Annotated in this window: 52 protein-coding genes and 1 pseudogene (1 of these 53 running past the window's edge); 23 read left to right on the top strand and 30 right to left on the bottom strand. The window is 60.9% G+C overall.

All coding sequences use genetic code 11. The features are described from left to right. Positions 1-15, bottom strand: partial view of a hypothetical protein gene (locus tag AC04SF_RS34555; RefSeq protein WP_488481423.1) — the start only. The gene continues 693 nt to the left of window position 1, outside the view; 15 of the gene's 708 nt are visible here — the first part of the coding sequence; its start codon is at positions 13-15; its stop codon lies off the left edge, out of view. Between the two features lie 842 nt (positions 16-857). On the opposite strand from AC04SF_RS34555, the gene AC04SF_RS34550 reads away from it, so the two are divergent. The 4 genes from AC04SF_RS34550 to AC04SF_RS34535 all read left to right on the top strand — a co-directional run bounded on the left by AC04SF_RS34550 (position 858) and on the right by AC04SF_RS34535 (position 7466). Next, positions 858-4010, top strand: a complete 3153-nt coding sequence (locus AC04SF_RS34550; RefSeq protein WP_488481422.1) for a glycosyltransferase — start codon at positions 858-860, stop codon at positions 4008-4010. Between the two features lie 8 nt (positions 4011-4018). Beyond that, positions 4019-4909 (top strand): glycosyltransferase family 2 protein, encoded by an 891-nt coding sequence (locus AC04SF_RS34545; protein WP_488481421.1) that lies wholly within the window; start codon positions 4019-4021, stop codon positions 4907-4909. Beyond that, complete coding sequence (locus AC04SF_RS34540) at positions 4896-6464, top strand: class I SAM-dependent methyltransferase (RefSeq protein WP_488481420.1); 1569 nt, start codon at positions 4896-4898, stop codon at positions 6462-6464. Before AC04SF_RS34545 ends, AC04SF_RS34540 begins: the two co-directional genes overlap by 14 nt. Before the next feature lie 195 nt (positions 6465-6659). Continuing rightward, a complete protein-coding gene (locus AC04SF_RS34535) occupies positions 6660-7466 on the top strand; it encodes a hypothetical protein (protein ID WP_488481419.1) in 807 nt (268 codons plus the stop codon). Between the two features lie 586 nt (positions 7467-8052). On the opposite strand, the gene AC04SF_RS34530 is transcribed toward AC04SF_RS34535, so the two are convergent. Beyond that, positions 8053-8559 (bottom strand): winged helix-turn-helix domain-containing protein, encoded by a 507-nt coding sequence (locus AC04SF_RS34530; protein ID WP_488481418.1) that lies wholly within the window; start codon positions 8557-8559, stop codon positions 8053-8055. Positions 8560-8771: 212 nt separating this feature from the next. Beyond that, entirely contained in the window at positions 8772-9191 is a 420-nt protein-coding gene (locus tag AC04SF_RS34525) for an organic hydroperoxide resistance protein (RefSeq protein WP_488481417.1), read from the bottom strand. 464 nt (positions 9192-9655) lie between these two features. Here AC04SF_RS34525 and AC04SF_RS34520 point away from each other — a divergent pair, with 464 nt between their 5' ends. The 4 genes from AC04SF_RS34520 (at position 9656) to AC04SF_RS34505 (ending at position 16281) form a co-directional block, all read left to right on the top strand. Next, complete coding sequence (locus AC04SF_RS34520) at positions 9656-12514, top strand: ATP-binding protein (RefSeq protein WP_488481416.1); 2859 nt, start codon at positions 9656-9658, stop codon at positions 12512-12514. A 491-nt stretch (positions 12515-13005) separates the two neighbouring features. Next, on the top strand, positions 13006-14298 hold the full coding sequence (locus tag AC04SF_RS34515) for an epoxide hydrolase family protein (protein ID WP_488481415.1): 1293 nt from the start codon (positions 13006-13008) through the stop codon (positions 14296-14298). A 134-nt stretch (positions 14299-14432) separates the two neighbouring features. Next, entirely contained in the window at positions 14433-15482 is a 1050-nt protein-coding gene (locus AC04SF_RS34510) for an alpha/beta fold hydrolase (protein ID WP_488481414.1), read from the top strand. A 19-nt stretch (positions 15483-15501) separates the two neighbouring features. Then, on the top strand, positions 15502-16281 hold the full coding sequence (locus tag AC04SF_RS34505) for an alpha/beta fold hydrolase (RefSeq protein ID WP_488481413.1): 780 nt from the start codon (positions 15502-15504) through the stop codon (positions 16279-16281). 206 nt (positions 16282-16487) lie between these two features. On the opposite strand, the gene AC04SF_RS34500 is transcribed toward AC04SF_RS34505, so the two are convergent. Next, positions 16488-16706: a BBE domain-containing protein gene (locus tag AC04SF_RS34500; RefSeq protein WP_488481412.1), complete on the bottom strand. Its 219-nt coding sequence runs from the start codon at positions 16704-16706 to the stop codon at positions 16488-16490. Further along, positions 16703-17347: a hypothetical protein gene (locus AC04SF_RS34495; RefSeq protein ID WP_488481411.1), complete on the bottom strand. Its 645-nt coding sequence runs from the start codon at positions 17345-17347 to the stop codon at positions 16703-16705. The genes AC04SF_RS34500 and AC04SF_RS34495 overlap by 4 nt, the downstream gene beginning before the upstream one ends. Before the next feature lie 425 nt (positions 17348-17772). On the opposite strand from AC04SF_RS34495, the gene gloA2 reads away from it, so the two are divergent. Beyond that, positions 17773-18156, top strand: a complete 384-nt coding sequence (gene gloA2, locus AC04SF_RS34490) for an SMU1112c/YaeR family gloxylase I-like metalloprotein (protein ID WP_202351197.1) — start codon at positions 17773-17775, stop codon at positions 18154-18156. Between the two features lie 193 nt (positions 18157-18349). On the opposite strand, the gene AC04SF_RS34485 is transcribed toward gloA2, so the two are convergent. Further along, entirely contained in the window at positions 18350-19111 is a 762-nt protein-coding gene (locus tag AC04SF_RS34485) for an SDR family NAD(P)-dependent oxidoreductase (RefSeq protein ID WP_488481410.1), read from the bottom strand. A 100-nt stretch (positions 19112-19211) separates the two neighbouring features. Here AC04SF_RS34485 and AC04SF_RS34480 point away from each other — a divergent pair, with 100 nt between their 5' ends. Both AC04SF_RS34480 and AC04SF_RS34475 read left to right on the top strand, forming a co-directional pair. Next, positions 19212-20495 carry a class-III pyridoxal-phosphate-dependent aminotransferase gene (locus tag AC04SF_RS34480; protein ID WP_488481409.1) on the top strand — a complete coding sequence of 428 codons (1284 nt, stop codon included), beginning with the start codon at positions 19212-19214 and terminating at the stop codon, positions 20493-20495. A gap of 116 nt (positions 20496-20611) precedes the next feature. Continuing rightward, complete coding sequence (locus AC04SF_RS34475; protein ID WP_488481408.1) at positions 20612-21622, top strand: phosphotransferase enzyme family protein; 1011 nt, start codon at positions 20612-20614, stop codon at positions 21620-21622. A 13-nt stretch (positions 21623-21635) separates the two neighbouring features. On the opposite strand, the gene fabG is transcribed toward AC04SF_RS34475, so the two are convergent. The 5 genes from fabG to AC04SF_RS34450 all read right to left on the bottom strand — a co-directional run bounded on the left by fabG (position 21636) and on the right by AC04SF_RS34450 (position 27500). Beyond that, positions 21636-22400 carry a 3-oxoacyl-ACP reductase FabG gene (gene fabG, locus AC04SF_RS34470; protein WP_488481407.1) on the bottom strand — a complete coding sequence of 255 codons (765 nt, stop codon included), beginning with the start codon at positions 22398-22400 and terminating at the stop codon, positions 21636-21638. Positions 22401-22480: 80 nt separating this feature from the next. Next, the gene (locus AC04SF_RS34465) at positions 22481-24007 is read right to left on the bottom strand and encodes an APC family permease (RefSeq protein WP_488481406.1); all 1527 of its coding nucleotides are present in this window, start codon (positions 24005-24007) and stop codon (positions 22481-22483) included. 98 nt (positions 24008-24105) lie between these two features. Beyond that, positions 24106-24804 carry a cysteine hydrolase family protein gene (locus tag AC04SF_RS34460; protein ID WP_488481405.1) on the bottom strand — a complete coding sequence of 233 codons (699 nt, stop codon included), beginning with the start codon at positions 24802-24804 and terminating at the stop codon, positions 24106-24108. A 9-nt stretch (positions 24805-24813) separates the two neighbouring features. Next, positions 24814-25233, bottom strand: a complete 420-nt coding sequence (locus tag AC04SF_RS34455) for a diol dehydratase small subunit (protein ID WP_488481404.1) — start codon at positions 25231-25233, stop codon at positions 24814-24816. After that, entirely contained in the window at positions 25230-27500 is a 2271-nt protein-coding gene (locus AC04SF_RS34450) for a propanediol/glycerol family dehydratase large subunit (protein ID WP_488481403.1), read from the bottom strand. Before AC04SF_RS34450 ends, AC04SF_RS34455 begins: the two co-directional genes overlap by 4 nt. Positions 27501-28489: 989 nt before the next feature. Between AC04SF_RS34450 and AC04SF_RS34445 the strand changes: the two genes are divergently transcribed. Together AC04SF_RS34445 and AC04SF_RS34440 are read left to right on the top strand one after the other, a co-directional pair. Beyond that, on the top strand, positions 28490-30883 hold the full coding sequence (locus AC04SF_RS34445) for a phosphoketolase family protein (RefSeq protein ID WP_488481402.1): 2394 nt from the start codon (positions 28490-28492) through the stop codon (positions 30881-30883). A gap of 18 nt (positions 30884-30901) precedes the next feature. Further along, on the top strand, positions 30902-32068 hold the full coding sequence (locus AC04SF_RS34440) for an acetate/propionate family kinase (RefSeq protein ID WP_488481401.1): 1167 nt from the start codon (positions 30902-30904) through the stop codon (positions 32066-32068). 35 nt (positions 32069-32103) lie between these two features. Here the strand turns inward: AC04SF_RS34440 and AC04SF_RS34435 are convergent, their stop codons facing one another. Next, positions 32104-32619 (bottom strand): GNAT family N-acetyltransferase, encoded by a 516-nt coding sequence (locus AC04SF_RS34435; protein WP_488481400.1) that lies wholly within the window; start codon positions 32617-32619, stop codon positions 32104-32106. A 63-nt stretch (positions 32620-32682) separates the two neighbouring features. Next, positions 32683-33315, bottom strand: a complete 633-nt coding sequence (locus tag AC04SF_RS34430; protein WP_096454898.1) for a helix-turn-helix domain-containing protein — start codon at positions 33313-33315, stop codon at positions 32683-32685. Between the two features lie 483 nt (positions 33316-33798). On the opposite strand from AC04SF_RS34430, the gene AC04SF_RS34425 reads away from it, so the two are divergent. Both AC04SF_RS34425 and AC04SF_RS34420 read left to right on the top strand, forming a co-directional pair. Continuing rightward, entirely contained in the window at positions 33799-34161 is a 363-nt protein-coding gene (locus AC04SF_RS34425; protein ID WP_202351186.1) for a phasin family protein, read from the top strand. Positions 34162-34256: 95 nt separating this feature from the next. Further along, positions 34257-34643 (top strand): c-type cytochrome, encoded by a 387-nt coding sequence (locus AC04SF_RS34420; protein WP_488481399.1) that lies wholly within the window; start codon positions 34257-34259, stop codon positions 34641-34643. A gap of 74 nt (positions 34644-34717) precedes the next feature. On the opposite strand, the gene arcC is transcribed toward AC04SF_RS34420, so the two are convergent. The 4 genes from arcC to arcD are packed head-to-tail and all read right to left on the bottom strand — an operon-like array spanning position 34718 to position 39338. Further along, the gene (gene arcC, locus AC04SF_RS34415) at positions 34718-35623 is read right to left on the bottom strand and encodes a carbamate kinase (protein WP_488481398.1); all 906 of its coding nucleotides are present in this window, start codon (positions 35621-35623) and stop codon (positions 34718-34720) included. Between the two features lies 1 nt (position 35624). After that, positions 35625-36626 (bottom strand): ornithine carbamoyltransferase, encoded by a 1002-nt coding sequence (gene argF, locus AC04SF_RS34410; RefSeq protein ID WP_488481397.1) that lies wholly within the window; start codon positions 36624-36626, stop codon positions 35625-35627. A 17-nt stretch (positions 36627-36643) separates the two neighbouring features. After that, a complete protein-coding gene (locus AC04SF_RS34405) occupies positions 36644-37858 on the bottom strand; it encodes an arginine deiminase (protein ID WP_488481396.1) in 1215 nt (404 codons plus the stop codon). A 13-nt stretch (positions 37859-37871) separates the two neighbouring features. Then, on the bottom strand, positions 37872-39338 hold the full coding sequence (gene arcD, locus AC04SF_RS34400; protein ID WP_488481395.1) for an arginine-ornithine antiporter: 1467 nt from the start codon (positions 39336-39338) through the stop codon (positions 37872-37874). A gap of 225 nt (positions 39339-39563) precedes the next feature. Between arcD and AC04SF_RS34395 the strand changes: the two genes are divergently transcribed. Beyond that, entirely contained in the window at positions 39564-40211 is a 648-nt protein-coding gene (locus AC04SF_RS34395) for a BON domain-containing protein (protein ID WP_488481394.1), read from the top strand. Positions 40212-40272: 61 nt separating this feature from the next. Continuing rightward, a pseudogene (locus tag AC04SF_RS34390) lies at positions 40273-40371 on the top strand (MDR/zinc-dependent alcohol dehydrogenase-like family protein); the annotation flags it as partial. 144 nt (positions 40372-40515) lie between these two features. On the opposite strand, the gene AC04SF_RS34385 reads toward AC04SF_RS34390, so the two are convergent. Both AC04SF_RS34385 and AC04SF_RS34380 read right to left on the bottom strand, forming a co-directional pair. Continuing rightward, the gene (locus AC04SF_RS34385) at positions 40516-41046 is read right to left on the bottom strand and encodes a cytochrome b/b6 domain-containing protein (RefSeq protein WP_488481428.1); all 531 of its coding nucleotides are present in this window, start codon (positions 41044-41046) and stop codon (positions 40516-40518) included. Between the two features lie 43 nt (positions 41047-41089). After that, entirely contained in the window at positions 41090-41368 is a 279-nt protein-coding gene (locus AC04SF_RS34380; RefSeq protein ID WP_096454916.1) for a PepSY domain-containing protein, read from the bottom strand. A gap of 259 nt (positions 41369-41627) precedes the next feature. Between AC04SF_RS34380 and AC04SF_RS34375 the strand changes: the two genes are divergently transcribed. After that, positions 41628-42125, top strand: a complete 498-nt coding sequence (locus AC04SF_RS34375) for a plastocyanin/azurin family copper-binding protein (RefSeq protein WP_488481393.1) — start codon at positions 41628-41630, stop codon at positions 42123-42125. A gap of 163 nt (positions 42126-42288) precedes the next feature. Next, entirely contained in the window at positions 42289-43272 is a 984-nt protein-coding gene (locus tag AC04SF_RS34370; protein ID WP_488481392.1) for a zinc-dependent alcohol dehydrogenase family protein, read from the top strand. Between the two features lie 14 nt (positions 43273-43286). On the opposite strand, the gene AC04SF_RS34365 is transcribed toward AC04SF_RS34370, so the two are convergent. The 5 genes from AC04SF_RS34365 to AC04SF_RS34345 all read right to left on the bottom strand — a co-directional run bounded on the left by AC04SF_RS34365 (position 43287) and on the right by AC04SF_RS34345 (position 47980). Continuing rightward, a complete protein-coding gene (locus tag AC04SF_RS34365) occupies positions 43287-43856 on the bottom strand; it encodes an NAD(P)H-dependent oxidoreductase (RefSeq protein WP_488481391.1) in 570 nt (189 codons plus the stop codon). A gap of 53 nt (positions 43857-43909) precedes the next feature. After that, a complete protein-coding gene (locus AC04SF_RS34360) occupies positions 43910-44296 on the bottom strand; it encodes a hypothetical protein (RefSeq protein WP_095775423.1) in 387 nt (128 codons plus the stop codon). An 85-nt stretch (positions 44297-44381) separates the two neighbouring features. Continuing rightward, positions 44382-45635: an MgtC/SapB family protein gene (locus AC04SF_RS34355; RefSeq protein ID WP_488481390.1), complete on the bottom strand. Its 1254-nt coding sequence runs from the start codon at positions 45633-45635 to the stop codon at positions 44382-44384. A 13-nt stretch (positions 45636-45648) separates the two neighbouring features. Further along, a complete protein-coding gene (gene trxC, locus AC04SF_RS34350) occupies positions 45649-46098 on the bottom strand; it encodes a thioredoxin TrxC (protein ID WP_488481427.1) in 450 nt (149 codons plus the stop codon). Between the two features lie 28 nt (positions 46099-46126). Then, a complete protein-coding gene (locus AC04SF_RS34345; protein WP_488481426.1) occupies positions 46127-47980 on the bottom strand; it encodes a heavy metal translocating P-type ATPase in 1854 nt (617 codons plus the stop codon). Between the two features lie 167 nt (positions 47981-48147). Here AC04SF_RS34345 and AC04SF_RS34340 point away from each other — a divergent pair, with 167 nt between their 5' ends. Then, positions 48148-50829, top strand: a complete 2682-nt coding sequence (locus tag AC04SF_RS34340; RefSeq protein ID WP_488481389.1) for a bifunctional acetate--CoA ligase family protein/GNAT family N-acetyltransferase — start codon at positions 48148-48150, stop codon at positions 50827-50829. A 230-nt stretch (positions 50830-51059) separates the two neighbouring features. Next, positions 51060-51497, top strand: coding sequence for a cytochrome b (locus AC04SF_RS34335; protein WP_488481388.1), 438 nt, complete (start codon positions 51060-51062; stop codon positions 51495-51497). Here AC04SF_RS34335 and AC04SF_RS34330 read toward each other — a convergent pair. Further along, positions 51453-53066, bottom strand: a complete 1614-nt coding sequence (locus AC04SF_RS34330) for a bifunctional aminoglycoside phosphotransferase/ATP-binding protein (RefSeq protein ID WP_488481425.1) — start codon at positions 53064-53066, stop codon at positions 51453-51455. The genes AC04SF_RS34335 and AC04SF_RS34330 overlap by 45 nt on opposite strands. A gap of 40 nt (positions 53067-53106) precedes the next feature. After that, a complete protein-coding gene (locus AC04SF_RS34325; RefSeq protein WP_488481387.1) occupies positions 53107-53505 on the bottom strand; it encodes a c-type cytochrome in 399 nt (132 codons plus the stop codon). Positions 53506-53680: 175 nt separating this feature from the next. On the opposite strand from AC04SF_RS34325, the gene AC04SF_RS34320 reads away from it, so the two are divergent. Continuing rightward, a complete protein-coding gene (locus tag AC04SF_RS34320) occupies positions 53681-54517 on the top strand; it encodes a universal stress protein (protein ID WP_488481386.1) in 837 nt (278 codons plus the stop codon). A gap of 77 nt (positions 54518-54594) precedes the next feature. Here AC04SF_RS34320 and AC04SF_RS34315 read toward each other — a convergent pair whose 3' ends face one another. Genes AC04SF_RS34315 through AC04SF_RS34305 form a run of 3 tightly spaced genes read right to left on the bottom strand, consistent with a single transcriptional unit; the run spans position 54595 to position 56338 of the window. Further along, on the bottom strand, positions 54595-55041 hold the full coding sequence (locus tag AC04SF_RS34315; RefSeq protein WP_488481385.1) for a pyridoxamine 5'-phosphate oxidase family protein: 447 nt from the start codon (positions 55039-55041) through the stop codon (positions 54595-54597). 19 nt (positions 55042-55060) lie between these two features. Beyond that, complete coding sequence (locus AC04SF_RS34310) at positions 55061-55747, bottom strand: phosphoribosyltransferase (protein WP_488481384.1); 687 nt, start codon at positions 55745-55747, stop codon at positions 55061-55063. 3 nt (positions 55748-55750) lie between these two features. Beyond that, a complete protein-coding gene (locus AC04SF_RS34305; RefSeq protein WP_488481383.1) occupies positions 55751-56338 on the bottom strand; it encodes a DUF2267 domain-containing protein in 588 nt (195 codons plus the stop codon). A 46-nt stretch (positions 56339-56384) separates the two neighbouring features. On the opposite strand from AC04SF_RS34305, the gene AC04SF_RS34300 reads away from it, so the two are divergent. Continuing rightward, positions 56385-57233 (top strand): universal stress protein, encoded by an 849-nt coding sequence (locus AC04SF_RS34300; RefSeq protein ID WP_488481382.1) that lies wholly within the window; start codon positions 56385-56387, stop codon positions 57231-57233. A 111-nt stretch (positions 57234-57344) separates the two neighbouring features. Here AC04SF_RS34300 and AC04SF_RS34295 read toward each other — a convergent pair. Further along, positions 57345-57671, bottom strand: a 327-nt coding sequence (locus tag AC04SF_RS34295) for an aminotransferase class I/II-fold pyridoxal phosphate-dependent enzyme (protein WP_488481381.1), incomplete at its 5' end; no start/stop codon positions are given.

Raw genomic sequence — 57671 nt, 5'->3', positions numbered from 1 at the left:
CAACACTCGACTCAACACCCACTCCCGTCAACGATGGCGCCGATGCCTTGGCGACAACTCTCAAGGGAATGGGAAGCCGTCCGCCTCCAAACCAAGGGAAGACATAGTCACGACATATGATCGGCACGCCCGGTGGACGCGCCTTCCTATCCGCGAAACGACCTTGATAACCCAGACCCTTCTAACTCAACTCCCTGAGAAAGAATTTCGCAGGCCGTCCAATCCGCGAGCGCCACTTAAGCAACTACTAAATTAACTGAAAGCAGGTAGTGTCGCTGTAGCTATAGCAGCGGGCTGGGTGAGAGAATCGTTATGAAAATCATATGCTTAATAGGCCTTCCTGCAATCGCGCCTGCTTCAGGCCGCAGTTGAAGGCCGCCATCTTCCATGCAAACCCATCGGCGATGGCGCTCCCAGACGACGCCATGCGGGTTGGCAATGTGCTAGCTGATGTGGGTGCCTCAATCTTGACGGCAGCCTGCAAATGGCGCCGAAATACACAAGCTAAACCGGTCAACGGGACGGAAGTGGTGGATGCCGGCGGTTGCAGTTCGGGCACGATCCTTTCACGGTAGCGGTTACCGCCCGCTGGCGCGGCGACTGGCTGCTAACCATGATGGATAAGGTTAAACGCGGTTTCCAAAGGACGACCTGCATGATCCGTGAGAAAGAATGGTCGGATCTTTGGGAAGTGCAGGCTGTTCCGGCGACCGGACCGGAAGAGGGTAGGGGCAGCGGGGGAAATGCATGAACGATCGAAGCCCGGCAAATCTGCATCGAAGCGGATCCGGCAAGGCGCGGCGGCACGCAAGCCGTCCCCGTCATCAACAGTCATATCGAGAGCCTAGAGATCACGAATGACGAACGGCAAACGGCTCTGCCTCAACATGATCGTCAAAAACGAGATGGCGAATCTTCAACGCTGTCTCGGAGCGGTTGTCGACCACATCGACTGCTGGGTCATCGGTGATACCGGCTCGACCGACGGGACCCAGGATTTCATCAAATCGTTCTTCGCTGCACGCAACTTGCCGGGCGAGCTGCACGAATTCCCATTCCACAATTTCGAGCAGGCGCGCAACGCAGCGCTCGATCACGCCTACGCCTCGCCACTCGCTTACGACTATCTGCTGTTTGACGACGCCGACATGGAACTTGTGGTCGAGGACGCGGGCTTCCGATCGCGGCTCGACGGCTCCGGCTACCGGCTGCTGCAGCGGGCGGATTCCGGCTTGGCCTATTGGAACACGCGTCTGGTCAGGCGCGACGCCGGCGCGCGCTACCACGGCGTGACCCACGAATATCTCGACGTGCCCGAGGGCGTGCAGGAGCTGCGCGGCGCCTGGTACAAGGACCACGCCAGCGGATCGAACCGGATCGACAAATTCGAACGTGATGCGAAACTTTTGCTCGAGGCGCTCGAGAAGGATCCGGAAAATCAACGCTACTGGTTTTACCTGGCGCAATCCTATCGCGACGCCGGGCGGACGGCGGAGGCCGCGGTGGCCTACGCCAAACGCGCCGCCATGGGCGGCTGGGACGAGGAGGCGTGGAATGCCCGGCTGCAAGGGGCTCGCTGCCTGCGCAAACTCGGCGACGAGCCTGGCTTCATTGAGCAGGCGCTTGCCGCTTTCAATCAACGACCGCAACGTGCCGAGCCGCTCTATGACCTGGCCCGGTTCTACCGCGACAAGGGGATGAACGACGCCAGCGTACTGTTTTCGGAAGCGGGACTGGCGATCAAGCGACCAGAGCAGGACATCCTGTTTATCGAGGATTACATCTATACAACGGGCCTGATGGAGGAGTTTGCGATCGCGGCAAACTACGCGCGCGATCCCGTGCGCAAGGACCGTGGTTTCGCGGCATGCAACTGGCTGGCGCTGAACCGGACAATCGACGACGGACCGAGGGAGCTGGCGCGGTCGAATTTGTATTTCTACATGCAGTCGGCAAAAGCGATGATGCCGTCCTTCTCGGCGCTGCGGGTCGATTTCACGGCGCCTGACGGCTATCTGCCGATCAATCCGTCGGTGACGCGATTGGGCGAACGGATTGTGCTGTTGCAGCGAAGCGTGAACTACAGGCTGAACGAGGCCGGCCAGTACTCCACGCCCGACGACGAGCCGATCCGCACACGGAATTTCTTGCTTCGACTAAGCGACGATCTCGGCGTTCAATCGGCTAGTGAAGTACTCGCGCCGGCCGATATGCCCGAGCCCGCTTACGACTTGGTGCGCGGCTTAGAGGACATGCGCCTCTTTGCCTGGGGCGGTCAGTTGTGGGCGATCGCCTGTGTGCGCGAAATGACGCCGGAGGGCTGGTGCGAACAGGTGCTCGGGCGCATCGATGACGACGGGCCTGGGCCACGGCGCTTGACCGATTGGCGCGTCCTGCACCCCCCGGGACCTAGGCTGCACGAGAAGAACTGGATGCCGCAGGTCAAGCCGGCCGCCGACGGCGGCGGCGAGCAATTACGGTTCATCTATCAGTGCGATCCGACCAGAATCATCGATGAGCGCGCGCAGATCATCTTCGAGCAGGCGCCGGCGATCTCCGCACCGCAGTTCAGCGGAGGCTCGCAGGCGATTGCCTTTGACGGCGGGTGGCTGGCAATCGTCCATGAGGCACGCACCAGACCCGGCGAAACGCGGCGATATTATCAGCACTGCTTTGTCTGGTTCGACGAACTGAACAGCCTGGCGAAGGTCAGTCGACCGTTTTTCTTCAACCGGAAGGGTGTCGAATTCGCCGCTGGCCTGGCCTGGCATCCCGACGCAAAGCGACTGCTGATCTCTTATGGCGTAAACGACAGCGAGTCGTGGATCGCAGCCGTGGAGGCAGCGGAGGTACGATGGCTGCTCGAGGAAGTGGAGCGCTTTGCATCCATTGCGTCGGGAAAACTGCCAAGTAGCATTCCCGCAGCGATGCGCGAGCGCGCCCGGAAGAATGCTGAATTCACAAACCTCGCTAGTGTCTCGAAGGGGACCACGCTTATGCAGTCAGACTCTTCGTGGACACCTCCCGCGCCAGCCGCAGGCACAGAGTTGATGGTAGCGGGCCTCAAGGATCGCATTCCAGATATGCTCGCGCGCATCCAGCTTCATATCAACTTGTTCCCCGATAACCCGTCGGACGAAAAGCCACTCGTGATGTGGATGCATCACGATGTGAATCAGAACGCCGTTCAATGGTGCCGGAACCGCGCACTTGTCGACCGGGTGGCATGCTTTGCCTTCGTATCGCACTGGCAGCGTGAACGTTACCAATCCGAGTTTGGAATTTCACCAAGCAGATGTGTAGTTCTGCACAACGCAACGACAGTCGCACAAAAACGGCGGGTTTGGACGAAAGCCGATCCACTACGGTTCGCATATACCAGCACGCCATTCCGAGGACTTTCCGTACTCCTGGATGCATGGGAACAACTGAGACTAAAACGGGCGGAGCTTCACATATGGTCGTCGATGAGACTATATCATCACGACGATTCAAAGTATCAACCATTATTTGCCCGTGCCCGAGCACTTGAGGGCGTGAGCTATCATGGAATTGTCCCCAATCCAGAGCTCAAATCTGCGCTTCGTGACATTCACTACCTGGCCTACCCCAGCACGTTCGAAGAAACGTCTTGTCTTGCTGTCATCGAAGCAATGGCTGCAGGGTGCCGCGTGATAGTACCCGCCCTTGGTGCATTACCGGAGACGACAAGCGGCTTCGCTCACGTATACCCATGGAGCGCCGACGTGGTCGAGCACGCTACCTTGTTCGCCTCAGCCATGGCTAAGGAGGCAGAAAGCCCGTGGTTTGATGCTCCAGAAATGTCTCTGACACAGCAAAATTACTGCGAGCTATTTTTTGATTGGAAGGAGCGCGTCAAAGAGTGGACACGGCTCATCGAAAACTTGACCGATCGCGAGCGCAACCGTCGCTCGCCGCACAACGAACAGGAACACGGCCTGCTAGCGCTTCTTGATGCTGATCGCGATGTGCCGAGACCTGATCAATGATATTCGTCATGATTTCCACCCACAAGTCGCAGGCCTTCACAAGGCCCTCTCTCGATTCTTTGCTCAAAAAGACTAATTTTCGATCTGACGACAAGATTATTATCATAGACAATGACGGGTCATTGCAGGATCTCCCACCGTCAACTATTATTCGGAATGAGAGACCAAGAAGTTTCGCCGAAAACGCCAATTTCGCAATTGGAATTTCTAACATACTTAAGGACGACTTAATTCTTTTAAATAATGATATAATATATACCAGAAATTGGCTTGATTTTCTTTTGTCTGGTGAAAATAGTAGAGAGAGTATCGTAATTCCTTATTGCAATCAAAATGTGCAATATCGGGTAGGCTCTCTAGATATTAGAATCGCGATGGACTATGAGGACTACGCTGATCAAGAAGAAGAACTCGAAGAAATAGCTCGCATTCACCGGCGAGAACTGACTGGACCCGATTACGACGCCGGCATATTGATGAGTTTTTTTTGTGTCTACATTCCGTGGAAAGTCTCGACGGCGGTCGGATATTTTGACGAACGGTTCGGGCGGGGAGGTGGCGAGGACGTAGACTACCGACTTCGCGCACTCAGAGCCGGAGTTGAGGTGTTGCACTCGCGTCAGTCCTACCTTTTGCATTTCATGGGAAAGTCAACGTGGCGAAGCGGCGAGCCCATTGAGGAAACGCGGTCTGCCGACAGCGCCTATCAACGCCACTTCGTCGAAAAATGGGGCAGACCGGTCGCCGAATTTTTTCTATCTGGTTCGAACAAACAAGAGATTGCAAATCGATACGGCCTCATACCACATCTTCAGCGCCATGATTTCCGCGCTATTCTAGAGCGGCTTGAGGACTGCGCTTTGGAGGAACGCGAGAGGGCGACTGATGAAAGTTCCTGATCCGGAAAAAACGATTGTATTTTGCACGGCTTTTGTGCCGATCGAGGGCGACCAATACTATACGTGGAATATTCGTTATCGTATCTGGGTGGAAGCGGTACGCCGCCTGGGGATCCGGATCGATCAAATCCTCCTTGTCGATGACGGATCGGAAATACTCCCAGACTGGCCCGACCTTACGATAATAAACGAAGGAGATGATCTGCGTTGCGACGCCCCTTTGGTGCTATACCATTTCAGGCATCGCCTTGGTCGACGGGATATTTCAGATTTTCCAGGTTGGGTCAGATCCTTCTTCTCCGTTTCACGCTACGCTGACGCCAATGATTTTCAAAAGATCGTTCATCTGGAAGCCGACGCCTTTTTGATCTCAAGCCGAGCCTGTGACTATGTCAACGGGTTTCGGGACGGGTGGATAGCGCCGTGGTGCAAGCGACATGAGAGGCCGGAGAGCGGTATACAGATTATCGCAGGCTCTGGTCTTGAGACTTATAAGAACTGGTCAGAAAGGCCGGTCGAGAGTTTCGCCAACAAGGTAATCGAGACGACCTTGCCCTTCTCCCAGATTGCCTACGAACTGCTAGGGGATCGTTACGGGGAATATGAGTCTAGGGTGCCCAGGAGCGCTGATTGGTGCATGCAGGCCTTTCCTTCAAGTCTAGTAAGTCTTGAAGAGTATTTTTGGTGGATGCCTTGGTTCACCGCAATTTTTCCGGAATTGGCTCTAGCGTCGAACTTGATCGCAGCGGAAGTGATATCGAGACCGCGGAATGAGTTCACACACACCGGCATTCACTATACGAGATGGCTCAAAGAGGCGGCACAAGCTCTTGAGGCCCAGCTTTATTTCGAGATCGGAAATAATGGGGGTGAGTCAATCAGGATGATACAGTGTGATGCAGTTTGCGTTCACCCATTCTTGGAATCCGCTAGCGTACTGACGCGGCGGAAAAATACGCATTTTTATCAGGGCACGCCAGATGAGTTTTTTTCCGATCCAGCGGCGGTTGACCGTCTGTTTCCAGAAGGAATCGATCTGGCATTCTTAGATGGACTTCACCTAGTCGAAGTTTTGTTGCGCGATTTTATCAATACCGAGCAGCTAGCGAATGCGCGTTCCATGTTCGTTTTGCATGATTGCTTGCCGTTGAATGAGCGTATGGCGCAAAGGAAACGCTACTTAGGAGATGACTCGGAGCCCAAGGAAATTCGCGGTTTTTGGACTGGTGATGTCTGGAAGATTGTACCCTTGCTCGCGAAGTATCGGCCTGAATTGCATATCTCTTATGTCGACTGCCCGCCGACTGGATTGGTCGTTTGCACCGGTCTCGATCGCGCTAATAGAGTTCTGATAGAGAGTTACGATCAGATCGTTCGAGAAGCAGAAGCTCTAAGCCTGACTTCTTTCGGCTTGGACAATTTGTGGGGCCTATTTCCATTTTATAAAAGCGATCAGGTCTTCAAGACACGACATTTATTTGACAAGGCATATTTCGCCGAAAGGCGCGGTCCTATGTTCCGTTCTGATTGGCGCGACCTTAGCCGTCGCTCATGAAGGAACCATCATGAATGGCCGATTTTTGCCCTGACTTTAACACGACAAGGATCTGATTTTTGATGTTGCGGCGTTCACATGCCGAATGAGATGCAGCGACGAGACTTTATGACGATAGCACTCGGCCTGGCGGCCTCGGGTGCAACTGTTGTGTCGCCAGCGCGTTGGTTTGGGTTAGACAGGAACGACGCCCCGATGCTGCAGCGAATTTCATCGACCACCATCACCCTCCTCTCCGCCCCGATCGAACTCGCGGGCAACTGGGGCCACATGCTGCCGCGCTCAGCCGAGCAAGTCGTTGAGCGCATGCGGCACGCCTGCCTGGATGGCGTCCGCCTGGTCTCCGATCGCCAGCCGACGCGGCTTCGCGTCGACGAGCATTCGTCAGGCCCACCGTCCATCTGGCTGCATCCGGACGGCAGCACCATGGCGTGGATCATTGTGGATGTTGGCGAACGCGACTGGTCGAAGCTTGCCTACCAGGTCGGACATGAGCTCGGCCATGTCGCGGCCAACAGCTGGCAGGCCGACGCCAAGCCGGCAGCGCCCTGCCAATGGCTCGAGGAAGCGATGGTGGAAGCCTTCTCGCTGCGCGGCCTGGGGCGCCTGGCGAAAAGCTGGAAGGAGTCCCCGCCCTTCGCAGGCGACAACGCTTTCGGCGATGCCATCGCTGAATATCGCGAGAACATCATCCGTAACTATACCGACCTAGCTGACAGCCAAGGGTTCACCCCTGGAGCCGCGGCGTGGTTCGAGGTGCATCGCGGCGAGATCGAAGCCACCGCGCTTGTTCCTTACGGGCAGGCGATGTCCTTGGCCATTCTCGCCGAGTACGAGGCGGCGCCCGACTGCGTCGAGGCATTGGGCGCACTCAATCGCTGGCCCGGCCGCACCGGCCTCCCGATCGCCGAGTATCTGAAGCGATGGGAGGGGAGCTGTGCCGAACTGCAAGCCTCGCCCCGATTGCCGATCCGCCTGCGCGAGCTATTGCGCATCGCGTAGTCAGCCCAAGCCCGCGACCTGTGATCTTTGGAAACCCGCACCGAGCCAGTGGGAGGCAAAACCGCCTTGGCGACCGCGAAATGAGACCCGGTTTCGCCCCGGCAAAGGGGTCTAGTCCAGGCTGAACGCAAGGTCGGCTTTCTGACCCAATTTTCGCCAAAGCGGATGCGCACGCGGCCTTCGATCTGGGCGATGGTGACAAGGCGGCTTGCGCTGAGGTAGCGAAACAGCAGTGCGATCGCTGCTTCGTGCCGATATTCTTTGATCTTGGTGACGTCGACGTGTGAGATGAAGAAGTCGGGAACGGAGCTTCTGAACACGAGTACCTTGAGGGCACTATTGGCCTCGGACTGCTGAATGAGGGAAACCAGGTCGCGCACCAGTGCAGGCCCTAGCAGATTCATGGACGGGGCAGCTATGTCGGCGAAAAGGACGGCGCCTTCCTGGCTTACGTTCAACGTCTCGAAAACTGTCGGGCTCTCGGGCGAGGCCACTTCTGAGTTGACGGACTGCCGACAGGCCGATCGCCTTCGTGATCGAAGGTGTCGTCCACGGTACGCGTTCGCATCCGCCTGTCTGCAGAGTCTCAAGGGTGCGCAGTGGGAAAGCCGTACGCCCCGCGCTCTGAAAGCGCCTGAATCTGAAGGCGCTCTTCAAGCGGCGGAACAATCGGGCGCATCGTTTCAAGCGACGCTTTCCGTTGAGGCGGCGTGTGGACTGAAGCAACGAATTGGTAGCCACGCCCTGGGATGTTGATGATGAACCGATTTCCATCTCGTCCGTCGCGCAAAACACGGCGCAATGCGGAGATGTGGACGGTGAGATTGGTGGGCACGACAAAGACATCGGGCCAAACGCGGGCCATCAGTTCCTGCTTGCTGACCAGCTCGCCTGGGCGTTCAAGCAAGGCGATCAGGATGCCCAGCGCGCGACTTCCTAGCGGTACCGGTTTGTCTCCCTCCAACAGAAGAAACTGCCTCGGGAACAGACGAAACGGTCCGAATGCAATTTCGCCTGTCACGCTTGGTTGGGGCCCGGGATCAAGTTGCGTGAGCGCTGTCGGCCTGGACGAGGGCAAGCGGTCAAAGATCATAGTCAATCCTGATGTTCTCATGGTGACCTCGCTTGCGTTAGGGACCCATTTTCTGCCTCAGCATCTACTCCGACGCCGCGAGAAGCGCCCGTTATAGGATGTGATGCTTTGTTAGATCCTGCGAGGCTCACGGTGTGCTGATCAAAAGCTGGAGGAAAAGAGCCAGCTGGGCAAACGGGCAATGACTGCGGCGAGTCGGCCCAATTGCACGGTCAGATCAAGCTGATCGTCACGCCGATGTTGCCGCGCGTTGCTTTCGAGTACGCGCAGATCTGATGCGCTTCGTTCACCAGAGCCTGGGCGACCGTTCGATCAACACCGGGCAAGCTAATATTGAGCCGAGCACTGATGAAGTAACTGTCGTTTTTCATTTTTAGGTCTACTTCAGCGTCGATAGCGGGAGAGGCCGGCAAGGCAATTTTCTGTTTGCGGGCCACTTGCACGATTGCTGTTTGAAAGCAGGCCGACCAAGCCACAGCAAATAATTGCTCCGGGTTGGTGCCGATGCGAGCCGATCCAGGGGCCGCAAGCCTTATGTCGAGTTGCCCATCGGAGCTGCGTGCGATGCCATTCTCTCGTCCCTGAGAGGTCCGTGTCTTGGCCGTATAGAGCAGCTTTCCCGTGGTGCGCATCTTGCAGTCCTTGGAATCCTCGTCTCGCGAGCGCGGTGGCGCTGAGGCCATGCTGCGCATGCAAGCAAGTCGCAGCGAAATCGATCACCTGCAGAAGCCGCAGGCACACGCGGGGAGGCTACGGCTTATGCCCGCCCGCCGATACGTCCCGTGCGCCCATAGTCGTCGTAGCCTCACCATCCTGCGCTCTCCTTTGGCTCCGTCTTCCGGACGCCTTGTCAGCGGCTCGCTGCGTTCATGGCGGTATTTTGGTCGCTCTCCGCCTAGAGCTACGCCTGCCTTGCGGGGGCCGCCCGTTATGGCTTGTGAGGAGGTGTTAGAAGCTGTCAGCAGCTCTATATTCCCGGACAGTGGGAGCTGGGTAGCCGAGAGCGAAACCCTCGACTTGCGTGCACTCTTCTGGCAGGGACGCAGGGCAAGATTTCGGTTAAAATTGTTGTCAGCGAGACAGTTCAGAGGAAGGCATGGCGGCTGTGGAGGACCACACCAAAGACGGTATTTCGTTTGGTGCCTTTACCCTATTTGCAGGTGAGAGGCTGCTCACCAGAGAAGGCGTTCCCGTCAAGCTGGGCGCGCGCGCTCTCGATATCTTGGTCACCCTGACTTCGGCGCCGAACGAAGTCTGCAGCAAAGAAGAGCTGATGTCGCGGGTCTGGCCCGGAGTTACCGTTGAAGAAGGTAGCGTGCGCTTTCATATAGCCAGTCTCCGAAAAGCGCTGGGAGACGGAAAGGATGGCGCGCGATTCATTGCGACTCTGCCGGGGAGGGGCTACTGCTTTGTCGCCGCGGTTTCGCAAGCCGGTAGTCGACGCAATGACGAGAAGATCGCCGCCTCAAACTTTCCGCACGCTAATATCCCTACCCGCTTGAGCCGAATGCTCGGACGCGATGAGGATGTGCTCAAGTTATCGGTTAGCCTGACCGCATCGCGCTTCGTCACCGTCGTAGGACCTGGTGGCGTCGGCAAGACGACTGTCGCGGTAGCCGTCGCACACCATTTGATGTCCGCTTTCGCTGGTTCCGTTCTCTTCGTCGATCTTGGAGTCGTTACGGATCCTGAACTTGTGCCAACGGCTGTGGCCTCAATATTAGGGTTGTCGGTTCATTCCGACGACGCGATACCGAGTTTGGTGGCCTACCTGCGTGACAAGCGCATCCTTCTGGTCCTCGATACATGCGAGCACCTCATAGAAGCGGTTGCCACGCTGGCGGTAAGCATCGTGGAAGCCGGACTCCAAGTGCATATCATCGCGACCAGCCGAGAGGCGCTTCGAGTTGAAGGCGAGCACGTCTATCGGCTGGATGCCCTTGCATGCCCCCCGGACAGGTGGGGGCTAACTGCCGCAACCGTGCAGAAATTTCCGGCAACGCAACTGTTCATGGAACGGGCTGTCGCAAGCGGCGCCCCTCTGATTGTGAGTGATCTCGAAGCGCCGATAGTCGCAGATATCTGCCGAAAGTTGGACGGCGTGGCACTTGCGATCGAGCTTGCGGCCAGACGTGTTGAATCTTACGGCCTGAAGCAGACCGCTGCGTTGCTCGACGAACGCCTGACGTTGCTATGGCAGGGGTCGCGTAACGCTCCACCGCGTCACAAGACCCTGCACGCGGCTCTCGACTGGAGCTACGGGCTTCTCTCCGAGCCGGAACGCTTAGTCCTTCGCCGCCTCGCGATATTCATCGGATATTTCACCCTCGATGCGGCGCTGGAGGTTGTGACAAGCACAACCCTGGACCGCCCGGCTGTCTTCGAAGCGATTGATAGCCTCGTCGCAAAGTCGATGGTGGCGACCCACCCTCTCGGCGCGATGGTGCGCTACCGGCTGTTGGATACCACCCGCGCATACGCGCTCGACATCGACATTGACGACACCGAGGCAACCGCCTTGTCGGTACGACACGCGACTTACTACCGCCGATGGCTCGAACAGACCGGGATCGAATGGCCGACCCTGTCGGCTGGAGCCGAACGCACGCCCCACTTTGCCGCGCTGAACAACGCCCGTGCGGCATTGGAATGGTGCTTCGGAAAAGGCGGCGACTTGGCCATTGGTGTCGGATTGGCCGCCGCCGCCGCGCCCGTTTTCTTGTCAATGTCACTGCTTCCCGAATGCCATCGCTGGTCGGAACGCGCTATCGCTTGTGTCGCTCCTTCGGCCCGTGGCGGACAACAGGAGATGAGACTTCAGGCGGCCCTTGGGGTCTCACTGATGTTTATGCGCGGCGGGCGCGATGCTGCGCGCGAAGCCTTGGAGAGAGGCTTGGCGATCGCTGAAAACAATGGCGATACGCTTGATCAAATACGCCTGTTGGCCCCACTTCATCTGTTTCACCGACGCAGAGGGAACTTCACGCGTGCTCTCGAATACGCGACGCGTTGTTCTGCTGCCGCGGCGACTGTCAGCGACCCCGTCGCGATGGCACTAGCCCATTCGAATTTAGGGCTCGCGCTTCATCTCGACGGCAGACTTGTCGACGCCCACAGCGAACTCGAGGCGACCCTGGCGGGCGACTATCTTCCCGAGCAGACCACGACGGTCTACCTTGGCGTTGAAGGCAGAATCCTGGCCACGGCCGTTCTCGCCAGAAATCTTTGGCTGCAGGGTTATGCCGCTCTGGCGACTGAATGCGCGCGCGAGGCTGTGGAAGAGGCCCGCAATATCGACCACTCATTATCGCTGGCAATCACCTTGGTGTGGGCGGCGACGGTGTTCCTTTGGACAGGCGATCTGCAGAGCGCTGAAGCAGATCTAGATGAGCTTATTGCTCTGTCCGAAGCTCATTCCATGGCACCTTATGTCTTGGTTGGAAAAGGCTTCCGAGGCGAATTGGCTATTCGTCGGGGGGACGCGAATGCGGGCATAGAAGCCTTGCAGAGCTCTCGTCAAAAGCTGCACGCGCTCCCTTACGAGCTGGTCACCACCGAACTTAGCCTTGCGCTTGCGAAGGGATTTTCCGTGTCGCACCGCCTCGATGAAGGCCTCAGAACGATTAACGAGACAATCGAACTGATCGAAGCGAGTGGCGACTTTTTGTACATGCCAGAGGCGTTGCGAACGAAAGGTGTGATCCTTTTGTCGATGTCCCGGGACTCGAACGAGGGGGCCGAATCCTGCTTCGCACAGTCGCTGGAATGGAGTCGTCGTCAGGGTGCATTGTCCTGGGAATTGCGGACAACGACGGAACTGGCGAAGCTCGCCCTCTCTCGCGGACAATCGAAAAAGGCGCGCGCTCTGTTGCTGCCAGTCTTTGAGCAGTTTGCCGAAGGTTTTGATACAGCCGATCTGAAAGCTGCTGAACAGCTGTTAAGCGCGATCGCCTAGCTGCACCTTCCGTCAGCTGTTCGACGTTGTCACGCTCATACCTGGCCGTCGCAACGCGCGCGTGTGCTGAGCGGCTCGCCGCCTGCGTCCCCCAGCACCAGCAAGATCCCACCGGTGTCGTGTGTGCCAGGTGACAAGTGGGTTTGGCTGTGCTGCAGCGGAGCTCACGGCGAAGGATGTGATAGAGCTACAGGGGCGCGACCGCCCAGTAAGCGCCCCAGCCGGTCCGCCACCCCACATGCCCTCCCGCCGATCTCTCACGCGCTCTACGTCCGGCCGAGTGCCCGTCAATCATCCGACCGGGCGAAATCTCGGATCTGTATCGAACGATCGGCTGTAAGAATCCCAAATGCGGCAGCTCGCAAAGATTCGCATCTCTTAGCGCCTCTTAACTCGCTTCGACGACAGCAGCAGCGCACTTTGGCCGTGTCACAACGAAGCAGCCGTCGATGTCGGCGGCAATCCTGGATGGGTTGGCACAGGAGGGTCCCATGTCTGCGCGCTTGCCATCACCAACACGGCGGGAAGTCTTGATCACCGCGGCTGCCATAGGAGCCATCAGCATGCTTTCGTCAAAATCCAAAGCGGCTGCGGAGGCCGCGTCAATCCATCCCTTCCAGTTCAGGGCTTCCGATGAGGATCTCGCCGATCTGAAGCGGCGTGTCGCGGCGACGCGCTGGCCGGACAGGGAGACGGTGCCGGACCAGTCGCAGGGCGTGCAGCTCGACATCGCGCGCCAGATCCAGGCGCACTGGGCCAATCATGATTGGCGCAAGGTCGAGGCCAGGATGATGGCGTATCCGCACTTCATCACCGAGATCGATGGGCTCGACATCCACTTCATTCACGTGAAGTCGAAGCACAAAAACGCGCTGCCGATGATCGTGACCCATGGCTGGCCGGGCTCGGTTATCGAGCAGTTGAAGATCATCGAACCGCTCACCGACCCGACCGCGCATGGCGGCACCGAAGCAGATGCATTCGATCTCGTGGTTCCGTCATTGCCCGGCTACGGATTCTCCGGCAAGCCGACGGCACCAGGATGGGAGCCTGTCCGTATCGCCAAGGCGTGGGCAACCCTTATGGAACGCCTCGGCTACAACAAATATGTGGCCCAGGGCGGCGACTGGGGCAATGCGGTTACCGAGAACATGGCGCTACAGGAGCCGCCGGGACTGCTTGGCATCCACACCAACATGGCGGCGACGCTTCCACCTGAAATCTCCAAGGCGCTTGGGACCGGCACGCCGCCGCCAGGGCTCGGTCCCGACGAGAAGCGCGCTTTCGACCAGCTCATCTATTTCAATCAGCATGGGCTCGGCTATGCCATCGAGATGAACCAACGTCCTCAGACGCTCTACGGCATCGTCGACTCGCCCGTCGGCCTCGCCGCCTGGATGCTGGACCACGACGCCGACAGTCACGCCCTGATCGCCCGCTCCTTTAGCGGGAAGCCCGAGGGCATCACGCCGGACGACTTTCTCGACAACGTCACCTTCTACTGGCTGACGAACACCGCGATCTCGTCGGGACGGCTTTACTGGGACAATGCGCGGGTCGCGAAAGGCGGTTTCTTCGACGCGCGTGGCATCAGGATACCGGTCGCGGTGAGCGCTTTCGCCAACGAGATCTACCAGGCGCCGGAGAGCTGGGCGAAGACAGCCTATCCAAAGCTTCTCCATTACGGCCGCTTCCCCATTGGCTGCCATTTCGCCGCCTGGGAGCAGCCCGAAATCTTTGTCGAGGAGATGCGTGCGTCGTTCAAGCCGCTACGCGCGTCCTGAGGACTGCGACGGAAAAATAGTCTCCATTCTTAGCGCCGCCTCGGTGGTACTCAGATGGTCAGCGTAACAGGACAAGACGCTCCCGCACCCCGGCGTGCGGGCCGTTCCATCAGATTCTAACGAGTGACCGAACCATGCTGGAAGTGATCAGTCATCAACGTCGCCACCTTTTGCGTGTTGCAGCTCTGGCTGTCGCTGCCGCCGAGCTTTTTGCGACCAGCGGGGCGCGATCAGGATCAAGCGACACCTCTGCAACGAATGCTGCAAGCGGTTCGCAGGCGAGCAATTCGCTTAAGGTCAAACAGGTCGACGCCGGCGACCTGAATATCGGCTACGCGGAGTTTGGCCCTGCCGAGGGTCCGCCGGTCCTCCTCCTTCATGGATGGCCCTATGACATCCACGCGTTTGCCGAGGTCGCGCCGCAGCTTGAGTCCGCAGGCTATCGCGTCATTGTACCGCATTTGCGCGGCTATGGCACAACGCGGTTTCTGTCCGCCAATGCGCCTCGCAACGGGCAGCAAGCGGCCCTTGCCGTCGACGCCGTCAATCTGATGGACGCACTGAAGATTCGGACGCCGATCATCGCCGGTTTCGATTGGGGCGCGCGCACCGCCAACATCGTCGCGGCGCTTTGGCCAGAGCGTTGCAAGGCGCTTGTATCGGTGAGCGGCTATCTGATCGGCAGCCAGGCGGCCAATCAGATGCCGCTGCCGCCGGCCGCCGAGTTGCAGTGGTGGTACCAGTACTATTTTGCGACCGAGCGCGGCCGCGCCGGCTATGACAAATACCGGCGCGACTTTTCCAAGCTGATCTGGCAGATCGCCTCGCCGAAGTGGCGCTTCGACGATGCCACCTTCGAGCGGAGCGCTGCCGCCCTTGAGAATCCCGACCACGTCGACATCGTGATCCACAATTACCGCTGGCGACTCGGTTTGGCTGAGGGGGAGGCGAAGTACGACGATCTGGAGAAGCGGCTCGCTCAGGCGCCTACGATCGACGTGCCTGCCATTACGCTCGAGGGTGATGCGAACGGTGCTCCGCATCCGGAGCCTTCGGCCTACGCGAAGAAATTCACCGGCCGATACGAGCATCGCACCATCTCCGGCGGCATCGGACATAATCTTCCGCAGGAAGCACCGCTGGTGTTCGCCCAGGCCGTCATCGACGTTGACCATTTGTCATGAAGCAACAAAGGAGCCCGACATGAAACCGCTCATTGCTGGATTGGCCCTGGCTGGTATGGCGTTCGCAACAATGGCGTCCGCGCAATCGGACAAGGCGACCATCGTCCTTGTGCATGGCGCCTTCGCCGACGCATCGAGCTGGAACGGCGTCGTCCCAATTCTTGAAAAGGATGGCTACCCGGTGGTCGCTGTCGCCAATCCTCTGCGCAGCGTAAAGGCAGATGGCGATTATGTCCGCTCCTTTCTCAATACGATCAAGACGCCAATCGTGCTGGTCGGTCATTCTTATGGCGGCATGGTGATCAGCCAGGCCGCCGACGGGGAGGCGAATGTCAAGGCGCTGGTCTATGTTGCCGGTTTTGCACCGGATAAAGGCGAAAGCGCCGGCGCGCTCGACACCAAGTTTCCAGGAGCCTTGGTTGGACCCGATACCCTGGCGCAGCCAGTGCCTCTCCTGGCTGGCGGCAACGACCTCTATGTCCGGCAGGACAAGTTCCACGAAGCGTTCGCGCCGGATCTGCCCGAGGATGCGGCGAGACTGGCAGCGGCAACGCAGCGACCGATCACCGACATCGCTTTCGGCGAACCGGCGACCGCCTCCGCCTGGAAGACCATTCCGTCGTGGTTCATTTACGGTGACGGTGATACTGCCATCCCGCCGAAGGCTCAGGCCTTCATGGCCGAGCGGGCGCACGCCAAGGGCGTCGTGGTCGTGAAGGGCGCGTCGCACGTCGTCATGATCTCGCATCCCGATGCGGTGGCCAAAATCATCGAGGACGCGGCGACCGCGGTTCCTTGATCCTTGCGGCAATGTGCCCCGTCATCGGCAATGCCGCGTCGCCTCAAATTTCACATCGGCGATCCGCATCCCGGATGCTGCCCATGTCACTTTCCTTGCGGTCAGGATCTGGAGAACATGGCCACGCTGGTTGATTGAACTGATAGCGGTCACGATGGCGTCGGCTGCTTCGCAGGCGATCAGGTGGCAGAGATCGACGGGCGTGTTCAGCGTCCAGACAACCTCGTAAAACCGTCGGCACTCCAGCGCTCGCTGCCGACACCGTGATGATTGATGAAAAGGCCGTCCGGATCGTAGCGCTCTTTCGCCGCAAGCAATCGCGGATAGTTCGTTCCCCAGAACGCATCCTGCCAGCGTTCTTCGAAAAAGTCACTTTCGGCTACATAAGAGCCGGGATTCGGAACTAGGCGCCGAACCTCGCTCATCGCCCTGCCGATGGCTTCGACATCCTGTCCGCCTTGACGGCGCCAGGCTCGTGGCCGGGGATGCCAGGATAGGCTGGCGGCCCTTTGGCAGCACTGATCAAAAGCGCGAAGGCTTCCAGTGCCGCCGGATTGATGGCGGTATCGCGCGCCTGTTCCACGACTTCAGCCGGTGCACCGGCGAGCCCCTTGTTCGTGTGTAGCGAGATGCTCCAGTGGCGGCTTGCCGCAAACAGCATCTCGGCCAGTGCCTCGCGGCGGTCCCGCTCCAGAAGCGAGGCGGGCAACCAGGCTGACTGATAGCCATGCAGCACCTGGCCTGCCTCTTCCAGATTGCCGGCCCAGAACATGTTGTCGGCCCAGGCGCCGGGGCGGGTGTCGAACAAGACGATGCCCGGAACCTTCTCCAGGAAACGCGGATCCCAGAAATGTCGCGCCGGGGCCGAGATGAAGAAAGGATCAGCCGATAGCTGGAAATCTTGATTGCCTTCGGCTAGCCAGTCAAGAAAGGGCCGCCATGCGACTTCGGCCTGTTCCTGATCGATGCCCTGAAACAACATGTTGATGGCAAGCAAATTGCCGGGGCGGAAGACGATCTGCTCGCCCCAATGCGGGTTGAACAGCGCGGTGGTGTAGAATTCCATGATACGCGCGATCAGTGCCTTGTAGGCATCATCCGAACATCGCGGCGGTACCGGCACTTGCTCGACGGCGCGGAGAGACGCATCGAAAGGCCGGGTGCCCACACTGCCTAATCTGTAGGGCGTCTGCTGGTTCGTGGTTCCTTAGCTAAAGCGGTGGCGAAGATCGACCGCGTCTTTTCTCAATGCGGCGGCATGGATCGTCACCGTGCAGCGTCTGTAAGCGTTGAGAGGCGTCGAGGCGTCACCGTGAGCACGTGCCACGGGCGGTCCAGTTGCCCTTGTGCTCCATCGGCAATCTATTCCCTGCATGAGCTTCTCACGCGAGAATATGAACGAGGCGACCCTCGCGAACGGCGACATCAACAAAGTGCCGTGTACTCGATGGTGACTTGGCCTCAAATCCCAGCTTGGCTAGAGTTCTTAGCATGCTGAATGCCATTCACCACGTCGCGCTCATCTGCACCGACTACGACCGGTCGCGACGGTTCTACGTCGAACTCCTCGGCCTCGATTTGATCCGGGAGGTCTTTCGGGAGGAGCGGCAGTCATGGAAGGCCGATCTGCGGATCGGGTCCGTCCAGCTGGAATTGTTCTCCTTCCCTGCACCAGCGATGCGGCCGTCTCATCCAGAGGCAACAGGCCTGAGACATCTGGCGTTTGCCGTGACGAAACTCGACCCCGTAATTGTACGCCTAGAAGCCGCCGGCGTTGCGGTTGAACCAATCCGGATCGACCCATACACAGGCCAACGGTTTACCTTTTTCAACGACCCAGATGGATTGCCGCTGGAACTCTACGAGGCCTCATAAGGTGGCGAACCTCCGGGCATCGAGAATGATCGCCAGCACTACGGCTACTACAATATGGGGTCACTGAGTTTGCTTCTTCGGCCTCGGCGGAATGATACGGGACGGGAAGGCTTCGGATTTGGTTTACGAAAAAGTCAATGAAATCAAAGATTCCAACTCCGGTCCGGATTGACGACCTCCTGAAGGCTCTCGGTTAGATCACCGTCTCTCCTCCATCGACAACCAGAATCTGGCCCGTCATGTACGAGGACTGGTCGGACACCAGAAACAGCACTGCCTCCGCGATTTCCTCGACGCTTGCCCAACGGCCAAGTGGCACTTTTTCGCGGATGTAGGTTTCGATGGCTTCTCGGCCTCCCATCTGGGCGATGAAAGGAGCATTGAAGGGCGTGTCGACCCAACCCGGGCAAAGCGCGTTGACGCGAATGCCGAAACGGCCATAGTCGCCCGCCATTTGCCTCGTCATCGCGATCACCGCGTGCTTGGTCGTCGTATAGGCGATCATCTCGCGGTCGTAGAGCACGCCGGAGCTCGACGACGTGTTGAGGATGACCCCGCGACCCGCCTTTTTCATGAACGGCATGACGATGCGGGCACCGAGGAAGTGAGCCCGCACGTTGAGCGTCCAGGACGTGTCGAAGCCTTTGACGCTCACGCCGAGCACGTCACCCTCTACCTGTACGCCGGCATGATTGTGCAGGATGTCGATCCTGCCTTGTGTGTCGATGAAATCGCGGAAACCGGCTTCAAGCGCCTGATCGTCGGTCAGGTCGAACACAAGCGCTTTCGCCCGGCCACCAGCAGCAACAATCTGGTCGACGGTCGCGTTCGCGCCGTCAGCGCTGCGATCCGCGACGCCGACAATCGCCCCCTCACGCGCCATGATGAGCGCTGCGGCCCTGCCGATGCCTGATCCCGCCCCGGTGACGATCGCGGTCCTGTCCTTCAGGATCATCTTTCAGCCCCCTTTCTCCCCGGCCCGTAATCCTGCATCATCCATTGGACGAGCCTCGCCCGCTTGGATGCGCCGACCAACCTCTGGGGAAAAGACAGGCATGTACGACTTCGGCCCCTTCAAGTTCGAGTCGAAGCAGGATTTTTTCGACAAGGCAATCCGTTTCTGGAATCCCGACAAGACTAGGTTCTGGCAGAAGGCCGGGATCGATCTGGTGATCGGCAGGCGGGAGGGTTATTTCCTCTACGACATGTCGGGGCGCCGCCTGATAGACCTGCACCTGAATGGCGGCACCTACAATCTCGGTCACCGTAATCCGGAGCTGGTCGAGACGCTGAAGAGCGCGCTCGACTATTTCGACATCGGCAACCACTGGTTCCCTTCAGTGGCGCGAACGGCGCTGGCCGAATCCCTCGTCAATGTCTCACCGGGAATGAAATATGCGATCTTCGCGCCGGGCGGCGCGGAGGCGGTGGACATCGCCATCAAGAGCGCCCGCTATGCCACCAGGCGGCGCAAGATCGTGTCGATCATCAAGGGTTATCACGGACACTCGGGGCTCGCGGTGGCAACCGGCGACGATCGCTTCACCAAGATCTTCCTTTCCGACCAGCCGGAGACGTTCATCCAGGTTCCGTTCAACGATATCGACGCCATGGAGCAGGCGCTGAAGGGCGAAGACGTCGCGGCGCTGATCATGGAGACGATCCCCGCCACGTACGGCTTCCCGATGCCGAAGGACGGTTATCTCAGCGCCTGCAAGGCGCTGTGCGAAAAGCATGGCGCGATGTACATCGCCGACGAGGTCCAGACCGGCCTGATGCGGACCGGCAGCATGTGGGGCTGGCAGGCTTACGGCGTCCAGCCGGACATCATGGTGACGGCAAAGGGCCTGTCCGGCGGCCTCTATCCGATCAGCGCGACGCTGGTGAACGACCGGGCCGGCGGCTGGCTAAACGAGGACGGGGCGGCCCACATCTCGACCACCGGCGGGGCCGAACTCGGCTGTGTCGTTGCCCACAAGGTCATCGAGATGCTGCAGCGGCCTGAACTGGTGGCCAATGTCGCCACCGTAACCGAGTTCATGGCGCAGGCCATGCGTGAGATGCAGGTTCGTCACGGCGATATCTTCACCGGGGTGCGCCAGAAAGGCGTGATCCTCGGCCTGGAGTTCAGCAATCACAGGGAAGGCGCCGTCTTCGTCTCGCGCGCACTCTACGAGCACGGCGTCTGGGCGATCTTCTCGTCGCTCGACAAGCAGGTGCTGCAGTGGAAACCTGGCGTGCTTCTCGATCACGAAACCTGCCGGGACATCATGGATCGCTTCGATGCGGCAATGCCGCGCGCGCGAGAACTGCTGCATCAGGCAGACAAGGCGAGTTGACATGGTCCAAGGCTGGTTGAAACTGCAGGGGTCCAACTCGAACCGGCGGTTGGGCTTGCCGGGACCGCACGGGTTCTGGCAGGGGACAAGGGCACAATGATCGGGCAGGACGGACAGTGACGGATTTCGACGCGCTCAGCCATGACCAGCAACTCGGCATCCTTCAGGAGACGGCCGAGGCGGCCACCGCCAACTACGACCTTCCGGCGGATGTTTCAGTCGAGATGATCAACCTCTCGGAGAACGCGACCTATAAGGTCGCGGCTGGCGACGGCCGGCGCTGGGCGCTTCGCATCCATCGCGACGGCTACCATTCAAGGACGGCCATCCAGTCTGAGCTGGCCTGGCTTACGGATCTGCGCCAGACCGGGATCGTCCCCACACCAGTGCCGGTCGCGGGCAAGGACGGCGAGCAAATCCAGCTTGTTGGCCATGCCAGATTGGCGCGACCCCGCAATGTTGTGTTGTCGCAATGGGAGACGGGTTCGGAGCCGGGCATAGGCGAGGCGCTTGGCGAGCCTTTCGAGGTGCTGGGCGAGGTGACGGCCCGCATGCACATCCACGCCCGACAGTGGAAGCGCCCATCCTGGTTCAGCCGCCATGTATGGGATTTCGAGACAAGTCTTGGCGAGGAAAACCCCCATTGGGGGCGCTGGCGTGACGGCATGGGCGTCGACGCCGCGAAAGCCAAACTCTTTGGCCGCGCTGCGGAACTGATCGGCCACAGGCTCGCCGCCTTCGGCAAGGGCCATGACCGCTTTGGCCTCATTCATTGCGACTTGCGGCTCGCCAACCTTTTGATCGACGGCAAGACAGTGAAGGTCATCGACTTCGACGACTGCGGCTTCGGCTGGTATATGTACGACGCGGCGACGCCGATCTCTTTCTACGAGCACGAGCCGCAGGCCGCCGATCTGATCCAATCGTGGACGACCGGCTATCGCCGCGTGCTTGACCTGCCCAGGGCGGACGAGGACGAGATCCCGACCTTCGTGATGCTGCGCCGCCTGCTCCTGGTTGCGTGGATCGGCTCACACGCCGAGACAGACCTCGCCCAATCGATGGGCCTGCCCTACACCGAGGGAACGGTCGAGCTGTGCGAGGCCTATCTACGCAAGTTTTCCTAGACGGTCGCCATCATCACGCCAGGGCCTCCAGGCTCTCCGGCAGGATCTGGCCGCCGTCGACGATGATCGTCTGTCCGGTCACATAGGCTGCTTCCTTCGAGGCAAAGTAGAGTGCAGCATAGCCGATGTCCTCCACGGTTCCGAGCCGCTTGAGCGGGACAGAGGCGGCCATGGTCTTCTGGTAGTCCTCGCCCAGGGCGACAAGGCCCTCGGTGATGATGTTGCCCGGCATGACGGCGTTGACGGTGATGCCGTATTTCGCCAGCTCGATGCAGGCGGTGCGCATGAAGCCGAGTTGCCCGGCCTTGGTGGCGCCGTAGTGCGACCAGCCGGGAAAACCGGTGACCGGGCCGGTGATCGACGACGTCAGCACGACCCGGCCCTGGTCGGACTTCTTGAGATGGGCAACCGCCGCCTTGACCGCGTGGAAGGTACCCTTGAGGTTGGTGTCGACAACCTCGTCCCATTGTTCCGAAGTCATGTCCTCGAGCCGCGCCTGCGGGAAAATTCCGGCATTGGCGCACAACACGTCGATGCCCCCGTTTCTCGCGGCCACGGTCGCAAAAGCGCTCTCGACGCTGGCAAGCGAGGTGACATCGCCAACCACGCCAAAGGCGCCGTGACCGATCTCTGCGGCAGCGGCTTCGGCCTGGTCGAGATGGCGCGCGATGATGGCGACCTTGGCGCCCGAGAGAGCGAACACCCGCGCTATGCCCTTGCCGATGCCTTTCGATCCGCCGGTAACGACGACAGACCGACCCTTCAAAGACTGGGTCATGATTTGAAGCTCCAAAATGAGACGGGGACAGAGTGATACCCTGTCCCCGTTGCCACAAGAAATCCAGGGCGGTCGATGCCCTAGCCTTCGTTCACCATGTGACCGATGTTCTGGTACGCTTGGGGGTTGGCGGACTTCAGCACGAAGCCCCAGATCAGGCCGACGATAAGGATCGCAAGCCCGACATAGGGGATGCTCCTGGCGAAGCCATTGGTGCCGCCGAGCGTCGCGAGATTGGCCACCAGCGTGTAGACGAGGACCAGCTGGACAACGAGCGAGATCAGCGGCGCGATGACCGTCGTCAGCATGCTGCCGCCGCCGTTCTTCTTGAACCACATGTAGATCGCCAACGAGACAACGGCCTGCAGCACCAGCAGCAGTCCGGTGCCAAGCACCGCAAACAGCGTATAGACGCCGAGCCAGGCCTGTCCCGACGGATCGTCGAAGCCGTAGGCCAGACCGTAGAGCAGTACCCATAGCGCCGCCAGCACCGACTGCAGCGCCGAGGCCTTGTGCGGGCTCTTGTGGTGGTCATGCGTCTCCGCGATCGCCTGCGGCAGGACGCCTTCGCGCGCCAGCGAGTACAGATAGCGGGAAGCGGTGTTGTGGAAGGCCATGCCGCAGGCGAAGGAACTGGTCAGGATGAGAAGCGACATCAGCTGGTAGCCCCAGCCGCCGACAAAACTCTGAACGGGTGTCAGGAAGAAATTCACCCCGTCGGAGAATGCCTTGGCCACCATGTCGGCCTCGGTGGGATAGGCCGCCACCGCGCACCAGCTGACGAAGGTGTAGAACAGGCCAAGGCCGATGACCGAAATCAGCAGCGATTGCGGAATGATGCGCTTCGGATCGCGGGATTCCTCGGCATAATTCGGCGCCATCTCGAAACCGACCCAGGACCAGAACGCCATGAATATGCCGACGGCGGCCTCGCCCGCCGGTACGGCCACATCGCCGACCTTCTGCTCGGCTACAGGCGTGAACACCTTGAATACATTGAGCGAATCGCCGGAAAAATTCGTCCCGCCATGCGCGAAAAGCACGCCCAGCGAGAAGATCACCAGCATGATCACTTCAAGAATGAGGGCGATCCCGAGCAGCCGTGCCGACACTTTCACGTCGCGGTAGGCGAGCGCTGCTATGACCACGATCATGGCGAGCGCAAGGACGATCCACGGCACGTTGATGCCGAAGTGCTGGGAGATCCAAAGGTTGCCGAAAAATGCGAACAACCCGGTGAGAGAGGCCTCGAACAGCGAGTAGCAGGCGAGGGAGCCGATGCCCGCCGACATGCCGACCTCGCGGCCGAGCCCCTGGCTGATGAAGGAGTAGAAGCCGCCGACGGACGAGACACGCGATGCCATCGCCGCATAGCCGACCGAGAAGATGGTCAGCACGATCGTCGCCATCAGGAAGGCGGCCGGCGTGTATTTGCCGATGCCGTAGCCCGCCGCGAACGGGACGTTGCCCAGCATCGCCGACATTGGCGCCGCGCCGGTAACGGCCAGAAAGAGCACTCCCGCGAGCCCCACGGCCTTGGAGTGCAAAAGATTGATGCTGTTACTCTTCGAGACGTCGATCGTCCCGCGTGCAGTTTCTATGGCCATGAAGCCCTCTCCATTCGTGACAGCAGTATTTGGTCCCCGCACGTGGCGGCCGATGTATCCCGGCCTGCGAGTGCAGCCATGACACTACGGACGCCGCGTCACTTTGCCAAGGCCATGATTTTGCATAGCTCGCCGCTCGACATCACGTGGCAGTAGATCATGTTGATGATTTCGAGCTCCTTGCGATGAAGCTCCTCGGTCGCCGCCGCGCAGCAATCCTCAAGCACGATGACGGCGTAGCTCTCATCCGCCAGGCTGCGCACCGTCGAGGACACGCACTGGTCCGTGAAGATGCCGCAGCAGATGACGTTCCTGATGCCGAGATTGTGAAGGATCAGGCGCAGGTTCGTCCCAGTCAGCGCGGAATCCGTGGTTTTGGTCACGACGATTTCGTCGCCGGCCGGTTGAAGCTCGGCAACGAGCTGCGATGGCGCGTCGTTCTTTGGTAGCAGCAAATTGTTCCAGCCCGGCATTTTCTGGGAGAGCGAGCGGTCGCGCCCGTCCCTGGTGTGGCAGGCGATGCGGGCAAAAAGGCATTCGATGCTATTTTGCCGTGCCAACTCCAGCAGTCTTGCCGTGTTCGGTATGACCGTGCCGTGCATGCGCTCGTGGAACGGCGTCCACAGATCGTAACGGTGCTGTTCCTGCGGTGAGAGCGACCCGCGATCCGGCCGTTCCAGGTAGGTGTTTTGAACATCGATGACCAGGATGGCGGTTTGCGCCGGCACCAGCACCGGATCATCCGGCTCGGGCGCGCCGAGGTAATAGAGCGAACGGAATCCGGTTTTCCAGCTCATGCGGTCCTTTCAGAAGCGGAACGTGAAAAGGCCGCGCGCTGCATAGGTCTCGGCGGCTTCTTCGATGAACCGGGCGATGCGTTCGGCCTGGTAGGTGTCACGCATCGTGGCGGCGGCCTCGAGCAGTTCTTCCATGGACTTGGCGCGGCCCGGGCGCAGCAATTCGTAGACCTGCATGATGAAATCCTGCGGCACCTCGACAAGCTCCGCCCCCCGCTCGAAGTTGAGCGCCAGTGTCGGCCGGCCGACATCGCGCGCCACGTCGGCCTGGGCCTGCAGCGCTTGCGGTGTGATGCGGAGGTCTTCCATCGTCACTTCGCCGGCTAGCACCGCATCCAGCGTTATCTCTGGAAGCGCCTTGCCATGCTTGCCGGTCACCGCGCCGGGCTGGGTTTCGGCGAGTGGATAGTCGGCACGCGTATGGGTCACGATTTCGCTCCCGTCAAAGTGACATCGACCTCTTCGGGAGCAGCACCCGCCTCGGTCAGCCCGGTTTCGATGGCGTAGATGAGGGCGACGCGGGCGTGGTAGCGGGACCCCATGGCCTCGCCCCGCTGCGGCACCACGATGGGCTCCGGCATTTCGCCCAGTGCATAGGCCGCCGCATTGGCACCGAGCGCACGATAGTGCTCGAGCCTGGTGATCGGCGCATTGGAAAACAGTTCGAGATTGTTGTGCGGCTGGCGGTCGCGCTGATGGATGACGGCCGTGCCCTTGGCCTGGATGCCGATGCCGATGCCGCTGCCGGCAAGCCGGGCGGCGGACAGACCGAGGAAGGAGGTATCGGCGGTATGGCGAAAGCGAACGACGCGCGCCTTGAGCCCGCGTGCGCGAATTGCATCCAGCATCGCGCCAAGCACTTCGGAGAGCCGATGTCCGGCCGTCGTCCGATAAAGCTTGAGCCCGAATGCCGGACTGATGCCGATGACCACATCGTCCTTGGCCGATCCGTTGGCCGCCGGCCCAAGATTGCGATAGCGGATGTGCCTTGCCTCGTCCTTCTCGTGCAAGGCTTCCGAGCGCAGCACCTCCTTCTGGTCCAGCACATCGCGGATGTCATTGAGCTGCAGACGCCGTTCTTCGGACACGCGGTAGCCGGAGCCCGGGCCGAGATAGTCGTTTGGATCGTTCACCGCGCTGACGATCCGCCCGTTGCGGATCATGGCCGAGGTCTGGAGATAGTCACCGGAAAGGCGCAGCTTGACCACGTCGAGGAGGTTCTCCGCCTCTTCGCGGAACCCACGCTTGGCCAGCGCCTTGACCACATCGATCACGGTGATGCCACGCTCCTTGATGGCTTCGCTGATAAAGCTGACGTCGCGCGGCATCAGGCTGCGCGTGTCGTCGGAACCGGACGCGTAGACCACACTGCTCTTCATGTCCTCGGTCGGTGAGGAAAGGTCGAGTTCCTCGAACACGGCGGCGATCGCTTCCACCGCCCGCTCGCGCAGCTCGATCGCGCGCGACTCGGGCAGCGGCGTCAGCCCGCCATCGGCCTCGAAATCGCGCTGCAGCACCAGATAATCTTCCAGTTCCTCGCCGTTGATCAGCGACGGGTTGAACGAATTGTCGTATTTCAGGATCGATCCCATGCCGGAGCAGATCAGATCCGAGCCGGCAATCAGATAGGGAAGGATTTTGGCGCCGACGCGAATTTCCGATTCGGTCGAGCGCGCGTCATTGCCGGACGCGCATTCGAGATCGAGCCAGACGGCGATGAGGTTCTCGGCCATCAGCTCGCGGACGCCGCCGGGTATAGTGGCGGTCAAGGGCGCCCCGTCGATGCCGCCATTTTGCGTGCCCTGCACGCCCATGCCACGCTGCAGACAGAGGCAGCGCGCCTCCAGGTAGAGCAGTGATTTTGCTTCATGGAAGCCCATCAGCAGCTCTGAGCCGGCACCCGACGTGCAGCGCATCTTGACGCCGCGCGAGGCATAGGCGGCGGCGAGAAATGCCTTGGACCACGGCGTGTCGTCGCCATCGGTGAACGACTTTTCAGTTCCGTAGACGGAAACGGTTTCGGCGTAGGAGGTGAAGCCGGCCATGGCGATGCGCAGCTCTTCGGCTTCCTCGCTGGAACACTGGAACAGCGTTCCCCAGCGGCCGACCGCGCCGCCCACCGCACACGCCACTGCGTTGGACCAGGCGTTGCGCGACACGCGCATCGTCGTCTCGATCTCGTCGAAGCCAAAGGCGACAGCAGTCGCCGCGTCGGCGGCGAGCTGCAACGGGTCGTCCTTGGCGTTGGTGACATGCGCCTGATTGCCCGGCGTCTTGCGCGCCCGCATCTTCGAATAGGCGAAGGCGATCTCCAGCGCGTTGAGTTGCGACACCACCTCGGCGAGTTTCGCGGGCGTCATGCCATGGGCGAGCCGCACCAGCGTTTCGCGCGGCACGTTCATGTCGACTAGCCAGCGTGCGACGGTCGCCGAGTCCAGCGCCATCGCTTCAGGCGCCACCTCCGGGTCGATGTGATGGCGGGCAATGAAGCGGTCGATCATGTCGTAGTCGTGTTCGAGCACCCCATCGAGGGACACGACGCGCCCCTCCTTGATGCCGACGCCGGGCTTGGGATCGGCCGGGCTGGAGAAGGCGGAGAAGCCGTTGGCGGGGTCTTCCGCCGCGAACTTGTCCAGCCGCAACGGCCGCTCGTCCCAGTCGGCGAAGCGCTTCCAGCGGTTCAGTTTCGGCGTCATGCGTGCTATCCTCGACCCAGCCGAAAGACTAGTAAATGCCTATTCGCCACACAATGACCCTGTATCGACCGCCGGCCAAGGGGGTGCACGCCGCAGGCTCAATATACCCGAAGCTCCTCGCCTCGATTGGCGCGGTGACGGTACTTTTGAAAGACCACCTAGGCGCTATCGGGCGCCGCAAGCTGCGAGAAATCTTCCAATTGATCTCGATAGTTGGTGAAACCTCGAAATGTTTTTCACGGCAATTTTCCGTTTAAAATCAAAAGCGTAATTTTTTGATGGTTCTGTATCGGACTTTGTGGAGGTACGAAAAATATTTGGCAGCAATTCAATGGGTTATATGCTGTTTGAACAATCAAGTGGGAGTAGAGGAACGGACGGCAATAGCGTAGCGGCGGCGATTTTCGCAATCGTATGAATTGTTTTCGTGTCCGCATTTCGCTTCCTGCCGAACTGGCATTCTCCATCTGCAGTCTGGCAAGTCAGATCTGCGGCCAGATACCTGATGAAGTAAAGCCCTTTCAAAAAAGGGAGAGGGCTATAGCGTAGAATGGCGTGCGAAGAGGCGGTCTGCCTTCCCCCGCATCTTTGACATCAATTTTGCGGTTTGCCTGAAAGCAGACATCTACGGCGACTTCAGCGACTTGCCGCGTCGAGGCAAGCGTTCGCCTCCAGATTGGAGGTAAATTGGCGTCGCGGCGGTCGGCCATTCAATTGGCAATCCGTGAGGGTTCATGTTTGCAGCCGCATTTGCGCTGCATCAATGCCACGCACAGCCGACAGACTTAGAAACGAAATCAGTAGACCGGGATTTCAGCTCGGATCGAGAAAGGATCGCAGCCGTTACGTGACAGCGATGGTCATATAGTGGTCGATAGATATGTGCGACGGTTCCTGCCGAAAACGGATTGAAAGCGTCGAACGAACTCAACTCACTGGTTTGCGTTAGACGGTGGCCAGGATTTTCGCGAATGCAGAGGGATCGGAACATGGACGACCATTCGAGAACTGCGGCTGATGCGAACCGTTTGTCCGCACGGGAGCTACACGATCTCGACGCGTATTGGCGCGCCGCCAACTACCTGACCATCGGCCAGATCTACCTGCTCGACAATCCGCTGCTGCGCGAGCCGCTCCGGCTTGAGCATGTCAAGCCGCGGCTGCTTGGTCATTGGGGGACCTCGCCGGGGCTCAGCTTCATCTATGCGCATCTCAACCGCGCAATCAGGCAGCGCGACGCCAACGTCATCTATGTCTGCGGTCCCGGCCACGGCGGCCCCGCCATGGTGGCCAACACCTATCTCGAGGGCACTTACAGCGAACTCAATCCCGATGTCTCGCTCGATGAGACCGGCATGAAGAAGCTGTTTCGCCAGTTTTCCTTTCCGGGCGGCATTCCCAGCCACGCGGCGCCGGATGTGCCGGGATCAATCCATGAGGGAGGCGAGTTGGGCTATTCGCTCTCGCATGCCTATGGCGCGGCATTCGATAACCCGGATCTCATCGTCGCCTGCGTGGTTGGAGACGGCGAAGCGGAAACCGGACCGCTTGCCACCGCCTGGCATTCCAACAAATTCCTCAATCCGGTGCAGGACGGTGCGGTGCTGCCGATCCTGCATCTCAACGGCTACAAGATCGCCAATCCGACCATTCTCGCCCGGATCCCCGAAGAGGAACTGCGCGCGCTGTTCGTAGGCTACGGCTATGAGCCGCTGTTCGTCGAAGGCCACGACCCGGCCCTGACGCATGAAAAGATGGCGGTCGTGCTCGACGAAGCGCTCGACCGCATCAAGGCGATCCAGGAAACTGCGCGCAGCAGCGGCGCCATTGTCCAGTCGCGGCCGAGATGGCCGATGATCGTGCTGCGCAGCCCGAAGGGCTGGACCGGGCCCAAGGAAGTCGACGGATTGAAGACCGAAGGTTTCTGGCGCGCGCATCAGGTTCCCCTGTCGGGTCTCGCCGAAAACCCGGCGCATCTGAAGATGCTCGAGGATTGGATGCGCAGCTACCGGCCGGAAGAGCTGTTTGACGCAACAGGTGCTCCAGCGCCGACGATCCGCGCGACTGCTCCGCAGGGTTCAAGGCGCATGAGCGCCAACCCGCATGCCAATGGCGGCCTTCTGCGCCGTTCTCTCGATTTGCCCGGTCTTGATCAGCACGCCATTGCGATCGAGCGCCCCGGAGCCGTGAAGGCGGAGTCGACACGGGTCATGGGCCACTTCCTGCGCGACGTGATGGCACTCAACCAGGGCGCCAGGAACTTCCGCATCGTTGGCCCCGATGAGACGGCGTCGAACCGGCTTCAGGATGTCTTTGAGGTGACGGAACGCGCCTGGATGGAAGAAATCCTTCCAGAGGACGTCCATCTCGGACGAGACGGCAGGGTGATCGAGATCCTGTCCGAGCATACCTGCCAGGGCTGGCTGGAAGGCTATCTGCTGACCGGCCGGCATGGCTTTTTCTCGTGCTACGAGGCCTTCACGCACATCATTGACTCCATGTTCAACCAGCATGCCAAATGGCTTGACGCCTGCCGCAAGCTGCCATGGCGGCAGCCGGTTGCGTCACTGAACTACCTCTTGTCCAGTCACGTCTGGCACCAGGAACACAATGGCTTCAGCCATCAGGATCCCGGCTTCATCGACGTCGCCCTGAACAAGAAGGCTGATGTCGTGCGTGTCTATCTGCCGCCGGATGCCAACAGCCTGCTCTGTGTGACCGACCATGTGCTGAAGACCTGGAACCGCATCAACGTCATCGTCGCCGGCAAGGCGCCATCCTGGCAGTGGCTGGGCATCGAGGAGGCGATCGTCCACTGCAACGCCGGCGTGGGGATATGGGAGTGGGCCTCGACTGACCACGGCGCGGAGCCTGACGTGGTCATGGCCTGCGCCGGCGACGTGCCGACGCTGGAGACGCTTGCCGCGGTACAGATCCTGAAAGAGCATATTCCGGATCTGCGGATCAGGGTGGTCAACATTGTCGACCTGATGACCCTGCAGCCCAAGGAGCATCATCCGCACGGCCTGTCGGACCGCGACTTCGACGCGCTGTTCAGCAAGGACAAGCCAGTGATCTTCGCCTATCACGGTTATCCCTGGACGATCCATCGCCTGACCTACCGACGGACCAACCACCAGAACATTCATGTGCGCGGCTACAATGAAGAAGGCACGACCACCACGCCCTTCGACATGACTGTACTCAACGGCCTCGACAGGTATCATCTTGTGCTCAGCGTGCTCGACCGGATTCCCGAGCCGAGCGGCGCCCATGTCGGGCTCAAACACGCGATGGAAGGAAAGCTGATTGAGCATCGAGCCTATATCCGCGCCCACGGGCAGGATATGCCGGAGATTCTCGGCTGGAAGTGGGAACAGTAAGCCGGTGACAGGCCGATCATGACTGATGCGTTCCTGGTCCTCAATGGCGGCTCATCAAGCCTGAAGTTCGCCGTCTTCGAGGAGCAAGGGGACCTTCCCCTGCTGTTGCGCGGCAGCGTGTCTTCGCTCGCCCGAAATCCGAGACTGCGCACGGTGGCCACGGCAGCGGCGGCCGCGGTCGACAAGAGCCTTGGCGATGGACCGATCGCGATCGCCGACGCATTTTCGGCGGTGGCCTCGTTGCTCGCCGATCGCAATCTCCTCGGCCGGATCGGCAAGATCGGCCATCGCATCGTTCATGGCGGTCAGGCCTTCACAGCGGCGGCTCTGCTCGACGCAGGCACATTGGCAGCCCTGCACGGGCTGGAGCCGCTCGCGCCTATCCATCAGGCTATCAATCTCGAGATCGTCAAGCTGGCAGCTGAGCTGCTGCCGCACGCCGTGCAAGTCGGCTGCTTCGATACGGCATTTCACGCAACCCGGCCGGCGCTCGCCAAGATCTACGGTCTGCCGCGAGACATGGCGGAGCAGGGGATCGTTTCCTACGGCTTTCACGGACTGTCTTACAGCCACATTGCAGGGATGCTGCGGGAACGGTACGGCGCCGGCACCGGTGGCCGGGCGATCGTTGCCCATCTCGGCAGCGGCGCGAGCCTGTGCGCCATGCGGGCAGGGGCAAGTGTGGCGACCACAATGGGATTTTCGACGCTCGACGGTCTCGTCATGAGCACCCGCTGCGGCGCGCTGGATCCGGGCGTGATCCTGCATCTTCTGCGTAGCAAGAACTTATCGGCCGATGAACTGACCGACCTTCTCTACGAGCGCTCGGGCCTGCTGGGCGTGTCCGGCATTTCCGGGGACATGCAGACCTTGCTCGACAGCAAGGACCCAGCGGCCTTTCAAGCCGTCGATCTCTTCATCTATCGCGTCGGGCGAGAGATCGGGTCGCTGGCCGCCGCGCTTGGCGGTCTCGACACTTTGGTGTTTACCGCCGGTATTGGCGAGCACGCGCCCCTGATCCGGCGCAAAGTCTGTGAGGCTGCCGCGTGGCTTGGCCTGGCGCTTGATGAAGGCTTGAACCAAAACGGCGATGGTCTCGTCAGCGCCGCTACGTCACGTGTCGATATTCTTGCCATTCCCGCCGATGAGGAGTTCGCCGTGGCGCGAGACCTGCTTGCTTTCTGAGCAGGTCTCGTTGCGGCTGGGAGGCGAGCGAGTACCTACGCCGGCAGACTGGCGCCCCGCTTGCGCTGAACCAGAACGAGTGTCGCATCGTCGGGGTCGGCAGTCACGGTGAAACCCATCTCGCGCTCAAGATCGATCGCTGCGCGGTTTTCCCGATTTTCGATCGATTCGATCGTTTCGAGACCGTGCTCATCTGCGTAGCGCGCGACATGGGCGAGCAATTCCCAGCTGACCCCCAAATGTTTGCGGTCATCGCGGATGCAGATGGCGACCTCGCCACGCCTGTCGGCCGGATCGCTGGCCAGCGTCGCCACCGCGATCAACATTCCGTCCGGTACGAATGCCAGGAAATTATGGATATGCGCATCGTCGGATCGGGTCATCGCAACCAGCCTCTCGTGCGAAACTTCCCGCACGGCGCCAAGAAAGCGGAAGCGCAGATCCTCGGGCGTCACATGGGTGAAAAACTCGGCGACCGTCGGCTCGTCTTCGGGGCGTGCACCGCGAACGTCAAAGCGGAATCCTGAGTGCGTGGTAAGGGTCGTGTTCATCGTCTTCGGTCCTTGGCTTGCCCTTGCGGGCATTGTTGTTCTGGATCGCTAAAGCGGTGCGCGTCATTCGCCCATGTCGAGCAGCACGTCCTGCTTGAGAATCTCGAGGCTGCGCAGGCCAAGCAGGCGAATGACGCCCTTGTCCTTCAGGCGGGTGAAGACCCGCGACACGGTCTCGATAGTGAGGCCGAGATAGTCGCCAATATCCATGCGCGACATCGGCAACTCGACCTGGCGCAGGCCGCCCTGGCGTTCCGCCATGTCGACCAGGAAGGCGGCGACACGCTCGATGGCATTCTGGCGGCCAAGCACCAGCAGATGTTCCTGGGCTCTGATCAGACCTTTGAGTGCCAGCGGCAGCAACTGCCGGGACATGTCCGCGGCTGAGGCGATCCGGAAAACCCGGATGCCGGTCGCGTTGATCGCCTCGGCGAAGAAATGATGGGTGGCGTCGGCTTCGAAGCCGAATGTCTCTCCGGCCATATGGAAGGCACTGATCTGCCGGCGGCCATCGGCCAGAAGGCGGTAGACGCGCACGGCGCCGAATTCGACTTGGTAAAGCGGCCCTGCCTTTTCGCCCTGGGCGTAGATCTCCGTACCCGCCGGGAAGAAGCTGACCGGCTGCGTCGCATCGAGCAGAGCAAAAGGGGCCTGCTGCGTGGGCAGTTCAATATTGGCGATCTGTTGAGCGTACATGGCTGTGTTCCCGGTTGATCCGTGACAACAGAAATCGCGCAAAATCGAACCGGCCGAAATTCGGTTATGTCCCTAAGGGAAACTACCTAGGCGCTCGTCGCGCCGAGCCGGGCGAAGCGGCGTGGCCGCGGGAAACCGCGTAACTGGCGCAGCGCGATCGCCTTGACCAGGGTCAAATGACGACGAGGCCGGTAGGCTTGATCGGGATCAATGTTTCGCGCGGCGGTTCTGCCACTCTTGGCCAGAACCAACGAGAGGATTTGACCATGTCCGCCGATGTCATCGTTCTCTGGGGCGTCGCGTTTGGGTTTGCCTATCTCGCCGGAGCATCGATTTGCTTTGAACTCGCGTCGGCAACCACAGGCGAACCTTCTGCGACAAACTACAGCTTTGGCCGCCATGCACGACCTAGTCGGGTGAAGGTGAGGTACTGAGATGACGACATGCGATCTGGAAGACGTCATCGCACCTTGGAGTGAGGCGTTGCGCGTGCCGGAGATGCTTCCTTTCATAAGGTCAGGGCAGAAGCTTCTGCAGGCGAACGTCGCCTTGCAGGCGCATTCCGCGCGGATTCTTATGCGCTATCAGCTTGAAGGCCTCTCGTTCCTCGGGCGTCGGTTGGAAGCCGACCTGAAACTGGTCGAGACACTGATCGCCAGCGGCGAATTCGTGGATGCGTTCGACGTCGTCGGCAACTTTGTCCAAAACTCCACAGCCGCCTATGCGGACGAAATCGGCAAGGTCGCCTCGATCGGCGCCAGCTTCGCCGCGGAGGCGGCCGGGCATCTGCGCAAGGAGGCGCGCAACACGATCGAGGACATGGCCGCGGCGACCGCCACCGCCTGAGAACGTCCGGCTCTACGAGACGCGCCGCGGAGGTGGCGGGGGGCTCGGTTCGTGCCGAACGCACCAGTAAAGCCATGTGTGATCGAGTGCCAGATTTGAGCCAGATCAAGGTATGGCGTCCATATCTCATCCATGCTGGGACGATGAAACCTCGATCCCTGTCTGGACGCTTCCTGCTGCTTGGACTTGCCCTTCTTTGCGCGACGCCGGCATGGGCAGGCCACGACGCGCAGACTGTTCGCGGCAAGAAGCTTGTCGAGACGAACTGTTCCGGGTGCCATGCCGTCGGCTTGAACGACAAGAGCACCCATCCTGATGCGCCGCCCTTCCGCACATTGTCGAGCCGCTATCCGGTGGAGGATCTTGAAGAGGCACTCGGTGAGGGGATCTCGACCGGCCACCCCGACATGCCGGAATTCGTCGCGACTCCCACGCAAATTGACGCCATCGTTTCCTACATAAAGAGCCTGGATCGCAGATGAGACGCCTCCGTCGGCCGTAGGCTTAGGCCGCGCCGATGCCTGTACGCACTCCGGGCTGAGAGATCGAAAGCGGCTCAGGCGTGGAAGCTGGTGCCTTGCCGACCTCTGACGATTTCAACAGCGTCCTCGAGCCGGCCTATCGCTGCCGAATTGCCGGTCGCCTCAACGAATTCGATTGCGGCACTGACTTTCGGCCCCATGGAGCCGGCCGCAAAATTCTTCCCGGATAGCTCCTTGGGGCTCACGCGCCGGAGCGCCCGAGCAGCCGCCGTTCCATAGTCGACATATACGGCGTCGACATCGGTCAACAGGAGCAGCATGTCGGCTTGCAACTGGCGGGCAAGAAGCGAGCTTGCCAAATCCTTGTCGATGACTGCTTCCACGCCGCAAAGACTGCCGTCATCCCGAGCTATCACCGGAACCCCACCGCCGCCGGTGCAGATGACGATCACGCCGCGCTCGACCAGGAACGAAATCACCGAGGCTTCCAGGATTGCCAGCGGTTTGGGCGAAGGCACGACCCGGCGCCATTTGTCGCCATCGGGTGCGATTCGCCAGCTGCGTTCGGTGGCAAGCTTGCGTGCGGCTGCCTCATCGTAGACCGGGCCGATCGGCTTCGTCGGGTGAGCGAACGCCGGATCGTGCGGATCCACTTTCACTTGTGTGAGCAGGGTTGCGAAAAGCCTCTCCTTGAGGAGGTTGCCGAGTTCCTGTTCGATCATGTAGCCGATCATGCCGGCGCTCTCGGCGCCGAGCACGTCCAGCGGGAAGGAGCCGCCGTCCGGGTCCGCGGCCGACTGGAGCGCGAGTAGCCCGACCTGAGGGCCGTTGCCATGCGTGATGACGACCGAATGCCCTTCGCCGATCAATGCCGCCAACGCCGACGCCGCACGCCTGACATTGTCGCGTTGGTTGTCGGCGGTCATCGGCTCGCCGCGCCGCAACAGCGCGTTTCCGCCCAGGGCAACGACGATACGCATCTCAGGTGCCGATCGTGGCTACGAGCAGGGCCTTGATCGTGTGCATGCGGTTTTCAGCCTGGTCAAAAACGATCGAGGCTGACGACTCGAATACCTCGTCGGTAACTTCCATGCAGTCGATGCCATACTCCTTGGCGATGAAGGCACCGATTTCTGTTTCGGTGTCATGGAACGCCGGCAGGCAGTGCATGAATTTGGTGTGGGGATTGCCCGTCGCCGCCATCACCTCTCCGGTGACCCGGTATGGCGTCAACAGGCGGATGCGTTCCGCCCAGCCGGATTTGTCCTCGCCCATCGACATCCACACATCGGTGTAGACGAAGTCGGCGTCCTGAACGCAGCTCGTCACGTCTTCATCCAGCCGGAAGCGGCCGCCGCTTTGTGCGGCGAGCTCCCTGACATGGGCGCAGAACGCCTCGTCGGGCCAAAGATCCCTTGGCGAGGCAATGCGCATATCGATGCCAACCTTGGCTGCACCCAGCGCCAATGACAGGGCGACATTGTCGCGGCCCTCGCCGACAAAGGCGACGGTCATGTCCGACAGATGCTTGTGCGTGAATTCGCGCATCGTCATGAAGTCGGCAAGGATCTGCGTTGGATGCGCCTCGTCGGTAAGGCCGTTGTAAACCGGCACGCCTGCATGCGCGGCAAGCAGTTCGGCCTGGTGCTGACCAAAGCCGCGATATTCGATCGCGTCATACATGCGGCCCAGCACCCGCGCCGTATCTTTCATGGATTCCTTGTGGCCGATATGGCTGCCGCTCGGCCCGAAATAGGTAACGTGGGCGCCCTGGTCATAGGCTGCCACCTCAAAGCCTGTCCGGGTGCGCGTCGAATCCTTCTCGAAGATGAGCGCGATGTTCTTTCTGACAAGACGCGGGATCTCATGTCCTGCGACCTTGGCCGCCTTGAGATCGGCCGCCAGTTTGAGAAGGAAGCGGATCTCATCGGCGGTCAGATCGTCCAGGGTAAGGACGGAGCGGCCGTGAAGGTTGATCGACATTGGAAAATCCTTTCTGGTCAGACCGGGTCGCGGGCAATGGGACAGGTCATGCAGTGGCCGCCGCCGCGGCCGCGGCTTAGTTCGGCCCCCTCGACGGTGATTACTTCGATGCCCGCGCGGCGCAGAAGCGTGTTGGTGTAGACGTTGCGGTCGTAGCCGATGACGACGCCGGGCTCGACCGCGACGACATTGTTTCCGTCGTCCCATTGCTCGCGCTCGGCCTCGTAGTGGTCGCCGCCCGTCGCGATGATGCGTAGTGTCTTCAGCCCGAGGGCCTCGGCGACCACCGTCGTGAAGGGCTTTGTCTCATCGATGACCTCGACCGCCGCCTCTGCATCGCCCGGGCGCAGCGAGAAGGTGCGCAACCGGTCAACCACCGGCGGGTACAGGGTGACGAGGTCGCGGTCGCAGAAGGTGAAGACTGTGTCGAGATGCATGAAGCTGCGGTCGCGCGGCATCAAAGCGGCAATCACCCGCGTCGCTTCGCCGGCTGCAAAGAGGCTTCGCGCGAGGTCGCCCACCGCTTGCGGCGTCGTGCGCTCGCCCATGCCGACAAGAACCGTCCCGTCGCCGATTGGCATGACATCGCCACCTTCGAGGCTGATGCCCGTCCCCTGGCCCGGCGAGACGAATGGGACGCCGCTGTCGCGAAAGCGAGGGTGAAAGCGATAGACAGCCTCGACATTGGCTGCCTCCGGGCGCCTGGCAGGCCAGTACATGGCGTTGACCGACACGGCGCCATAGATCCAGCAGGAACTGTCGCGTGTGAAAAGCTGGTTCGGCAGCGGCGGGAGCACGAAGTCCTGGGGGCCAAGCGTTCGTCCAGTCAGCCCCCTGGGCTCGAAGGGAAGCTCCGCACGCGCAATGCCGCCGACCAGATGAGCGGCAAGTTGCTCCGATGGCATTTCGTTCAGCCAGCCGCGCAGCTCGCCGACCATGTCCAGTCCAACCACCCCCGGATGAACCCGGCGCTCGAGCAACCAGTCACGCGCTTCGGCAAGACCTATTGTCTCCGCCAACAGGTCGGCGAACGGATGGACCACGACGCCGCGTTCGCGCAACGCATCGACAAAGACGTCGTGCTCCTGGCGAGCGCGCTTGACCCACAGCACATCATCGAAGAGCAGCGCCTTGCAGTTCTCTGGTGTCAGCCTGCGCAGGCTGAGGTCCGGACGGTGGACCATCACCTCGCGCAGCCGGCCGACCTCGGAGTGGACACCCAGGCTTGTCATCGCGTCAATCCTCTCACAGCGGGCTGACAGCGCCGGTCCACATCTCGTAGACGGCGAGGATGGCGACCGCGACGAGGGCTGCGGCGAGTGCCGCTTCGGCAGGATGAAACACGCGCTGATTGGTTTCGCGGCGCGCCCAGATGAAGAAGATGATGCCGGGCGCATAGAGGATCGCGCACATGAACAGGTAGGCAGGCCCTGCCGCGTAGACGAGCCACAGGCCGTAGACCGTTGCCAGCAAGCCGGCGAAAAGCGGACCGACACGCTGCTCGCCACTTTCGTAACTCTCTCCGGTCAAGGCGAGCTTGGCCGCGTAGGCTCCCGAAAAGATATAGGGCACCAGGATTGCGGCCGACGCGATGTAGAACAGTGCCTGGTAGGTGCTTTGTGCGAAGAGCGTGATCACCAGAAAAGCTTGGACCAGCAGGTTGGTGATCAGAAGCGAAGTCGACGGCACGCCACGTCCGCTTTCCCGGCCGAAGAATTTCGGCATCGTTCCGTCCTTGGCGGCGACATGCGGAATTTCGGCTGCAAGCAGCGTCCAGCTCAGAAAGGCGCCGACCACCGACACGACAAGCGCGATGTTGATGAGGACAGCGCCCCAGGGACCGACGACCGCCTCCAGCACGCCCGCCATGGACGGGTTCTTCAGCGCGGCGAGTTCAGGCTGGCTGAGGATGCCGAGCGACAGCAGCGACACCAGGGCGTAGAGGGCGAGACAAGTGAAGAAGCCGAGGACTGTCGCCATGGCGATGTCTTTGCGGCGCTCGGCCCGGCCGGAAAATACGCTGGCGCCTTCGATACCGATGAATACCCACAGGGTCACCAGCATCGTGCTCTTCACCTGGGCGGTAATCGAACCGAGACCGGCGTTCCCGAGACCGGTGAAGTCGAGGGACCAGACCTGCAGTTTGAAGGCGACGGCAACAACCCCAACGAACAGGACGATTGGAGCGATCTTCGCCACCGTGACGATGAGGTTCACAACGGCGGCCTGCCGGATGCCGGCGAGAACCAGGACATGGATCAGCCATAGCAGGATCGATGCGCCGAGCACCGCCTGCCAGGTGTTTCCGTCGCCAAAGGCCGGAAAGAAATAGGAGAGCGCGCTGAAAACGATCACCGCGTAGGAGACGTTGCCGACCCATGCGCTGATCCAGTAGCCCCAGGCGCTGTTGAACCCGATGAAGGGACCGAAGCCGGCCTTGGCGTAAGCGTAGGGTCCGGCGTCGAGCTCGGGCTTGCGGGTGGCGAGCGATTGATAGACGAAGACCAGCGCCAGCATCCCGACAGCGGTGATCGCCCAGCCAATCAGGATAGCGAGAGGACCCGCGCCTGCCGCCATGTTCTGCGGCAGGCTAAACACGCCGGAGCCGACCATGGACCCGATCACCAGTGCGGTCAGGGACCCCAGTCTGAGTTTCGTCGGCGCCGCGGTAGCGACTTTCCGAACAGGAACGTTGATGTCGGCCGTGGTCATGATGCTCTCCCGGATTTGAGGCTCAGATGGGAGGCAATCAACAGGAAGACCGGCCAGGCAGCTTTGATGTTGGTCAAATAGAAGCTTGATTTCCAAAGGCGCGAGCTCGGGGCCCGCCGTTTGCTCGAGATCGTTTGATCCGCATCAACGTCCACATGACCTCGCCTCTCCATAATCAAACCTTGACCGAGCGAGCGCGGCCCGCTCACAAGAAGAGGTGCAACCATGAACAACAACGTTTTGAGGCAGAACATCATCGATGAGTTGGAGTTCGAGCCAAGCATCGACGCAGCCAATATCGGCATCGCCGTTGACAACGGCGTGGTCACGTTGACCGGCCATGTGTCGACCTACGCGCAGAAGGCAGCCACGGAAGAAGCGGTACGCCGCGTCAAGGGTGTGAAAGGTATCGCGGAGGAAATCGAAGTACGGCCCTTGGGGAGTAATCTGACGGCCGACGACGAGATCGCCAAGCGTGCTCTGCACTCGATCAGCTGGAATACTGTCGTGCCAGACGGAGCGGTCCAGGTGAAAGTCCAGAATGGCTGGGTGACACTCACCGGCAAGGTGGAGTGGCAGTATCAGAGATCCGCCGCGTTCGCCGCCATCCGATACCTGGCCGGCGTGATCGGCGTCGTCAACAACATCGAGGTGATGCCGCACGCGACTGCGCCGAATGTGAAAAAGTGCATCGAAGACGCCTTGAAGCGTAATGCCGAGGTCGGGTCAAAAGCGATAGAAGTCAATGTATCCGACGGCAAGGTTACCCTGAAAGGCAAGGTCAACAGCTGGGCCGAACGCCGTACAACAGAGCGCGCCGCCTGGGCTGTGCCTGGCGTGCGCATGGTTGAAGACCACCTTACAATCGCCTGATGCGTCGGAACGTCAAAGGGAAGCGAGCATGACCCGCTTCCCTTGTTCCTTGCGGCGAACTCGCACGCATACCAAAGTCTATCCGCTAGAACAGGCCAATCGGGCGTTGGACGATCTGAGACAAGGAAGATTGAGTGGCGCCGCTGTCCTGGTGCCATGACGCCGGATTGATTATCAGCGCATTTGTCGGACCCACTTCGCCCGTATGGCGTCGCTGGCGCCCGCGATCGCGCTGAACAGGGGCGATCGAAATGCGCACCGTGATCGTTGAGATGCGAACCGGACTTGGCGCGCTAGCAGAACGTCAAGCGATGTCAGCGGGCCCGGCCTTGCGTTTGCAGCCGGTGATCATCGCCCGAACCAGGTTTTCGCGATGGCGAAAGCTTGCCAGTGCGACGCCGCCAATGTGGAGGAAGACGAGCAGCAGCAAGCCATGCGCGGCAAGGCTGTGCGCCGCCTCGACCCACGACACGCCGAAATAGGCGTCCGTTGTCATCAGCCATCCGGTCAGCGCGGTTGAACCCATCGCCGCAATCAGCGCGATCACCATTGCTCCGCCTGCCGGATTGTGGCCGATGTAGCGGGCTTCGCGGCCACTCAGTATTGCGGAGAGGTAGCGCAGCACCGTCACCGGATCGCGCACGAATTGCGAAAACCGCGCATAGGGCGTGCCCAGAACGGCCCATAAGAGCCGCATTGCGACCAGCGCGGCAGCGGCGTAGCCGGCCCAATGGTGAACGTCCTCCGCGGAATGGGAGGTAAACCAGGCCGTAACGAAGCTGAGCACCAGCGCCCAGTGGAAGCTCCGCACGACCCGGTCCCAGACGCGCACCATCTCCGGCGATGGCTGCGCGTCCGCGACTACCGATGCGTTCCGATCAGTTTTCGCCGGCTTCGGCATTGTCGAGCTTTTCAAGGGTCTCTGCGTTGTAGGCGAGGTTCACTTTCTTGCCGGCCTTGTCGACCGCGTAGACTTCGTAGCAGCCCTTCTCGACCTTGATCTGGCGAACGGTGAGGCCTTCGCCAGTCAATTGAGCCTCGAGCGTAGCTTTGGGTTTGAACTGTGATTTCGGGGCGGTGCTGCAGCTGCCCCCAGCAGCGAGCGTTGGCCCTGCAATCATCCCGGCGAGTGCGGCGAGGACAAGTGTGCGATACATGATGGCTCCATTCGGGAGGTTGGGCGCGGATCTTGCGCCTTGAGGGGTGGATTTCGACCGGTCCGGTCAGACGGCGGTATGACCGTCATTGGTGCGGGATAAACAATTCAAGCTGACAACTGGCTGACAGCGGCATCGACGCTGCTGGCTCGGCTCGCCGCCGGTCGATTTGATCTGGCGCAAGGACGGCGGGTGGTGTCGCGAGCAGTATGACAATTGGGAAGTAGAGCGCTTCCGCTGCCTTCCTGAGGAGAACGTCATGAAAACCATATCGAGGAGAGCGGCGCTAGGGCTTGCCGCCGCAATGCTCATGGCCGGCAGCGCCGGTGCTGTCCACGCTGCTGCGATTGTCCAGATATCGCTATGGGACAAGGGCGCGAGTGCGGAGATGCCGATGGGGCTCGCTTATGCGGCGCCGGGAATAGATCTCTCCAAGGCCACCATGGGTATCAAGGCTTCTCCCGGTACGGTGAAGGCCGGGGAGGTCACATTCAATGTGAAGAATGACTCCAAGGACACCGTTCACGAAATGATCGTGATGTACCTTGCCGATCCCGGCAAGCCACTTCCTTACGTTGAGGCCGAGAACCGGGTCGACGAAGACAAAGCTGGCGACAAGGGCGAAGTTTCGGAACTTGACCCTGGCAAATCAGGCACGTTAACCGTCGAATTGAAGGCCGGAAAATACCTGCTTATCTGCAACGTTCCAGGTCACTATGGGGCCGGCATGTGGGCCGAATTCACAGTCGATCCATAGGCCGCAGAACAAGGCAACGCCTTGATCAGAGTCGGTGACTTGTCGCAGTTCTCGAAAGCTTGCCGGGATCGCCGTACTTTACCGGTGGGCCGCCGTACGACGGCAAGGCCAAGAGTGGGTCGCAATCCGCTTCGTTTGTTTCCGGGGCAACGTGGGGCGCATCATGAGAGCAATGGTGCTCGAGAGCATCGGCACTCCCTTGAGACTGGCCGACAGATCCGACCCCTTACCGGGGGTCGGTGAGATACGGTTGAAGGTCGAGGCATGCGCGGTCTGCCGGACCGATCTGCATGTCATTGATGGGGATCTTCGTCACCCAAAACTGCCGCTGGTTCCCGGTCACGAAATCGTCGGCATTGTCGATGCCGTGGGCAAGGGCGTTGCGCGTTCCAGGATCGGGCGCAGGGTTGGCGTGCCTTGGCTTGGGCACACTTGCGGACACTGTCCCTACTGCCTCGCGGATAGCGAAAATCTCTGCGATCAGCCAGATTTCACCGGCTATACCCGCGATGGTGGCTTTGCCACCCATGTCGTTGCCGATGCACGCTTCGCTTTCGATCTGGATGCGGACGCAGACCCTGTATCCCTTGCGCCGTTGCTTTGCGCTGGCCTGATCGGCTGGCGATGCCTGAAGAAAGCCGGGGACGGCAAGCAGCTTGGGATCTATGGTTTCGGCGCCGCTGCGCATATCGTTGCCCAGATCGCGATCTGGCAAGGTCGTGAAATCTTCGCCTTCACCCGGCCTGGTGACGAGCAAGCAAAGGAATTCGCCCATTCGCTGGGCGCGGCCTGGGCAGGTGGATCGGATGAGTCACCACCCAAGCATCTGGACGCGGCGATCATCTTCGCTCCTGTTGGCGATCTGGTGCCGATCGCGCTTCGTGCCGTGCGCAAGGGTGGCCGGGTGGTGTGCGGAGGCATCCACATGAGTGACATTCCAGCGATGCCTTACGATTTGTTGTGGGAAGAGCGCGAGCTGATTTCCGTCGCAAACCTGACGCGACGCGACGCGCAAGAGTTCTTTCCCATTGCCAAGCGTGCGCAGGTGCGCACGCATACCAAGGTCTATCCGTTGGAACAGGCCAATCAGGCGTTGGACGATCTGAGGCAAGGCAGATTGAGCGGCGCTGCCGTGCTGGTTCCGTGATCGACTGTCGAGGACTATCTGGCCCGTTCACCAAGGTCGCGCATCTGCCGGATCCATTTCGCACGGGTCGCAACGCTGGCGCCAGCGACCATGCCAAACAAGGTCTCGCGCACCGGACTGATGCCGACAAAATGCAGGATGCTTCGCTTCATGCCGGCGATGCCGTGTCCAAGAAACCATAGCCGGTAAAGAACGGATGGCATGCCCATCGTCACCACGACGCGCGCGGAGCGGCCGCGAAGCAATGTCTTGGTGAAGCCGCCGCCCTTGTTCGGATAGGCAAAGGCCGTTCCCGGCCGCATGACCTGTTCCAGAAATGCCTTGAGCATGGCCGGCATGGTCCCAAGCCACAGCGGAAAGACAAAGACAATGTGCTCCGCCCAGATGATCGCTTCGGCCGCTTCCTTCAGCTCATGGGGAATCGAACCGTGCTCGAACTCCTGCATTGTCCGCAGCATCGGAAAATCGATCGCCGCCAAATCGACCCGGCGAACGGCGTGCCCCGCCTTCTCCGCGCCCTCGCCATAGGCCGTGGCGAGACCGCGGCAGAGACGGTCCGGGGACGGGTCGGGATGGCCGACCACAATGAGGATGCGTCATGACATGGTCTACTCCCGGGGAGCCTGACGTTGCCGCTTCAGGGGCGTTCCACCCTCGCCACCTGATAGGTGTGCATGGCGCCGTTGCGCTCGATCGACACATATTCGCCGGTCACGAACCGTTCGTCGCCGAGATGGAAGCCGATCTCGTCATCGCGATCGCCTTCGGCATAGTCGAAATACCACTGTCCGCCAGGCTTGCGCCTCAGCCGGCCGATCAAGTCCTCCTCGCCGGTGCGAAAGCGGCGAACGCGGCAAGAGGCTCGGTGCGATTTCCACTCTTCCGCGTCGATTCGGCCTTCGCCGGTCAACGGAGCCAGCACGTCGTAGCCCTCTTCGCGGTCGCCTTCCGGGTGACCCTTTTCACGGGCCAGCAGCAGCCGGACGTGGCGGAATTTGGGGGTGAGATCCTTCAGACTGGTCATGGCGAACTCCTTTCACGGAGTTCTATAGAGCGGTGGCTGGACCTCGCCCTTGATCCGCGTCAAGGAAGGCTCCGTCGCCGCGTTTCTATCCAGGACCAAGCAACAACATGGCGCCGTAGCCGGCGGTCGCTGCGGCCAAGGTTGCGCCGGCCAGCGGCAACCAGAACCTGATCGGCCCGGCAAATACCGCCAGCGAAAGACGGCCGATCGCATTTGCCGCCAGTGCCGCCAGCACCGCCTGGCCGATAGTCTCGACAGGGACGGAATGCGTGACCAGCCGCAAGGCACTGAGCACCGAGACGTCGACATCGAACGTGCCAGCCAGCGCCGAGGTACCCAGCAGGCCGCGGCCACCGAATTGGGCTGCCAATGCAGCGCTTGCGGTCGCGACAACCGCGAAGAGCAGGGCGAACAGAAGCAGTGGACCCAACTCGAATGGATTGCGCGCAATAGCGCTGCCTTCTCCATTCCCGCTGTGGCGAGTCAGTAGTATCGCACCGCAAACAGCGAAGCCGAGCGCGGCTGCCATCGCCGGTATGGCGACTGAAGCCAACACAATTGGCTCTATGATCAGCACCACGGCACAAACGCGGAGCACCGAAACCATTGCTGCCAGGGATGCCGCCCCTGCGAGTGGTAGCGGATTGCTCGCCGAGGCGGCGTTGCGGGCAAGCGCCAAGGTCACCGCGGTGGAAGAGACGATCGCGCCGGCGAGCGAACTGACCAGCAGGCCGCGCGTATTTCCCAGAATTCGGACAGCCACATAGCCGGCGAACGAAATCGAGGCCATCAGCACCGTCAGAAACCAGACTTCCCACGGATTGAAACCGCCCCACGGGTCCATCGTCCGGTTAGGCAGCAAGGGTAGGACGATCGCCGTCATCACGGCCAGGATCAGCGCCGATCGCAGCTCGATCCAGGTCAGTCGCTTCAGCAGGCCGTGCAGGACCTCTCGGCTGGCCAGGATTGCCGCCAATGCGGCGCCGCCGGCGGCAGCCGCCCGATAGTCGTCGGTAACCGAAAGCGCGCCCAGCGCAAAAACGCCAAGGCCCGCGATCACGCTCGTGACACTGAAATCCTCGTCATGGGCAGCCTCGCGCGCCTTGTACCAGGCAAAGATTGCCGCAAAGGCGATGAAGCCTCCGACCAGCACCGATATTGCGCCGAGCGCGTTGGCGAGCGCGGCGAGAACGCCGCCCAGCAAGCCGGATATGCCGAATGTGCGAATTCCGGCCGTCCGACTGCGATCGGGTGCATCGCGCTCCTGCCAGCCACGCTCCAGGCCGACGAGCAAGCCAATTGCCAGGGCCAGTCCAAGCCGGGCGATGAGCGGATCCATTGGAGCGGCGACTTCAGGCCGCGACCGTCGGCAGGCGGTCGCGAACCCACCTGACGATCTGGCCTGCCGTCATTGCGCCGGATGTGCGCGCGACTTCGCGCCCGCCATGAAAGAGGATCATGGTCGGGATGCCGCGAATGCCGAGTCTGGCGGCAACAGCCTGCTCATTGTCGGAGTTGAGTTTGATCAGGCGAACATGCGGTTCCAGTTCGCTTGCCGCCGCTTCATAGGCCGGCGCCATCATCTTGCAGGGGCCGCACCAAGGTGCCCAGATGTCGACAACAACGGGCAGGCTGCTGCGCGCGATCTGATGATCGAAAGCTGCGGCATCGACATCGTCTGGATGCCCTGAAAACAGCTTGGCTCCACACTTTCCGCATTTTGCCTCCATGGCGTTGCGGACGGGTGGCAGGCGGTTGACCCCACCACATTTGCTGCAAACCACCAGATCTTGCTGTGCCATGGCCATCCACCGATTTTGTTCTCGACCACTATGCGCGCCACAGATGCCCATCGCCAAGGGTGCGCAACGCGTTGAGGATAACCGCTACGTCGATCCCTTCCTGAAGCAGCGCACCGGCAACCGGCGTGATCTGCCCCATGGCAGCCGCGATCATTGCCAGCCCGGACAGCGCCAGCCCGGCGATGATGCTTTGCAAGGCGATCGATCGCGTTCGCCGTGCAATCCAGACCGCATCGGCAACCGGCTGCAGCCTGTCGGTCAGCACAATGACGTCGGCGGCCTCGGAGGAGGCGGTCGCACCACGTGCGCCCATGGCGATACCGACCGTCGCGGCCGCGAGGGCCGGGGCATCGTTGATGCCGTCGCCGACCATCATCGTCGGCGCCGAAGCTTTCTCGGATTCGACCGTTGCGACTTTTTGGGCAGGGGTCGCATCGGTGACCAGGGCGTCGAGGTCGAGCCTGGCGGAGATGCGCTTCGCCGCCACGCCGTCGTCGCCCGTGAGCATAATCAGGCGCGCAATGCCGGCTGAGCGCAGCTTGCCGAGTGCATCATGCGCATCAACACGCAAGGCGTCGCCGAACGTGAAAACACCGGCAAGCCGTCCGCCGAGTGCTAAAAAAACCCTGAGTACGGGCTCGCCCCGGTATTTTTCTTCACCGCTTTTCGCCCATCCGGGCAGCGGCTTGTCGGCGAGCACGAGAGCCCGCGATCCCGCGGTGATCGACATGTCGTCGACCCGGCCCTTCAGGCCGGCACCGCGATGCTCCTGGACACCACGCGGATGCGAGAGCACCAACTGCCTGCCTCGCGCCGCGCGGATGATCGAGTCGGCGAGCACATGGTGCGAGGCCTGTTCCAGGGATGCCAACAGCTGCAGCAGATGGTTGGCGTCGCGGCCGGGGGCAGCTTCGATTTCGATGAGCTCGGCGCCGCCGATGGTCAAGGTTCCCGTCTTGTCGAAGATCGCGGTTCGGACTTGTGCAAGCGCTTCCAGAGCCGCGCTGCCTTTCATCAGGATGCCGGCACGCGCGGCCCGCGATACGCCACCGATGAAGGCAACGGGCGCGGCAAGGATGAGCGGGCAGGGCGTCGCGACGACCAACACGGCAAGCGCTCTGATTGGGTCGCCGGAAACATACCAGGCGGCGCCGGAAACCAGCAATGTGACCGGCAGAAGGAACAGGGCAAAGCGGTCGGCCATGCGAATGAACGGGGATTTAGCGGTCTGCGCTGCGGCAACCATGCGCACGATCGCGGCATAAGTGCTTTGTTCCGCGAGGGCAGAAGCCCGCATGCTGAAGGCCTCGCCCGCATTGACCGTGCCGCTACGTAGAATATCGCCTGCTGTTCGCCGTTCCGGTAGCGGCTCTCCGGTGACCGCCGACTCGTCGAGAGAGGCCGAAGCATCAACCAGGATGCCGTCGACAGGAAGCAGTTCGCCAGCCCGAACCAAAAGCTCGTCGCCGACAGCAACGTCTTCGACGGGGATGGTCTCTGCCCCTGGCGTTGACGTTCGGTGGGCGACACGCGGCGACCGGTCGGTGAGTGCCTTTAGGTTCCGCTCCGCGCGGCCGCGCGCAAAATCCTCGAGCACGGTGCCGCCAGCATACATGATCGCGACCACCACTGCAGCCAGGGGTTGTCCAAGAAGCAGCGCGGCGGACATCGACACCAGCGCAATAACATCGACACCGAAGCGGCCGATCCAGAAATCACGCAGAATGGAGATGGCGAGAGCCACCACCACCGGCAAGGTCGCCACTGTCCAGATCGTGTCGGCCTGAAGGCTGCCCAGGCCGGTTCGCCAAACGCCGATCCCAAGGGCGAGGCCCAGGATGGCAATGACCAGCAATGCGCGCCGCAGGATGGTCTCGTTCATGCAAATGCTTTTCCGATTTGAACGATGCGAGCCAATGTCGCAAGCACTGACGAGCGCGTGGTACTCGCGCAATGGGTAATCCGGATAGGCCGAGAAGGCTTTGATCCAACGCAACGAACGGGCAAGCTCGACAGGTGATTGTTGCAAACGAACAGGAGACATCAGGGGTGACGATCCGAAATCTCGAATATGCATTCGCTCCAAAGTCAGTTGCCGTCGTCGGAGCATCAGGGCGCGAGGGCTCTGTCGGACGCGTCGTTTTCGAGAACATCGTGAACGGCGGCTTCGAGGGCGAGATATGGCCAGTCAACCCAAAATACTCGCAAGTCGCCGGTCGACGCTGCTATGCCGGGGCTGCCGATCTGCCTGATATACCGGACCTCGGCGTCATCGTGACGCCGCCTGAAACGGTTCCCGGCATCGTGCGCGAACTAAGTGACAAGGGCACACGGGCCGCGGTCGTCATTACCGCCGGACTGACGCGCGAGAACGGCTTGCGCCAGGCGATGCTCGATGCCGCCAGGCCCAGCCTGTTCCGCATCATCGGGCCGAACACGGTCGGGCTGATGATACCGCCATTGAAGCTCAATGCCGGCTTTGCTCATATGGCCGCCGAGCCTGGGAACATCGCGCTGCTGTCGCAATCCGGCGCCATTGCCACGTCGCTGATCGACTGGGCTGCGGACAACAATGTCGGCTTCTCGCAGATCGTCTCGCTCGGCGACATGGCGGATGTCGACGTAGGAGACTGCCTCGACATGCTGGCGGGCGACATGCACACACGCGCCATCGTAATGTATCTGGAAACCATTCCCAATCCGCGCAAATTCATCTCGGCAGCCCGCGCGGCGGCACGGATCAAGCCGGTAATCGCGATCAAATCTGGTCGGCATGAGCAATCGGCCAAAGCGGCTGCGACCCACACCGGTGCACTATCGGGGGCCGATCGTGTCGTCGATGCGGCATTGCTGCGCGCCGGCATCCTGCGTGTCAAAGGCCTGACCGAGCTGTTTGACGCTGCAGAAACGATCGCCCGCTTCGCTCCCCTCAAGCAGGCCCGCGTCGGCATTGTCACCAATGGCGGCGGGGCAGGGGTATTGGCCATCGATCAGCTCGTCGACTGCAAAGGCGAATTGGCCGTGCTTTCACCCGCCACCATGGAACGCCTGAACGCCGCATTGCCGCCGACATGGTCGCACGCCAATCCGGTCGACATCATCGGTGACGCCCCGCCGGAGCGCTACAAGGCCGCCGTTGGAGCCGTTGCGGCCGATCCGGCAACGGACGTCGTCCTGGTGATGAATTGCCCAACCGGACTGGGCTCGCCGCTGGCCACCGCAAGCGCGGTGGCGGAACTCGCAAGGGACGGGATGATTGGCGGCAAACCGGTCCTGACCTGCTGGCTCGGGGAACGCACGGCGCGCTCCGGGCGGCAAATCCTTCACCAGGCCGGCATTGCGAGTTTCGAAACGCCCGCTGACGCGGCAACGGCCGTCTCCTATCTCAGTGAATGGTCGCGTGCCCAGCGGGCACTGATGCGTACGCCGTCGAGCCTCAGCGAGGACGTCGCGAGCGATCGGGAAGCCGTGCTTTCCATATTCAGGCAGGTCGCGAGGGAGGGTCGGCGAATGCTGACCGAGCCCGAAGCCAAGGCAGCAATTTCCGCCTACGGCATCCCGGTGCCCGAGACGGTCGTCGCCAGATCTCCTGCAGAGGCGGAAGCCGCGGCCGGCCGGCTCCTCAAGACGTCCGAGCAGGTCGTCGTCAAGCTGCTGTCCAAGGCAATCTCGCATAAGTCGGACATTGGCGGGGTGGTACTCAACATTGCCGATGCCGAGGCCGCAGGGGAGGCCGCACGCGCAATCGAGGCGCGCGTGCGCAGGCACGCGCCGCAAGCCGATATTGAAGGCTATGCCGTTCAGCCCATGGTCGTGCGAAAACAGGCGCAGGAACTCATCCTCGGAATGAGCCGGGATCCGATCTTCGGGCCGGCCATCCTGTTTGGCGCCGGCGGCGTCGCGGTCGAGGTGATGGACGATACGGCGATCGCGCTCCCGCCGCTCGACGACGTTCTTGCCGGGGACCTGATCGGGCAAACGCGAATAGGCCGGCTGCTCGCCGGCTTCCGCGATCGCGAGGCGGCGGATCGGCAAGCGATCATCGCGGCGCTCAACGGGCTGTCGCAGATGGTTGTCGACTTTCCGTGCCTCGTTTCAATGGATGTCAATCCGCTGCTGGCGGACGCCGCAGGCGTGGTTGCGCTCGATGCCCGCGTCGAGATCGAGCCCGAACGCGTGGAGGAGCCTGGACCCAATCCGGCACTTGCCATCAGGCCCTATCCATCGGGTTGGGAGAAGGAATTTTCGACAGGTGGTGCGCACTATCGCATCCGGCCAATCAAGCCAGCCGATATCGCGCTCTATCCCGAATTCCTTGCCAGGATTTCGCCAGACGATCTGCGCCTGCGTTTCCTCTCGCCGCGCAAGAGCTTTTCCGACCAGGCTTTGAAGCGGTTCACCCAGCTCGACTACGACCGCAACATGGCTTTCGTCGCTCTGGACGCAAGCACTGGCACCTTGGCGGGTATCAGCCGGCTAGCCTGTGATCCTGACCGCTCCGTCGCCGAATATGCCTTGCTGGTGCGCACGGATCTGCAGGGCCACGGCCTAGGCTGGGAGTTGCTCAGACGGATCGTTGACTATGCAAAGGCCGATGGCATCGGCCGGATCGAGGGCATCATGCTCAGCGAAAATGTAAAGATGCTCTCGATGTGCCGAGAGGTTGGGTTCTCGATCGCACATCACCCAAGCGAAACCGGCTTGTCGATTGCGACGTTGGACGTCCGGTGACGAGGCGGTACCGCTCGTCTTCGCAGGCGGTAGGTATCGACGCTCCAAGCCCATCATACCAAAGTGTAAGATTCCTGCCACAATTCCGGGAGGATTCGGGCGAATTTCGACCAATCTTACGCGCTCTTTTCAGTCTCACTACAGCGTGTTGCCTTATAAGGGAGATGAACGTGCCTAAAACTATACGAGGATACTCATTTTATCAGGTCGCTTTGCATTGGATTATTGCATTGCTCGTCCTGTTCCAACTGTTCTACGGTGAGAGTATGACCGGCATCGTCGATGCTGCCGGCGAAGGCCAGCCCGTATCGGCAACCGATCAGCTGTTGGCGTCGGCCCATTATTGGGTAGGCATTGCGATACTTGGTTTCGTTCTGCTGCGCTTGATCCTCAGGCTTGTCCACGGTGCGCCCGCGCCGGCGAACGAGGAACCACGCTGGATGCAACTCGCGGCCCATGCATCACACGGTTTGTTCTACTTCCTGCTGCTGGCGACGCCGATCGTGGGCCTGCTCGCCTTCTACCTGGGTGATCCGTGGGGCGACATTCACGCCCTGAACAAGCCGGCCTTCATCCTCCTCATCGGCATCCACGTCGTCGCCGCCCTGTACCATCAGTTCTGGCTACGGGACGGGACGCTGAGGCGCATGATCTCTCCTGCCCGATAGGGACGATGCGGACGGAAGTGCCCCTTCGCGTCCAGAGGCTGGAGTCGCGGCCGCAACGAAACCCTGAATCTGCGCCGCGATTTCAGCGGCGCTTCGATCGGCCTCGATGCTCAACCAGTTCAGCGGACGGGTATCCCGCTGCATCTGCCGCGAGAGGATGTCGACCGTGGCATCGGAAGGGCCACTTGTGCGCTCTTGGACACGACGCCAAAGCACAAGCGGATCAGCCGTCAGCCAAAATCCGGCAAAAGGGATGCCCCTGTCAGCGGCGACGCGTTCGATCCTGTCCCGATCGACGGGCCTGTCGAAGACGGCATCGGCCACAACGGATCCGCCTTCCGAAAGAATGAGGCCGGCGCGCCAGGCAATCTGGCGATAGACCCGTTCGGACACGTCAGGCCGATAGGCTTTGTTTGGCAACCTCGTCTCGGCGGGCACACCATGCATCGCCTTGCGTAAGCGATCGCTCTCGATGATCCGGGCGCCGGGCGGCGCGCCGACATGGGCCGCGAGCGCCTCCGCAATGGTCGTCTTGCCGGAACCACTGAGGCCGCCGATGGCAACGAGCCGGGGTGATGTTTGCTGGAGAAATGTCTGGGCAAGGTCGAAATAGGATCTCGCCTCCGCAGTCAGCTTGTCGGAGTCGGCACTGCCTTCCTCGACTTGCGTCGCCGTCACATGGGCGCGCACGGCAGCCCGCACCGCCATGAAAAACGGCAGCAGGATGAAACCGTCTTCGTCGTCGGCTTCGTCGAGATAGCGGTTCATGACCAGATTGGCGAGCTGCGGAAAACCGCGATGCCAGAGGTCCATCAACAAGAAGGCAAGGTCATACAGAACGTCGATGCTGGCGATCTGGTCGTTGAATTCGATGCAATCGAAGAGGCGAGGCTCGCTATCGAAAAGGCAGATGTTGCGCAGGTGCAGATCGCCATGGCACCGGCGGATCTTGCCCGCGGCCTCCCGGCGGTCTAGCAATCCCGCATGCCGGGCAAGCGCGGTGCGGAAGGCCCCGGCAAACGTCTCGATCTCCCGTTTCGTAAAGACATGGCTGGTGCCAAAGCCGGCCTCGTTGATGTCGAGCACGCCCATCAAATTGAACGAGCCGGTGCCATTGTGGATCTTCGGCGCGGCACGGTGATATCCTACGATCATGCGTGCGACCGCGGTCATCAACGCCGGGGTCAGTTCTCCGGCACTTGCCATGCGGTCGAGAAGCTTGGACTGATCGAATCGGACCATCTCGATCGCCGCGTCGACCATTTGCCCTGGACCGTCAAAAGCCAATTTACCGTCGGCTTCCTGTGTGATGCGCCGCACCCCCAGGTAAAGGCCGGGCGCGGTCTTCGAGTTCAGATCCACCTCCTGTTCGCAGGCGGCAAGCCGGAGGGCTGGCGTGGAAAAATCGACATAGGGCAGCTTGACCGCGCGCTTCATCTTGAACGCGCGTTCGCCGATCAGAAAAATACGCGAGATATGGGTCTCGATCGCCTCGACTGACCCGGCCGCGCCATATGAGGCGGGATCGAGCAGAAACGAGACAGCAGCTTGCTGGTCGTCTACGATCATCGCCGGCCTCCTTGATGTGTCTTGTTTCCGCGATCTGCGCTCATTGCTGCAGCGTCTCGACATAACCGGCCAGATCATGGATCCGTTCCCTGGTGACGATTTCCCCGGCATTCGGGCCATATTTCTTCACGTCACCCGGAAGGAATTGCCGGCCCCAGACCGGCATGTCGCGATCGCCATGCGCCGCCACCATGCCGCGGCCGTCGATGACGGCAAAGACGCGCCAATAAGGGAATTCGCCGCCATTGCGCCTGGAGAGGCGCGTCAGGTCGCTCGGCCGCTTCAACAACTCGTCGCCCAACGGGCCGTCCCCCTTGCCTTCAGGGCCATGGCAGACGGCGCATGAGTTCATGTATTCCGCCTTGCCGTTGCCGAGTTCCTGGGCGCCAGCCACGTTGAGGGCCAATCCCGCCAAAATCGCCGCGATCAGGAATTTCATCTGCGTTTCCCCGATTGATCGACTGAAACCTACAGCCCCAGTCCGCGAGTGCGTTGATGCGGATCAAATGCCGCCGCGGTCACGTTGTTTGATTCAGCGCAATGAACGCATCGGGCACCCTCGCTAATGACTGAAACCACGACTGATCTTTCAATCGAAATCAGGAGTTGCCGCCGTGACTTTCAGGACACTGCTTACGGTTACCGGACCGAACCAGGGCGAGGGCGATCTAAAGCTAGCCGCCTCGCTGTGCGAACAGGTCGGTGCCCATCTCTCCGTACTCGTTCTCGAACTCGCCGCACCGCCGTCAGGCGGTGAGTATGCTGCCGTCGTCTCACCAGCTTGGCTGGCAGAACGTCAGGCCGAGCTGAAAAGACTCGAGAAACGAATTTCGGATGTCGCCGGCTTTCTCTCCCAGAGCGCCGTATCGGCCGATCTGAGCGACGACTATCCTGACATGGGATGGGCGGACGACGTCATCGGAAGGCGTGCCCGCTACGCCGATCTGACCATTCTCGGACCGGATCTGCTGGCAAGCCATACGCTCAAGGATAAAGTCATCGAGGGCACGCTGTTCTCATCGGGAAAGCCCATTCTGCTCGTTCCCGAGGGGTCGCGGCCGACGCTGAAGCCGAAACGCATCCTCGTTGCATGGGACGCGCGTCTTGAGTCATCGCGCGCCGTCCGCGAGTCGCTCGATATGCTGAAAGGCGCCGAAGATGTGCGCCTTGTCATCGTCGATCCCATTGAAAACGAGTTCCATCATGGCGAGGAGCCGGGTGCCGATGCCGCAGCCTATCTTGCCCGGCACGGCGTGAAGGTTACGGTCGATCGGCTGCCGAGCGCGAACCATTCGGTCGCCGACGTCCTTCGCCAGCATGCCAGCGACGTTGCGGCCGAGTTGATGGTCATGGGCGCCTATGGTCATTCCCGGTTGCGCGAGCGGATTTTCGGCGGGGTCACCAAGTCGGTGCTTGAGGGACAATCGCTGCCGGTCTTGATGGCGCGATAGCAATTCAACCGCGGAGAAAAAGGGCCGGTGCAGATTGCGCCGGCCGTTTTCATTTCTCGCAAGATTTGATGGGGCGACTACTCGTTTGCTTCTCGTCCGGACACCTGCTCGATCAGGATCCGAAAGAAAACGTGCGGTGCATTGTCGGCGGTGGGAGGAACGACCGGCTTGAGTGCGCCGGGTTCCCACCAGTCGGAGTGCTTGCTCAACACCGACCAGGCATGATCCCGCTCAAGCTTGTGGCCGATCCGGTCAGGCAGTTCTTCGTATCGGCCGTCGGCAATGACACTTTTCCATCCTCGCCCCTGGCCATGTTCATCGACCTGGACGGACACCAGCGGATTGGCCCGCATCCATTCGATCTTTTTGCCCGGCATGGAAAACGCGTAGAGATGAGCGTCCGAATGGGCGTAGTAGAAGGGCACGACATAGGGCTGCCCATCCTTTGCGCATGCCAGGCGGCCCACGCGATTGGCCGTCAGCAATTTAGTACATTCCAAAACAGAAAGCGTGCGGATCTGCATCAGTGCGATCTCCTGTTCTTCACGGCTTTTGACCTAGGCCGGAAACGTGCCGCCGGCCAGTCTTGTACAGCTGGGCAGCCTCGTCCATAGCGGAGACAACGTCGTTGTCAGAGAGCTGCGGGAATCGCAGATAGTGGTGGCCCAAGGCCCGGAACTGTCCTGGCTGACTAAGGCAGACCACACGGTCCGCTTCTTGCTCCAGCGCGGCGACCGTCTCTTGCGGTGAAACGGGAACTGCGACGATGATTTCCCTCGGCGACCGGCGCTTGAGGGCGCGGACCGCGATTTTCATGGTCGTACCGGTCGCGGCCCCGTCATCGACGATGATAGCGGTTTTTCCCGCAATCGAGATCGGTTTGGTCTTCCCGCGATAGGCAACGCGCCTGCGTTCGAGTTCTGGGCGCTCGTTTGCAATCAAGACGCGTAGTTCGCCTTCGTCGAGCGCATAGGTCTCGACAATCTCACGGTTCAACACGATCTCCCCAGGGTCGCCATCGACGATTGCGGCAACAGCCAACTCGGGATTGCCCGGGGCGCCGACCTTGCGGACGATAAGCAGGTCAAGAGGCGCATTGAGCGCCCTGGCTACTTCCACGGCGACAGGCACGCCACCCCGCGGCAATGCCAGCACGACAGGCCGATGCAATTGAAGCCTGCTCAGTTCCAAGCCGAGTTGCACGCCAGCATCTTTGCGGTCGCGGAACATCAGTCAATCCGCCGGCCACAGTTTCCGCAGCGACTTCTTCATCGAGTTTCTGACCTGCACGATCTCGCCATGCGAAATATGGCGATCGAGAAGCTTGAACACCGCGTTGATCGCGACGTCGAAATCTATCTCCTCATCGTAGCCGAAACTGCTTCTGACGTGGAGGATAAAGTCGCGCTTCTTGTGCTCACGCGCCGGCGCCGATGGGTTCCAGCCTTCGAAGTAGATGCCACGCACCAAAACAGGCAACTGCGCCGCAAGATCGGCCATTTCCGCTTGCGATAGCCAGTCCCGCACTGTGTGGAGAACGGACCTCAGGAGACGGCACGCGCTCGGTTCGCTCCAGCCTAGTTCCTTGGCAAGTTCCTTGACCCACTGCTGCGCCTGCTGGGCAGCATGAGTGAAGTCGGCAAAGGACGTGTGAGAACAATGACCCATGGCGGCGCTCCTTGAAGATTGAAATCCATTCTTAGGCGCCGGAAGGCCTTGGGCATTGAGCCGGATCAAATTCCTCGCAAACATGCGGGTGCCTGAAATGCTCCACGACAGAGCGATGAGCATTTGCGGTGGATCAAAGCGCGCCTTGTCCATCGCGACTACGACACATCTCGAAGGAACGGTGGCCGACCGTCCCCCAATGGAGGCCCTGGTGAAGACGATAGCATCCCTCTTCCTGTCAACCTATCCTGACGCAAACTCGCTGCAAATCGCAGCGAGCTCGGTTGCCCTCGTCAAGCAGATCAACGCAGCGCTGCATGCTGTTGCCATTGATGTCGAGATTCCCGACGTTTCGAACGCCCTCTCAAAGCTTTTGCTGGATCTGCCCTACAAGATACAAGAGGCCGAGGCGACCAGTCGCAAGCGCGGAAAAGTTCTTCTCGAGGCAATTGTCCAAGAAGCCGCGCGCGGCGGTGTGACGCTTAACACGCAGGATTTGACGGCATCACCGGCTTTGATGGGCGATGTTGCCGCGGAGCATTCCCGATATTTCGATGTTGGTCTGGTCGGCCTGGCGGCAGGCAACCAGACGGCGCGGATGATGGCCGAAGCGCTGCTGTTCGGTTCGGGTCGACCGACGCTGCTTCTTCCTGATGCCATGGAAGTCGGCATTCTGGACCATATCGTCATCGCCTGGGATGGCAGTCGGGTGGCCGCGCGGGCTGTTGCGGACGCGCGGGCGTTTCTTGAACGCGCCTCGATGATCACCGTTTTGACCGTGACCGACGAAAAGCCGCTTCCGGGACATGGCATCGGTGAACGCCTTGCGCTGGGCTTGAGGGCGCGTGGCCTGGCGGCCGAGGCCGCCCCTATCCAGGCGGGAGATCGTTCAATCGGAACCGCTCTACAGGAGCACGCGCTCAAGATCGGCGGCAAGCTGCTTGTCATGGGCGGATATGGCCATTCCCGCATCAGGGACTTTGTGCTTGGCGGAGCCACCGAAGGCATTCTTACCGATCTGCGGCTGCCTGTCCTGCTATCGCATTAGGCCGGCGAGATGCTAGACGTCTGCGTTCCACCGCAGACTCATGGTGTCACCGGCTCATGCTGTGGGATCGAGACGCCACCTCCTTCGCTGCATTTCGGGTTGGAGCAAGCTTCAGCCTCCGGCCTTCGCCGTGACCAGGGGAACGATCCGATCGCTCTTCGCGACAGCCGGCCGGCCGGCGGAACCGTAGGGAATGCCGAGCGCATCCCAGGTCTCGACCAGCGCGTCCTGCAGTCCCGCGATTAGCGCATCGGAATGGAACGGCGTCGGCGTGGTGCGCAGCCGCTCGGTGCCGCGCGGCACGGTCGGGTAGTTGATCGGCTGGATGTAGATGCCGTGCACGCCAAGCAGGCGGTCGCTGGCCATCTTGCAGAGTTCCGGATCGCCAACCAGCACCGGCACGATGTGGGTCGGAGAGTCCATCACCGGCAGGCCGGC

Source organism: Mesorhizobium sp. CNPSo 4671, from assembly GCF_057784245.1.
This window is presented reverse-complemented; position numbering and strand designations above follow the sequence as displayed.

Bases quoted from the DNA above. Each gene is read 5' to 3' on its own strand.
- AC04SF_RS34550 (WP_488481422.1), top strand. From the start codon at position 858: ATGACGAACGGCAAACGGCTCTGCCTCAACATGATCGTCAAAAACGAG.
- AC04SF_RS34545 (WP_488481421.1), top strand. From the start codon at position 4,019: ATGATTTCCACCCACAAGTCGCAGGCCTTCACAAGGCCCTCTCTCGAT.
- AC04SF_RS34540 (WP_488481420.1), top strand. From the start codon at position 4,896: ATGAAAGTTCCTGATCCGGAAAAAACGATTGTATTTTGCACGGCTTTT.
- AC04SF_RS34535 (WP_488481419.1), top strand. From the start codon at position 6,660: ATGCTGCAGCGAATTTCATCGACCACCATCACCCTCCTCTCCGCCCCG.
- AC04SF_RS34530 (WP_488481418.1), bottom strand. From the start codon at position 8,559: ATGATCTTTGACCGCTTGCCCTCGTCCAGGCCGACAGCGCTCACGCAA.
- AC04SF_RS34525 (WP_488481417.1), bottom strand. From the start codon at position 9,191: ATGCGCACCACGGGAAAGCTGCTCTATACGGCCAAGACACGGACCTCT.
- AC04SF_RS34520 (WP_488481416.1), top strand. From the start codon at position 9,656: ATGGCGGCTGTGGAGGACCACACCAAAGACGGTATTTCGTTTGGTGCC.
- AC04SF_RS34515 (WP_488481415.1), top strand. From the start codon at position 13,006: ATGTCTGCGCGCTTGCCATCACCAACACGGCGGGAAGTCTTGATCACC.
- AC04SF_RS34510 (WP_488481414.1), top strand. From the start codon at position 14,433: ATGCTGGAAGTGATCAGTCATCAACGTCGCCACCTTTTGCGTGTTGCA.
- AC04SF_RS34505 (WP_488481413.1), top strand. From the start codon at position 15,502: ATGAAACCGCTCATTGCTGGATTGGCCCTGGCTGGTATGGCGTTCGCA.
- AC04SF_RS34500 (WP_488481412.1), bottom strand. From the start codon at position 16,706: ATGAGCGAGGTTCGGCGCCTAGTTCCGAATCCCGGCTCTTATGTAGCC.
- AC04SF_RS34495 (WP_488481411.1), bottom strand. From the start codon at position 17,347: ATGGAATTCTACACCACCGCGCTGTTCAACCCGCATTGGGGCGAGCAG.
- gloA2 (WP_202351197.1), top strand. From the start codon at position 17,773: ATGCTGAATGCCATTCACCACGTCGCGCTCATCTGCACCGACTACGAC.
- AC04SF_RS34485 (WP_488481410.1), bottom strand. From the start codon at position 19,111: ATGATCCTGAAGGACAGGACCGCGATCGTCACCGGGGCGGGATCAGGC.
- AC04SF_RS34480 (WP_488481409.1), top strand. From the start codon at position 19,212: ATGTACGACTTCGGCCCCTTCAAGTTCGAGTCGAAGCAGGATTTTTTC.
- fabG (WP_488481407.1), bottom strand. From the start codon at position 22,400: ATGACCCAGTCTTTGAAGGGTCGGTCTGTCGTCGTTACCGGCGGATCG.
- AC04SF_RS34465 (WP_488481406.1), bottom strand. From the start codon at position 24,007: ATGGCCATAGAAACTGCACGCGGGACGATCGACGTCTCGAAGAGTAAC.
- AC04SF_RS34460 (WP_488481405.1), bottom strand. From the start codon at position 24,804: ATGAGCTGGAAAACCGGATTCCGTTCGCTCTATTACCTCGGCGCGCCC.
- AC04SF_RS34450 (WP_488481403.1), bottom strand. From the start codon at position 27,500: ATGACGCCGAAACTGAACCGCTGGAAGCGCTTCGCCGACTGGGACGAG.
- AC04SF_RS34445 (WP_488481402.1), top strand. From the start codon at position 28,490: ATGGACGACCATTCGAGAACTGCGGCTGATGCGAACCGTTTGTCCGCA.
- AC04SF_RS34440 (WP_488481401.1), top strand. From the start codon at position 30,902: ATGACTGATGCGTTCCTGGTCCTCAATGGCGGCTCATCAAGCCTGAAG.
- AC04SF_RS34435 (WP_488481400.1), bottom strand. From the start codon at position 32,619: ATGAACACGACCCTTACCACGCACTCAGGATTCCGCTTTGACGTTCGC.
- AC04SF_RS34430 (WP_096454898.1), bottom strand. From the start codon at position 33,315: ATGTACGCTCAACAGATCGCCAATATTGAACTGCCCACGCAGCAGGCC.
- arcC (WP_488481398.1), bottom strand. From the start codon at position 35,623: ATGCGTATCGTCGTTGCCCTGGGCGGAAACGCGCTGTTGCGGCGCGGC.
- argF (WP_488481397.1), bottom strand. From the start codon at position 36,626: ATGTCGATCAACCTTCACGGCCGCTCCGTCCTTACCCTGGACGATCTG.
- AC04SF_RS34405 (WP_488481396.1), bottom strand. From the start codon at position 37,858: ATGACAAGCCTGGGTGTCCACTCCGAGGTCGGCCGGCTGCGCGAGGTG.
- arcD (WP_488481395.1), bottom strand. From the start codon at position 39,338: ATGACCACGGCCGACATCAACGTTCCTGTTCGGAAAGTCGCTACCGCG.
- AC04SF_RS34395 (WP_488481394.1), top strand. From the start codon at position 39,564: ATGAACAACAACGTTTTGAGGCAGAACATCATCGATGAGTTGGAGTTC.
- AC04SF_RS34385 (WP_488481428.1), bottom strand. From the start codon at position 41,046: ATGGTGCGCGTCTGGGACCGGGTCGTGCGGAGCTTCCACTGGGCGCTG.
- AC04SF_RS34380 (WP_096454916.1), bottom strand. From the start codon at position 41,368: ATGTATCGCACACTTGTCCTCGCCGCACTCGCCGGGATGATTGCAGGG.
- AC04SF_RS34375 (WP_488481393.1), top strand. From the start codon at position 41,628: ATGAAAACCATATCGAGGAGAGCGGCGCTAGGGCTTGCCGCCGCAATG.
- AC04SF_RS34370 (WP_488481392.1), top strand. From the start codon at position 42,289: ATGAGAGCAATGGTGCTCGAGAGCATCGGCACTCCCTTGAGACTGGCC.
- AC04SF_RS34360 (WP_095775423.1), bottom strand. From the start codon at position 44,296: ATGACCAGTCTGAAGGATCTCACCCCCAAATTCCGCCACGTCCGGCTG.
- AC04SF_RS34355 (WP_488481390.1), bottom strand. From the start codon at position 45,635: ATGGATCCGCTCATCGCCCGGCTTGGACTGGCCCTGGCAATTGGCTTG.
- trxC (WP_488481427.1), bottom strand. From the start codon at position 46,098: ATGGCACAGCAAGATCTGGTGGTTTGCAGCAAATGTGGTGGGGTCAAC.
- AC04SF_RS34345 (WP_488481426.1), bottom strand. From the start codon at position 47,980: ATGAACGAGACCATCCTGCGGCGCGCATTGCTGGTCATTGCCATCCTG.
- AC04SF_RS34330 (WP_488481425.1), bottom strand. From the start codon at position 53,066: ATGATCGTAGACGACCAGCAAGCTGCTGTCTCGTTTCTGCTCGATCCC.
- AC04SF_RS34325 (WP_488481387.1), bottom strand. From the start codon at position 53,505: ATGAAATTCCTGATCGCGGCGATTTTGGCGGGATTGGCCCTCAACGTG.
- AC04SF_RS34315 (WP_488481385.1), bottom strand. From the start codon at position 55,041: ATGCAGATCCGCACGCTTTCTGTTTTGGAATGTACTAAATTGCTGACG.
- AC04SF_RS34310 (WP_488481384.1), bottom strand. From the start codon at position 55,747: ATGTTCCGCGACCGCAAAGATGCTGGCGTGCAACTCGGCTTGGAACTG.
- AC04SF_RS34305 (WP_488481383.1), bottom strand. From the start codon at position 56,338: ATGGACAAGGCGCGCTTTGATCCACCGCAAATGCTCATCGCTCTGTCG.
- AC04SF_RS34300 (WP_488481382.1), top strand. From the start codon at position 56,385: ATGGAGGCCCTGGTGAAGACGATAGCATCCCTCTTCCTGTCAACCTAT.